This window comes from Mesorhizobium sp. M0244, from assembly GCF_040321795.1.
Taxonomy (GTDB): domain Bacteria; phylum Pseudomonadota; class Alphaproteobacteria; order Rhizobiales; family Rhizobiaceae; genus Mesorhizobium.
The window spans coordinates 1-50,105 of sequence record NZ_JAMYSE010000050.1; the positions used below are offsets into that span (position 1 = coordinate 1).

Annotated in this window: 47 protein-coding genes and 2 pseudogenes; 37 read left to right on the forward strand and 12 right to left on the reverse strand. The window is 61.3% G+C overall.

Translation table 11 applies throughout. From position 1 onward, the window contains the following. Nucleotides 1–21 precede the first annotated feature (21 nt). Nucleotides 22–591, forward strand: a complete 570-nt coding sequence (gene gfa / locus NKJ08_RS24705; protein ID WP_352783745.1) for an S-(hydroxymethyl)glutathione synthase — start codon at nt 22–24, stop codon at nt 589–591. A 430-nt stretch (nt 592–1,021) separates the two neighbouring features. On the opposite strand, the gene NKJ08_RS24715 is transcribed toward gfa, so the two are convergent. Beyond that, nucleotides 1,022–2,059 (reverse strand): EscU/YscU/HrcU family type III secretion system export apparatus switch protein, encoded by a 1,038-nt coding sequence (locus NKJ08_RS24715; protein ID WP_352783747.1) that lies wholly within the window; start codon nt 2,057–2,059, stop codon nt 1,022–1,024. Nucleotides 2,060–2,149: 90 nt separating this feature from the next. On the opposite strand from NKJ08_RS24715, the gene NKJ08_RS24720 reads away from it, so the two are divergent. Further along, a complete protein-coding gene (locus NKJ08_RS24720) occupies nt 2,150–2,947 on the forward strand; it encodes a tetratricopeptide repeat protein (RefSeq protein WP_352783749.1) in 798 nt (265 codons plus the stop codon). Between the two features lie 83 nt (nt 2,948–3,030). Here the strand turns inward: NKJ08_RS24720 and NKJ08_RS24725 are convergent, their stop codons facing one another. From NKJ08_RS24725 to NKJ08_RS24755, 7 genes are all read right to left on the reverse strand, one after another. Continuing rightward, nucleotides 3,031–3,480: a hypothetical protein gene (locus NKJ08_RS24725; RefSeq protein WP_352783751.1), complete on the reverse strand. Its 450-nt coding sequence runs from the start codon at nt 3,478–3,480 to the stop codon at nt 3,031–3,033. Between the two features lie 12 nt (nt 3,481–3,492). After that, nucleotides 3,493–4,851 carry a type II and III secretion system protein family protein gene (locus NKJ08_RS24730; protein ID WP_352783753.1) on the reverse strand — a complete coding sequence of 453 codons (1,359 nt, stop codon included), beginning with the start codon at nt 4,849–4,851 and terminating at the stop codon, nt 3,493–3,495. A 47-nt stretch (nt 4,852–4,898) separates the two neighbouring features. Then, nucleotides 4,899–7,067, reverse strand: coding sequence for a type III secretion system export apparatus subunit SctV (sctV, locus tag NKJ08_RS24735; protein ID WP_352525489.1), 2,169 nt, complete (start codon nt 7,065–7,067; stop codon nt 4,899–4,901). Further along, on the reverse strand, nt 7,064–7,375 hold the full coding sequence (locus tag NKJ08_RS24740) for a tetratricopeptide repeat protein (RefSeq protein WP_352776896.1): 312 nt from the start codon (nt 7,373–7,375) through the stop codon (nt 7,064–7,066). Before NKJ08_RS24740 ends, sctV begins: the two co-directional genes overlap by 4 nt. Nucleotides 7,376–7,400: 25 nt before the next feature. Beyond that, complete coding sequence (locus NKJ08_RS24745; RefSeq protein ID WP_352783756.1) at nt 7,401–7,832, reverse strand: hypothetical protein; 432 nt, start codon at nt 7,830–7,832, stop codon at nt 7,401–7,403. Then, nucleotides 7,829–8,833 (reverse strand): SctD/MshK family protein, encoded by a 1,005-nt coding sequence (locus NKJ08_RS24750; RefSeq protein WP_352783758.1) that lies wholly within the window; start codon nt 8,831–8,833, stop codon nt 7,829–7,831. The genes NKJ08_RS24745 and NKJ08_RS24750 overlap by 4 nt, the downstream gene beginning before the upstream one ends. A gap of 123 nt (nt 8,834–8,956) precedes the next feature. Next, entirely contained in the window at nt 8,957–9,139 is a 183-nt protein-coding gene (locus NKJ08_RS24755) for a hypothetical protein (RefSeq protein ID WP_126092905.1), read from the reverse strand. Nucleotides 9,140–9,323: 184 nt separating this feature from the next. Between NKJ08_RS24755 and NKJ08_RS24760 the strand changes: the two genes are divergently transcribed. Together NKJ08_RS24760 and NKJ08_RS24765 are read left to right on the forward strand one after the other, a co-directional pair. After that, complete coding sequence (locus tag NKJ08_RS24760; RefSeq protein WP_352783760.1) at nt 9,324–10,214, forward strand: MurR/RpiR family transcriptional regulator; 891 nt, start codon at nt 9,324–9,326, stop codon at nt 10,212–10,214. 77 nt (nt 10,215–10,291) lie between these two features. Beyond that, nucleotides 10,292–20,164 carry a LysM peptidoglycan-binding domain-containing protein gene (locus NKJ08_RS24765; protein WP_352783763.1) on the forward strand — a complete coding sequence of 3,291 codons (9,873 nt, stop codon included), beginning with the start codon at nt 10,292–10,294 and terminating at the stop codon, nt 20,162–20,164. Here NKJ08_RS24765 and NKJ08_RS24770 read toward each other — a convergent pair. Next, complete coding sequence (locus NKJ08_RS24770) at nt 20,137–21,123, reverse strand: LysR family transcriptional regulator (RefSeq protein WP_352525501.1); 987 nt, start codon at nt 21,121–21,123, stop codon at nt 20,137–20,139. The two genes, NKJ08_RS24765 and NKJ08_RS24770, sit on opposite strands and share 28 nt — an antisense overlap. 45 nt (nt 21,124–21,168) lie before the next feature. Beyond that, on the reverse strand, nt 21,169–21,891 hold the full coding sequence (locus tag NKJ08_RS24775; protein WP_352525502.1) for a L,D-transpeptidase: 723 nt from the start codon (nt 21,889–21,891) through the stop codon (nt 21,169–21,171). Between the two features lie 232 nt (nt 21,892–22,123). Between NKJ08_RS24775 and NKJ08_RS24780 the strand changes: the two genes are divergently transcribed. The 12 genes from NKJ08_RS24780 to NKJ08_RS24835 all read left to right on the forward strand — a co-directional run bounded on the left by NKJ08_RS24780 (nt 22,124) and on the right by NKJ08_RS24835 (nt 31,246). After that, nucleotides 22,124–22,771 (forward strand): type III secretion protein, encoded by a 648-nt coding sequence (locus NKJ08_RS24780; RefSeq protein ID WP_352783766.1) that lies wholly within the window; start codon nt 22,124–22,126, stop codon nt 22,769–22,771. An 18-nt stretch (nt 22,772–22,789) separates the two neighbouring features. Continuing rightward, on the forward strand, nt 22,790–23,419 hold the full coding sequence (locus NKJ08_RS24785) for a hypothetical protein (protein WP_352783768.1): 630 nt from the start codon (nt 22,790–22,792) through the stop codon (nt 23,417–23,419). Between the two features lie 22 nt (nt 23,420–23,441). Beyond that, entirely contained in the window at nt 23,442–24,269 is an 828-nt protein-coding gene (gene sctJ / locus NKJ08_RS24790) for a type III secretion system inner membrane ring lipoprotein SctJ (RefSeq protein WP_352783814.1), read from the forward strand. Beyond that, nucleotides 24,266–24,886, forward strand: coding sequence for a SctK family type III secretion system sorting platform protein (locus NKJ08_RS24795; RefSeq protein ID WP_352783770.1), 621 nt, complete (start codon nt 24,266–24,268; stop codon nt 24,884–24,886). Before sctJ ends, NKJ08_RS24795 begins: the two co-directional genes overlap by 4 nt. Nucleotides 24,887–24,891: 5 nt before the next feature. Next, entirely contained in the window at nt 24,892–25,509 is a 618-nt protein-coding gene (sctL, locus tag NKJ08_RS24800; RefSeq protein ID WP_352525509.1) for a type III secretion system stator protein SctL, read from the forward strand. Beyond that, the gene (locus NKJ08_RS24805) at nt 25,506–26,864 is read left to right on the forward strand and encodes a FliI/YscN family ATPase (protein ID WP_352776886.1); all 1,359 of its coding nucleotides are present in this window, start codon (nt 25,506–25,508) and stop codon (nt 26,862–26,864) included. The genes sctL and NKJ08_RS24805 overlap by 4 nt, the downstream gene beginning before the upstream one ends. Beyond that, nucleotides 26,851–27,339 (forward strand): type III secretion system stalk subunit SctO, encoded by a 489-nt coding sequence (sctO, locus tag NKJ08_RS24810; RefSeq protein WP_352776885.1) that lies wholly within the window; start codon nt 26,851–26,853, stop codon nt 27,337–27,339. The genes NKJ08_RS24805 and sctO overlap by 14 nt, the downstream gene beginning before the upstream one ends. A gap of 302 nt (nt 27,340–27,641) precedes the next feature. Beyond that, nucleotides 27,642–28,481 carry a type III secretion system cytoplasmic ring protein SctQ gene (gene sctQ / locus NKJ08_RS24815; protein ID WP_352783773.1) on the forward strand — a complete coding sequence of 280 codons (840 nt, stop codon included), beginning with the start codon at nt 27,642–27,644 and terminating at the stop codon, nt 28,479–28,481. Beyond that, the gene (gene sctR, locus NKJ08_RS24820) at nt 28,474–29,127 is read left to right on the forward strand and encodes a type III secretion system export apparatus subunit SctR (protein ID WP_352454246.1); all 654 of its coding nucleotides are present in this window, start codon (nt 28,474–28,476) and stop codon (nt 29,125–29,127) included. Before sctQ ends, sctR begins: the two co-directional genes overlap by 8 nt. A gap of 18 nt (nt 29,128–29,145) precedes the next feature. Beyond that, nucleotides 29,146–29,415 carry an EscS/YscS/HrcS family type III secretion system export apparatus protein gene (locus NKJ08_RS24825; RefSeq protein WP_352449127.1) on the forward strand — a complete coding sequence of 90 codons (270 nt, stop codon included), beginning with the start codon at nt 29,146–29,148 and terminating at the stop codon, nt 29,413–29,415. 9 nt (nt 29,416–29,424) lie between these two features. Continuing rightward, entirely contained in the window at nt 29,425–30,240 is an 816-nt protein-coding gene (sctT, locus tag NKJ08_RS24830; protein WP_352783775.1) for a type III secretion system export apparatus subunit SctT, read from the forward strand. Nucleotides 30,241–30,334: 94 nt separating this feature from the next. After that, nucleotides 30,335–31,246, forward strand: a complete 912-nt coding sequence (locus NKJ08_RS24835; protein ID WP_352776882.1) for a D-glutamate cyclase family protein — start codon at nt 30,335–30,337, stop codon at nt 31,244–31,246. A 306-nt stretch (nt 31,247–31,552) separates the two neighbouring features. Here the strand turns inward: NKJ08_RS24835 and NKJ08_RS24840 are convergent. After that, nucleotides 31,553–31,699 (reverse strand): annotated as a pseudogene (locus NKJ08_RS24840) (ABC transporter ATP-binding protein); the annotation flags it as partial. Between the two features lie 141 nt (nt 31,700–31,840). Here NKJ08_RS24840 and NKJ08_RS24845 point away from each other — a divergent pair. Then, nucleotides 31,841–32,626: a protein-L-isoaspartate O-methyltransferase family protein gene (locus NKJ08_RS24845; protein ID WP_352783779.1), complete on the forward strand. Its 786-nt coding sequence runs from the start codon at nt 31,841–31,843 to the stop codon at nt 32,624–32,626. Here NKJ08_RS24845 and NKJ08_RS24850 read toward each other — a convergent pair. Next, nucleotides 32,623–33,201 (reverse strand): glutathione S-transferase N-terminal domain-containing protein, encoded by a 579-nt coding sequence (locus NKJ08_RS24850; protein ID WP_352783816.1) that lies wholly within the window; start codon nt 33,199–33,201, stop codon nt 32,623–32,625. The genes NKJ08_RS24845 and NKJ08_RS24850 overlap by 4 nt on opposite strands. 226 nt (nt 33,202–33,427) lie before the next feature. Here NKJ08_RS24850 and NKJ08_RS24855 point away from each other — a divergent pair, with 226 nt between their 5' ends. From NKJ08_RS24855 to NKJ08_RS24950, 20 genes and pseudogenes are all read left to right on the forward strand, one after another. After that, nucleotides 33,428–34,597 carry a coiled-coil domain-containing protein gene (locus NKJ08_RS24855; protein WP_352783780.1) on the forward strand — a complete coding sequence of 390 codons (1,170 nt, stop codon included), beginning with the start codon at nt 33,428–33,430 and terminating at the stop codon, nt 34,595–34,597. Between the two features lie 40 nt (nt 34,598–34,637). Next, the gene (locus NKJ08_RS24860) at nt 34,638–35,366 is read left to right on the forward strand and encodes a hypothetical protein (protein ID WP_352783782.1); all 729 of its coding nucleotides are present in this window, start codon (nt 34,638–34,640) and stop codon (nt 35,364–35,366) included. A 700-nt stretch (nt 35,367–36,066) separates the two neighbouring features. Then, nucleotides 36,067–36,243, forward strand: a complete 177-nt coding sequence (locus NKJ08_RS24865; RefSeq protein WP_352783785.1) for a hypothetical protein — start codon at nt 36,067–36,069, stop codon at nt 36,241–36,243. Between the two features lie 3 nt (nt 36,244–36,246). After that, nucleotides 36,247–36,498, forward strand: a complete 252-nt coding sequence (locus NKJ08_RS24870; protein WP_352525522.1) for a DUF982 domain-containing protein — start codon at nt 36,247–36,249, stop codon at nt 36,496–36,498. 199 nt (nt 36,499–36,697) lie between these two features. Continuing rightward, complete coding sequence (locus NKJ08_RS24875) at nt 36,698–36,943, forward strand: DUF982 domain-containing protein (RefSeq protein WP_352525677.1); 246 nt, start codon at nt 36,698–36,700, stop codon at nt 36,941–36,943. Between the two features lie 8 nt (nt 36,944–36,951). After that, nucleotides 36,952–37,197, forward strand: coding sequence for a DUF982 domain-containing protein (locus NKJ08_RS24880; RefSeq protein WP_352496211.1), 246 nt, complete (start codon nt 36,952–36,954; stop codon nt 37,195–37,197). Nucleotides 37,198–37,232: 35 nt separating this feature from the next. Next, on the forward strand, nt 37,233–37,538 hold the full coding sequence (locus NKJ08_RS24885; RefSeq protein ID WP_352783817.1) for a DUF982 domain-containing protein: 306 nt from the start codon (nt 37,233–37,235) through the stop codon (nt 37,536–37,538). 51 nt (nt 37,539–37,589) lie between these two features. Beyond that, nucleotides 37,590–38,297, forward strand: coding sequence for a TetR/AcrR family transcriptional regulator (locus tag NKJ08_RS24890; protein ID WP_352783788.1), 708 nt, complete (start codon nt 37,590–37,592; stop codon nt 38,295–38,297). A 111-nt stretch (nt 38,298–38,408) separates the two neighbouring features. Beyond that, nucleotides 38,409–39,272 (forward strand): TauD/TfdA dioxygenase family protein, encoded by an 864-nt coding sequence (locus NKJ08_RS24895; protein ID WP_352783790.1) that lies wholly within the window; start codon nt 38,409–38,411, stop codon nt 39,270–39,272. A 24-nt stretch (nt 39,273–39,296) separates the two neighbouring features. Next, nucleotides 39,297–40,244, forward strand: a complete 948-nt coding sequence (locus NKJ08_RS24900; RefSeq protein ID WP_352783793.1) for a carbohydrate ABC transporter permease — start codon at nt 39,297–39,299, stop codon at nt 40,242–40,244. After that, entirely contained in the window at nt 40,234–41,070 is an 837-nt protein-coding gene (locus NKJ08_RS24905; protein WP_352783795.1) for a carbohydrate ABC transporter permease, read from the forward strand. The genes NKJ08_RS24900 and NKJ08_RS24905 overlap by 11 nt, the downstream gene beginning before the upstream one ends. 28 nt (nt 41,071–41,098) lie before the next feature. After that, complete coding sequence (locus NKJ08_RS24910) at nt 41,099–42,373, forward strand: ABC transporter substrate-binding protein (protein ID WP_352783798.1); 1,275 nt, start codon at nt 41,099–41,101, stop codon at nt 42,371–42,373. A gap of 481 nt (nt 42,374–42,854) precedes the next feature. Then, complete coding sequence (locus tag NKJ08_RS24915) at nt 42,855–43,103, forward strand: type II toxin-antitoxin system VapB family antitoxin (protein ID WP_352783820.1); 249 nt, start codon at nt 42,855–42,857, stop codon at nt 43,101–43,103. Beyond that, nucleotides 43,100–43,514, forward strand: a pseudogene (locus NKJ08_RS24920) (type II toxin-antitoxin system VapC family toxin). Before NKJ08_RS24915 ends, NKJ08_RS24920 begins: the two are co-directional and overlap by 4 nt. 442 nt (nt 43,515–43,956) lie before the next feature. Further along, nucleotides 43,957–45,495, forward strand: coding sequence for an ABC transporter substrate-binding protein (locus NKJ08_RS24925; RefSeq protein WP_502906352.1), 1,539 nt, complete (start codon nt 43,957–43,959; stop codon nt 45,493–45,495). 105 nt (nt 45,496–45,600) lie between these two features. Beyond that, the gene (locus tag NKJ08_RS24930; RefSeq protein ID WP_352783800.1) at nt 45,601–46,542 is read left to right on the forward strand and encodes an ABC transporter permease; all 942 of its coding nucleotides are present in this window, start codon (nt 45,601–45,603) and stop codon (nt 46,540–46,542) included. Continuing rightward, nucleotides 46,542–47,405, forward strand: a complete 864-nt coding sequence (locus NKJ08_RS24935) for an ABC transporter permease (protein ID WP_352783802.1) — start codon at nt 46,542–46,544, stop codon at nt 47,403–47,405. Before NKJ08_RS24930 ends, NKJ08_RS24935 begins: the two co-directional genes overlap by 1 nt. After that, nucleotides 47,405–48,628 (forward strand): amidohydrolase/deacetylase family metallohydrolase, encoded by a 1,224-nt coding sequence (locus NKJ08_RS24940; RefSeq protein ID WP_352783804.1) that lies wholly within the window; start codon nt 47,405–47,407, stop codon nt 48,626–48,628. Before NKJ08_RS24935 ends, NKJ08_RS24940 begins: the two co-directional genes overlap by 1 nt. Continuing rightward, nucleotides 48,625–49,644, forward strand: a complete 1,020-nt coding sequence (locus NKJ08_RS24945) for an ABC transporter ATP-binding protein (protein WP_352783806.1) — start codon at nt 48,625–48,627, stop codon at nt 49,642–49,644. Before NKJ08_RS24940 ends, NKJ08_RS24945 begins: the two co-directional genes overlap by 4 nt. After that, the coding region (locus tag NKJ08_RS24950; protein ID WP_352783812.1) for an ATP-binding cassette domain-containing protein at nt 49,641–50,105 on the forward strand (465 nt) is incomplete at its 3' end. The genes NKJ08_RS24945 and NKJ08_RS24950, both read left to right, overlap by 4 nt.

Sequence of the window (50,105 nt, forward strand, 5' to 3'; positions counted from 1 at the left end):
GTTCAACAAGGGAGGAATGAAATGCCGGAAAAACTGCATCCGAAAATCGACAATGGACTGCCCAGGGTAAAGGCGGATTTTGCCGGTGGCACGCTGGTCTGCGCCTGCACCAGCAACCCGGTCAAGGTCAAGGTCAAGGGCCAGATCGCCCACAACCATGCCTGCGGCTGCACCAAATGCTGGAAACCGGAAGGCGCACTGTTCTCGGTCGTAGCGGTTGCCGGTACGGGCGATGTGACGGTGACCGAAAACGGCGACAAGCTGAAGGTGGTCGATCCGGGCGCGCTGATCCTGCGCCATGCCTGCACCGGCTGCGGCGTCCACATGCACGGCCCGGTCGAGCGCGACCACGCGTTCAAGGGGCTGTCCTTCATTCATCCGGAGCGTTTCCAGGAGGACGGCTGGTCGCCTCCGGGCTTCACCGCCTTCGTCTCGTCGATCATCGAATCCGGTGTCGATCCGAGCCGCATGGACGGCATCCGTTCGCAGCTGAAGTCGATCGGCCTCGAACCCTATGACTGCCTCAATCCCGGCCTGATGGACTACATCGCCACCTGGACCGCGAAGAAGTCCGGCGCGTTGCCGGCTTAGCGACTGATCAGACACTATCCTTTGGGGCCGGACGAAATCGCCCGGGCCCCATGCATTGGAACGAACGCAGGCGAGCGCGTAGACGGACCACGCTTCGTAAGTCATTGCCGACGTGTTGTCAGCCTCCCGGGGGCGTTGGGCTCAACGGGAATACGCTGACGGTTGCCCTTTTGAGCATGGCGCTGGTGATTAGGGCGCCTGTGGCGAAAGCCGCCAGCGGGAACCAGTAGTCGCCGTGACGGCGATAGCCGCGATGGTAGTCACGAGAGCCGCGATGGCCATTCCAGTAGGTGCCATCATTGCGCGAAAAATTGCGATTGCGGTTGACCCTCCGGTGTTTCATCCACGACTTGCGGTCGACCGCCTGCACATCGGAAGCGGAAGATAGGGCTAAGCTGGCATACTGAAGGACGACCGCAGGATTTTCGCCTCAAGTGAGCCCGTGCCGGACAAGATGGCGAACGACCGGGGAAAACATCTGCTGGCCGATATAAGATCCGGTGTTCGCATTCTCGAAGATCGTTTCGGCGATCGCATCGTCAACTATGGGAATACCTGCCTGGCGCGCTTGAGCCACTATATCGTCGGCCGCGCGGCCCTGACCCTTGCCGACAACCGTCGGCACGGGCGTTTCGCCCTTGACGTAGCGCAACGCCACAGCGCAGTCGCCGGACACGAAGACGATGACCGCATTTTTCACACCCAGCTTTGCAGGTTGGATCACTGCTTCGCGCCGCTGTCGCTGTTGTTCACGTCGGATCAATGGATCACCTTCGAGATCTTTGTGTTCGCGCTTGTATTCGGTTGTCGTCATGCGCATGTCGCGAAGGAACAGCCAGCGCTGAACAGGAACATCGATCAAGCCGATGACCACAAAGGCCAGGGCGGCGGCAATTCCGAGGGGTGTTAGCACCGCCTTGATGATCGGCTCCAGGCATGTCTGACCACAGCCTGGCGCATCGAAGAGCGGCTGTAGCCAGGCGATCAGGATGAATACGAAAAGGCTTGCCAGCAACACCACCTTGACGAGGCCCTTGGCGAACTCGATGACGTTGCGGAGCGAGAGGATCTTCTGAAGGCCCTTCGCCGGGTTTATGTGATCGAATTGCGGCTTGAGCGGCTCGAACGAGAAGACCGGCCCGAACGTGCCCAGCATGCCGAAGGCTACGGTGAGAACCACAACGATCCCGACTAGCGGGAATGTGGCAAGCATCAGCAACGAGAACGAGTGGCGGATGGCCCGCAGGCTGACCTCCTCGAACGAGCCGCCGGGCACCGTCACCGTCTGCACGAGTTCCGAAAGATGCTTGAAGAGCAGCGGCCAGGAAAAATAGAGATACGCGAGCGCTGCGAACAGAGTGAAGCCGGAGACCAGATCGCGGCTTTGCGAAACCTGGCCCTTGCGGCGGGCGTCACGAAGCTTCTTGTCGGACGCCGGTAATTTCTTTTCCTCAGCTTCTTCGGCCATGTTGCAATCTTACCGCACTATCGTGGTTCCAGTCGGCCGATGCCCTGTGTAAGGTGGGGCGGGCTTGAATACGGAGAGGTGGATTTGCGGTTGCATGTCGTATTCTTGCCAGTCGTCATCACACTCGCGCTGAGCGGTTGCCAGACGACCAAAACCGGCTCCGTGCAGGCCAAGGCGCAGGGCCCGTCGTCCCAATCCGAGCGCCTGATCAAGCTTGCCGACGATATTGATGCGCGTGGAGAAAGTGATACCGCCATCGCGCTCTACCAGCGCGCCGCAGCAATGCCGGACGCCAAGGCGAGCGCGTTCGTCAAGACGGGCGACGCTTACATGCGGGCGGGCTATCCCGCCGACGCCGCCAAAGCCTATCAGGCCGCGCTCACCAAAGCTCCCAATGACGGGGGAGCATTGCTCGGGCTTGGCGCGGCGATGATAGAGGCAGGCGATATCGATGCAGGCATGCGCGCGCTTGCTCAGGCAGCGCCGCTGGTCAACACCAGCAGCGCCTACAATCGGTTGGGCGTTGCGCAGACATTCGCCGGCCAGACAGGGCAGGCGCAGGCGACTTTCGCCCAGGCGTTGAAACTTGCGCCGGGCGATCTTGACGTCGAGACCAACATGGCATTGGCGGCAGCCCTCGAAGACAATTCCGCCGCGGCGCTGCCGCTGGTGCAGAAGATTGCCGCCGCCCCCAACGCGCAATTGCACCACAAGCGCAATGTCGTGGTGGTGTATGGGCTTCTTGGCCAGGCCGATCAGGTCAAGGCCTCGCCGCCAATCGGCCTGACGACCAAGGAGGTGGCCACCCTGCTCGCCCGCGCAAGAACCATCCGACTGAAGGGCAGCACTCAGGCCAAAGCGAAAGCGCTCGGCTCCATCCTCGGCTAGCGCATCGGATCGGAAGGCCTGAAGCGGCTTTCCGCCAAGCGCGACGCGTAGAGTGATGCTACGCGGGCGAATACCGCGCCGGCTCACTCGACCGGGAGCGTCGTTTGCGGCGCCGACGGCGCGCTGTTGGCGCCGCCTATCGGAGCCTCCTCGCCATCGTGGTAGCGACGGGCCGCGCGCGCAGGCGGTGCGGCCGCCGCGGGGCCCATGCGGCGACCCTCTACGAGGTCACGCTGGCTTTCGGACATACGTTGAAGATTGAAGGCGTTGGCGCAGCCGGGCGGCAGGTGAGAGCCGACGCCGGAGACGATCGTCAGGTTCGTCTTGGCGGCAGAGTTGTCATCGTCGGCTGGCTCGGCCAGACAGGCATCGGGAGCAAGGACAGAGCCGCCGACACCCTTCTCGGAGCCGCCCGCATCTGTCGAAACATAGCTGTAGCCGGGCGAATAATCCTGCCGCTGTTGCGGGCCGTTCACGCAGCCGGCCAGAACCAGCGCTGGAATAACGCAGCAGAATGCGATGGGCGATGTCATATCCGGTCCTCGTTACTTGATGATCAGACCCGTCGCCGACGCGTCATTGGCGTGCTTGCGGCTGCGGTGCTTGGCTGCCGGACGGTCAAGCGGCGTGGCGAGGCTGTCGCGCACCGGTTCCACCAGATAGGGCGTGATCAAAATAACCAGTTCGGTCTCTTCGTGCTGGAAACGCTGCGATTGAAAAAGCGGGCCAAGCACGGGTACATCGCCGAGCACCGGAAACTTTTCCAGATTGCGCGAGGTCCGCTGCTGGAAAAGGCCCGCGATCGCAAATGTCTGACCGCTCGCCACTTCGACCGTGGTGTCGGCCTTGCGCACGACGAAACTCGGCATGGCGAAGCCGTTGGCGCTTACGGATCCGGTCTCCGACAAGGAACTGACTTCCGGCTGGACATGGACCGCGATGCGGTTGCGCCCGATCAGCGTCGGGGTGAAGCCGAGGGACACGCCGAAGGGCTTGTATTGGACGGTGACGACATCGGTTCCTTGCGGGATCGGAACCGGAATTTCGCCACCCGCGAGAAAGCTTGCCGTTTGACCGGTCATGGCCGTCAGGTTCGGTTCGGCCAATATCTTGACGATGCCGTTGCGTTGCAGGGCTTCGATCAGAATGTCGAAGTTGAAGCCATGCGCCTGGTCCATGTTCAAACCGAAATTGCCGTTGCCAGAGGGCACGCCATTGTCCTGGAACATGTTGAATTCGAAGCCGCCGCTCCTGTAACCGACAGACCAGTCGACGCCGTATGACTGCAGCTCCGTGCGCGAGACTTCGGCGAAGCGAACCCGGATGTTGACTTGCTGTGAGCCCTGCACGGTCATGTTGTTCAGCGGCGGCTGTTCCGGCGGCGAGAAGGTCCGGGCGACATTGTCCAGATCCGTTGCCTCATCGACGCCTCGCGCCTCGCCTGTGGCAACGATGCGGGTTCCAAAAATGTGGAGATTTGTCGCCGAGCTCGGCTGCATTGCTTGCTTGGCTTCGGTAGCAGGCGTGACATCGGGGGTGACGCGGAACTGGGCTGTTGCCTCGATCCGCTCATCGGCCGTGACCGCAATGAGGTTGGTCAGGCCGGGTTTGAGGCCGAACACATAGACCATGCTCGGCGACACGACCTGAAGGTCCGCGATCGTGGTATCGGCGATCAGCACGGATTCGACCGGGTCATTGAATCGCAACAGGCGTCCTTGCCCGACCGGCAAGCCGATCGTTGGTTTGCTCGGCAAGGGCGATATGTTCTGTGCCGTCGCGTCGGCCCCTGTGAGCAATAACGCCAGCAGGACGCCAATCGTCGCGATAGCGAGCCGGCCTAAATCTGCCCGCCTGGCGAAAGCGGCTGATCCAACGCCTGCCGCGGTATTGTGGAATGTCATGCCGTTCCTCTCCTGAATCCCCGATGTCCCCGTCCGTCCGGCTGGCGTCAGGAGGGTGCCTCCTGCGCGGCTTTCGCCTGAGCCGACGGGAGCGACTGGGAGACGATGCGCGCGCTGGCTTTGCCGGAGCGGCCGGCGATCGTGGCCAGCGGCTGGACATTGAATTCCTGTGCGAGCTCCTGGAAGGACAGAACCGGAAGCTCGATGGCATTGTGTGTGAGCAGGCTGCGCATGTGACGGCGCACATCCATCGCGGCGAGGACGACCGGCGAGACGTCGGTGGCGTTCTGCGACAGGGCTCGCTCGATTTCGGTGACCAAAGCCTGCGCATCATCGTCCGAAAGGTTCAGGAAGGTGCCGGTCGATGTGCTTTGCACTGCGTTTCGCAGGATATCCTCGGCCGACCGCTGCAGCACATAGGCGGCGATGATGTTGTTGCGACCGGCGCAGCGGAAGCTGATCTGACGCTTCAAGGATGTGCGGACATATTCCGTCAGCAGGACGACGTCCTGTTCGCGTTGGCCCCATTCGATCAGGGCCTCGAGGATAAGGCGCAGATTGCGGATCGGCACGTTTTCGCCGACGAGCCGGCGAAGCACTTCCGCGATCTTCTGGAGCGGCACGATCTCCTGCGCCTGCCTGACCAGATCGGCATAGTCCGGTTCCATGTCCGAGAGCAGCCTGCGTGTCTCCTGAATCCCGACGAAATGGCCGGCATACAGACGAAGTGCATTGCCGGTCCATTTGGCCGCTGTTTGCACCGGCGTTGAGAAGACGAAGCCGGCCTGCTTCAGTGTCGACAGGTGGCTGTCATCGGCCCATACGAATTTGCGCTGGCCGGTAATCGGAGGACCTTTTTCGTAGGGTATTTCGAGCAGATCGAGATGCGTCGTGTCCGCTTCGACAAGAACACGGTTGGCAGGAATTTCGGCATCCAGGATGGGCGCACCTTCCAGATCGACGCGGACGCTTCGTGGCGAAAGCATCTCGTCGACCTGCATGCCGATGGCCGGAACGTCGACACCGAGATCACCGAAGAGGTCGCGGCGCACGCCGTCGGCGAGCGCGGCAAATTCGAGCTCCGGGACCAAGCGTCCGAGCTCGGTTCCGAAGCGCACGACGACGCGGTAGGTCGGAGACAGTGTTGCGGTGGAGATTGCCGAAAGCGACATGGAATTCCCCCGCTGTGCAGGCGCGGCGGTATGGCCGATGTCTTGAGGCTCGGACTCCTGGACGGTGCGGCGATTGATTGCATAGGCGCCGGCTCCGCAGCAGGCACCAAGGACCAGGAAGGCGATGGAGGGGAAGCCTGGCACCATGGCAAGGCCGACCATGATCACCGCGGCGAGCGCGAGCGCGCGGGAGTCGCGCAGCAGTTGGCTGGTTATTTGCCGGCCAAGATCGCCCGATCCGTCCGCGCTGCCGACGCGCGTCACCATTGTGCCGGCGGCCACAGCGACGAGCAGTGCAGGTATCTGCGCCACCAGGCCGTCGCCCACGGTGAGCAGCGTGTAGGTCGCAGCCGCGTCGCCGATCGACATATCGTGCTGCAGCGTACCGACTGCGAAACCACCGATCAGGTTGACCAGAATGATCACAATGCCTGCGATCACGTCCCCCTTGACGAATTTCATGGCGCCATCCATTGCGCCAAACAGCTGGCTCTCGCGCTCCAGCTGCTGGCGCAGGTGGCGTGCCTCCGCCTGATCGATGTCGCCGTTGCGCAACTCGGCATCGATGCTCATCTGCTTGCCGGGCAGCGCATCGAGCGTGAAGCGCGCGGCCACCTCGGCGACGCGTTCCGCACCCCGCGCAACAACGATGAACTGCGCAACAGTGATGATCAGGAAGATGACGAGGCCCACCGCAATGCTGCCACCGACGACGAAGGTGCCGAAGGCGGTAATGATCTCGCCTGCGTCGGCTTGGAGCAGGATGAGTCGCGTGGTCGTGATCGTGATCGCCAGCCGGAACAAAGTGGCGATGAGGATGACGGACGGCAGTGACGAAAACTGGAGTGGATGAGAAACGTAGAACGAGGCCAGCAGGATAAGCACGCTGATGGCGATGTTTGCGGTGATGAGAATGTCGACGAGAAACGTCGGCAATGGAATGAGCATCATCACCACCGCGACGAGCATCAGGATGGCAATGACCAGATCGCTGCGGCGTGACAGCCTGGCAAGGAATTGCATCAGTCGTTCCGAGACGGTCATCCGACGCCTCGTTGCGACAGGAAGCTAAGCAAGGCACTGCGCGCCTCCGTCTTGCGCCCGGCCACGAGCAAGGCGCGGCTCTTCAGCAATGTAAGCACGGGGTGATCCATTCCTTCCAAGGTCTCCAGCCTGGCAATCGTGGCAAGCGCCTTTTCCGCCTCGCCATCGAGTATGAGAAGGTGCGCCAACGTTCTGAGGACGCCGGCATTTGCCGGCGAGAGCTGTGCAGCAATAAGCAGGTAGGCCGCGCCCCGCTTTGCCTGCCCGTGACACCCGTAGAGATAGCCCAGGACATGCAAAAGATGCACGGTGTCACGCGGGTCGGTCAGAGTTCTATCCTTCCTGCATGCGACCAAGCAGATCGCGATGACGCTCGATTTCATCCTCCATCAGCGTTCTGGCGAGCGTCTTGAGTTGCTCCCCGCCCTCCAGGCCTGGGACCAGGTGCGTTACAAGATGCTGGAGAATAGGCATGGAGCGACGCAGGATGGCTGGTTCGGGAATATTGGGCATGACGAAATTGGCGAGTATCTCGTCGAGCGACTCGCCGGCCGCACCTTGAGAAGCCTGGAATTCCGCCGCTTCCGGCCTTTCTGCACCGGCGGCTGATTTCGTCCCCTGAGCACGGTTTGCTGCTTTGTCGACCCCATTCATCCGTCGCCGGCTGATGGCCTGGCCCCGCACACCTTCCGCCTGCCGCCCCTCGCGGCCCGACGTGTCAACCCGTGCCGTGTCGAATCGTGCCGCTTCAAGCCGCCGGTTCACGGATATTTCAGCGCGACCGTGGCGCCGCCCTTGGTCAGGAGAAGTTCGGTTTCGCCGATGTGTTTGACGGCCCAGCCGTCGTCGGTGAACGCACCTTCGTGATAGCGCGCCCCATCGGCTGCGATGACGTAGGGCCGCTCACCATACCAGATCGCCTGCAGCCTCAGGCGCGGGGCCCGCTGCGCATTGCCAACCATGACGTTTGAGATGAGGGGAAGGTGAGCGCCGAACGACTGATCGAACCAGGATTGCGTTTGTGCCCAGACATCGCTCTTGTCATTCGGGATCATACCCGAGACCACGAGGCGTCCCTCTGATTGCAGAACCGTTAATGTGCTTATGCCGGATTGCTCGAGGCGCAGCTTGAGCTGGCTTTCCGCTTCGGCGGCAGTGTGGATTTGCGCTGGCGATGAATCGTCCAGGATTTTTTCCCCTGCCTGGCCGGCGAAAGCCACTCTGACTGGTTGCCCGTCTTGAGAGGACGCCTTTGCGCCAATCTCTTGCTTGGCGAAAGAAAACCCGTTCGCGGCGACGGAAATTGCGAGAACCGCACACAGAACGCTGCTCGCGACCAGCAGCGGGCGATTGGCAAAGGACCATCGATTGGGTACGCGTTGCAGGCTGACCAGCTTGATGCGCGCCTCGCCAACACTTATGGTAAGCGGCAGCCTGCAGCGGCTGCCATGTCCCTCATGGATGGTCTCGCCCGTGGCCAACGTGACATCGCCGCCGACGGCTTCGATTTCAACTTGGCTGCCCTTGCGCCGCAGCCTTGCGTGAATCGGTGCGATGCCGGCATCGCGCAGGACAATGTCCGACTCAGTGCTGGAGCCGATCGTATATTGTGGCTCGACCAGACTGACTTCGGCGCCGGCGTGAAATCCGTGGGTCACGCTCAGCGCAATGGAATGTCCGGTGTCCGGGGAGGGGGCGATGATCGATCGGAGTCGGCGCGCCGGCGCTGCTGGTTCCAGATGTTTGCTGATAGGACGAGCGGTCATGCCACTTCATCTCCCGCCGATGACCATTTCAAATGCAGCCTGATGACGGCGCTGAAAAAATTGCGCCGTGCAAAGTACGCCGCCGGGTGCTTGCGGCGGCGCATGGTTCGGGAATCCGCCGCCTTAGGCCTTTTCAGCCGACTGGCCGAGCGTCCTGGCGGTGCTCATCAGCATGTCATGCTGGGATTTCGCGATCTCTTTCGTGATCTCCAGGCCAAACATGCGCTCCTGGTGCTTGATCATCTTGTCCAGGTTCTGTTCCGGCGACCCTGCAGAGCCGGAGGTAATGGGAGGGGTAGCAGCCATCATTGTCTCCTTGAGGGACTATCCAAGTTGCAAACTCCGGACTCACATCGCTGCAGTCCGGAGGATTGCGAAGGCAGCTTAAGGCAGCATGGCCGAAAATGAAAGTCCAGTTGGAATATTTGAGACACTTCGGTTCCAACTGTTGCGTCGCCTGCGTTCAAGGAGTACCTTGGCAGGTGGGTGAATGGGGTATTTCAGAATGGAAAAAGGTCCTTTGGCCGAGCTTTTGGTCGAACGGTTCGAGACTATGCCACCGCAGTTGCGGGTCGCCGCACGTTTCGTGCTGGATCATCCCAAGGATGTCGCACTGATGTCGATGCGCGAGCAGGCGCACCAGGCCGGCGTTTCGCACAGCACGATGATGCGGCTGGCGCGATGGGTTGGCCTTGAAGGCTACGAAGATATGCGCAGCCTTTATGCGCGCGCGCTGCGCGAGACCATCGCGGGCGAGCCGGCGCGACAGGGTATCGGACAGCATGGCGATCCGGGATATTCGACTGCCGGCGTCGTTGCCGACACGCTCGCCGCCCAGATCTCAAGCCTTGGCGAATTCGGCAACGCCATGCAGTTCATTGCGGCAGCCGGTCTGCTCGCCCGGTCACGCGATCTGTTCGCTGTCGGCTCGCGCGCCGCCTATCCGGTCCCGCCCCACTTCGTTCATATCATGTCCTTGCTGGCTGGCGGTGACTGCAAGGTGACGCTTGTCGGCGAGATGGCCGGACCGGGCCTGGATGCCCTCCAGCACGCGGGACGCGGCGCGGTGCTTCTTGCGGTGGGCATATCGCCCTACGAGCGCACGACGATCGACGTTGCGCGCCAGTCGGCTCGGCAGGGCATCGGCGTGGTGGCGATCACCGACAGCAGCGTGTCGCCGCTGACACAGATCGCGCGGGAAACAATTATCGTTACGTCAAATTCGCAGTCCTTCTTCCGAAGCATGGCGCCGGCGTTCGCCGCCGTCGAGATTCTGGCGGCACTGGCGGCAGCGCAGTCTGAAACGAACGCCGCAGAACGGGTAAAACAGTCGGAAGAGCAGCTTGCTGCTTTCGGCATTTATTGGAAGCCCCCTCGATAACATCCGAAAGGTTGCGATCGGGCGGGGCGTGACGGCAGCCAGGCTGCCGGCAACGTTAATTTCCGGAGGTCGTCCTCATGGTTCGCCCGATAATGCCCACCAAGCCGCCGGTCCAGCCGCAAAAGGTCAATGCCAAGGCAAACGCCGCGCAGATAGCGCGGCTGGAGGCCCAGGCTGCCAAGTTGCGGGAGCAGATCAGGCTTGCCAACAGGATGGGCGAGCGTGATTGGGCGGCACAGGCCCGCCAGGAACTGGCCCGTGTGAGCACGCAACTGGATTCGCTTCAGTCGCCGCCGGTTGCGGCTTCGGCAGCGCCGAGTGTCAACGTCGTCAACGCCAGCAACGGCACATCCGGCAATGGCAGGACGGTGACGCCGGCTCTCTACACGCAGACCGATCTCGCGGCACTGGCGGCGACACCGGTGAAACTGGATGGCAGCACGCCCGAAGACAATGCCGCGGAAGCGACGACTGCGCGCAACATTGTCAGCGATGTCACCGGCGGCAAAAGCATCGACCAGATTGCATCTGCCCGGGGCATGACGCGCGAACAGGTTATCGCCGCGCTTAGGTCCGGCGGGATGACCGTTTCGACCGCTGACCCGAGCGGCAATGGCGACGTGCTGACGACGAAAATCACAGATGCCAGCGGCCGCACCGTCACGCAATATTACGACTACCAGCACGACAGCTACTACACGAGCGTGGAACAACCCAACGGCACGGCAACCACCACGCCGATCCGGGATGGGCTCGGGCGCAAGGAAACCAGCAGCTATAATCCCGACACCGGTGCCATCACGACGCGTTACGAAGACGATCTGGGCACCGGAACCGTCACCGAGCGGACCACCTTGCCGAACGGCGCTTCGGTGGAAACCGTTACACCCGGGAACGGGCCGGCCTTGCCGGTCACCACCGTCAACGGTCCAGATGGTCGCAAGACCGTCCTCGCTGCATCTCAGGATCCGGGCGGGGCAACCACCCAGGGCATCAAGGATGATCTCGCGGACGGCAAGAGCATCGAGCAAATCGCGCAGGAAAGGGGTCTGACCAACGAGCAGGTGATCGCCGAGCTGAACGCCGCCGGCTATCAGGTCACGACGCGCGAACCGACGAGCGACAATGGTGACGTGCAGTCGGTTGAAGTCGTCGATCCGCACACCGGCGACAAGACCGTCTACTATCACGACTACCAGCATGATGAGCGCACCGTCGTGACGGCGTCTGACGGCAAGGAAACGACGGTGTCGGAGGACGGGAACGGCAGGACGCGCAACAGTGTTCGCAATACCGAAACGGGCGAGACCACAACCACAATCGTCGATCCGAAGGCCGGAACGGAAACCACGATCGTCACCGACAAGGACGGTCGGGTGACGACAACGACCACCGAGGAGATCAATGGCGGCGAGCCCGTCGAGTACGAGGTCAAGCCAGGCGACAATCTGACCCTGATTGCGCAGCAATATGGCGTGTCGCTGGACGATCTGAGGAGAACGAACCCCGAGCTCTTCAATTCGCCTCGTGACCCCGACATCATTCACCCGGGCCAAAAGGTTACCATCGAAAACGGTACCCGCACGACCGTGGAAGTCACCTTCAACGGTTATACGCTGACCACGAGCCCTGATGGCAGCATGACGCTGCACAACAACACCACCGGGACCGACCTGAAGATCGAAGCAGGAAGTACGCAGGAGGCGTTGGCCAGGACGCTGTTGGCGGTGAACCCCAACAGCAGTGATGCCACGGCGGCAAAAGAGGGCGAGGTCGTAATGACCTTCATCGAAGGGCTGCTGGCGGGTGAAGCCTTGCCCAGTCTCATCGACGCGGCAGAAGAAGCCGGACAAAACAAACAGGACCTGATCGAGAGATATGGTCTAGGTACCGTCGCCACGCCCGAGCTGGACGGTGAGAACAGGGTTGTCGATCCATTCGGCGATCCGCCGCAGGGTAATGCACCCTCCGGCGGAAAGTGGACGCCGATGAAGATCGATGGCGTCTGGACCTGGATCGATCCCAAGGTGGCCCAGGCCATCATTGCTGAGAACATCGCGCTGTCCCAAATTACAGAGACGCGAGCTCTGGCCGGTCAGCGGCAGGAGCAGTTCAACGTCTATATGCTCGACGCTGCCTACAAGGATGCTGTTGATGGGGCGCAGACAGTTATAAACGAGGCGTTGGCACCCCATGGTCTGGAATGGACCCCGCAGAAACCGGAAGGCACGCTTGCCGATGCGCAGGAGCGGCTTACCAAGTCTAACACCTTGCTGCAGAACGCGCAGGATGCCCGTGGCGAATATGAGACTGCCGGGCGCATTCTCGCCGACGCCATCGCCCAGCAGAGCGAACTTGCGCCGCTGATTGATCCCAATGCAGACGTTGCATCCGCGCAAGGGCAGCCAGGTCCCAATCGGCAAACGCAGTACGCGCAAGGCCTCGCGGATCATGCGGCTGTCGATCAGCTGTTCTCCGAAGTCGGCCTGCATCTGAGCAAGGGCGACAAGCTCACCCTCGACTTCCTGGTGGGGCAAGCCGAGCTTGACGGCATTCCGACCGACTCGAAGGAATATCAGGACCTCAAGGCGCTGCAGACGACAGCAGGCAATCAGCTCGAATTGGCGGAAGCCTATCAAAACTACTTCAACGCCCATGCCGACGCCACGCAAGTGGGTGCGCAGCAGACGGACCTCGAGCAGAGACTGCTCGCCGAATATAATAGCGAGCACCAGTTTCTGTTCGAACAGGGAAAGAAACATCAAAGGGTCAGTGGCGATTATCTGGGTCTCTTCCAATCGCAAAAACTTGAGGTCCGCGACGGCCAGCTGTGGGTGGTCAACCAGTTCGAAGAGGGCACGACCGAGCAGCAGCTCACCTACAATCTGAGCGAAACGAACGTCAGGGATGAGTACCGCGATCGGCAACTCAACAAGGACTGGCAGCAGCTTTTGGGCGGCAGCAGTTCCACCGGGCCGGTGTGCACGGCAAATGGGCTGCAAGCAGTGAGGGCCAGCGAGGCGCAGGCGGCGCAGAATCTCAATGATGTCCTGGATCGGCAGCTCGGCAACAGCATTGAAGACCTGAACTCCGAGCTGTCAACGCTGCAGACCAACTTCAACAATGCGTTGACGGAGCACGGGCCAGGAACAGTCGATGCTCCTGAAGGCACGCTGCCCAATGGCGTGCAGCCTGTCGAGATCAACGTCGGCGGACAGACAATCAAGGTGGCGCCGGAGGTTGCCCAGACATACTACCAGATAGGGATCGATGCGTTGACCCAGAGCGGGAAGGCAGTCTGGATCGACCTGGACACAAAAGATGACGATGCCAGTGGACGCTGGGTTGATCCCGAACTGGCGGTCGCCAAACTCAAGCTGGACGCGACAACGCTTCAGATAACGCAGGCCGAGGAGCTGCGCGGGCTGGTGCGAGGCTTCAGCGACTATCATGAGCTTCGGTCCAGCGATCCCTCGTTGCTGGTTGACCGCAACAGCACGGTGGATAAGACCTATCTAGACGAGCATGAGCAGCAGACGCTTGACGGCATCTATCAGCCGAAGTTCCAGCAACTGCGCGACAGCGGCTACGACAACGAGTTCCGTGAACAGCGCGGTACGGCTCTTGAGGAGACGGTCGCCAGAACGCTCGGCATAGATCGTTCGACCGAGGAAGGTCGCGAGGCGATCGAGAATGTGACGGAAGAGATCCGCGATATCGGCGGCGACAATCCTTACGTGCGCAGCGTGCCGATTTTCTATGTTGACGACGAGGTCGGGACACAGCAGGTCGCGCTGTTTGCTGTGCGTGACGGAGACGGCAACACTCGCTATGTCGACGTGACCGGCAAAAAGTTCGACGACCTCGGAGATTTCCAGGACAACAACAACCAGTTCGGCGAAGACGGCAAGCTCGTCGTCCCCAAGGGTCTGGAGATGAAGGCCGGCGATGACGGCAGGATCGAACTGGAAGTCGTCAAGTCGCGCAATGTTTCTGCTTGGGACAAGGTCGTCGATCCGCTGGTTGGCATCGGGACGGGTATAGCCACCATTCTGTCGTTCACGCCGGCCGCGCCGATTGCAGCACCCTTGGCCTATACGGGCGCGGCCTATCTCGGCACCCGAGCGGTCATAAACCAGGTCAACCATCTGGAACATGGCGGCGAGTGGGACGATACCGAGTCGCTGATGAATGTCGCCAGCGTGGCAACCACGGTTCTGCCCATGGCTTCCAGCGGTCTGCGCACCATTGGATTAGCAGGAAGGGAAATGACGGCCGCCGGATTGGCGGGAAAGGAAATGACGGCCCTGCAGGCCTTCCGTGGCAGCATAGGCGCAACACGGTCCAGCTCGCCCCTGGCGCTCGAAACCCGAACCTACATGCAATCCACCGCTGGTTTGAACAAGGCGGCCTGGGGAGCGGATATCGGCTCCGTGATTGTCGGTGCACCTTTGCTGGCGACATCGGCCTACGATCTCGCCGTCAACGGAGACCAGATGAACGGTCTTCAGCTTGCCAACGCGCTTACGGGCCTTGGCACCGGTATTGCCGGCACGGGCCTCGGCATTCACGGTCTGCGGACACTGCGACCTGGAACGGGCACGCAGGCAAGCGCCAATGGTCCCGGCGCCAACCAGCCACCGAGCAGCGGCGGACCGCACCAGCCGCCGCCATGGTCCGCCGGCAAAGGACCACGGCAGCCGCCTCCGGCGCTGGAACCCGGCCCCTCCGGACGTCCGATGAACGTCTATGAAATTGGCGCCGACGGTGTCTACAGGCCGACCGGGGAGCAGGTATTTCAAGATCCTAACCATCCTGTGATACCCCGAGAAGTGATCAAGACCAGCGATGCCAGCGGTGACGGTCCGACGATGCTGCCGGGCCGCGATCCGTATGGGTCGACCGGGCGCAATTCAGGGCATCCCGCTGATAGCGATCCCATCATTGTGCCGAACAAGCCGGCAGGAAAAGACGACTCGATGCGCCTCGTCTGGGATCCGGAGACGCGCAGCTTCACCGGCATGCCGGAACCCGACACAAGCGGGTACATCTACACCAGTGGCAAGGATGCCAAGACTCCCTCAGCCTATCTTGACGGGCTGAGCGTCGAGCAGCTTGTAGCGCGATACGAGGCAGAAAAGAGCTATTATTCGAACCGCGAGTTGGCCGAGCGCTACGGCCCGGATGGCGTTCAGATACCGCGCACGCCGCTCCGCGACATACTGCCCGACTTCCGCATCGGCGTCACATTCCGGACGCGCTTGAATACGGGCCAGGCCTTCGACATCGGCTCGCCGACGGTGGCGGCCGTCGGCTTCGGTGTTGGGACCAAGACCGATTTCGGCATGATCGGGTGGTCGATCGTCGACAGCATCAGCCAGCGCAGCCTGACACCATTCACGGATGCGCTCGGCACTCAAGGCGTCGTATCCTACCGGGCACGGGAATACAGGAACATCACCGGCCTTCAGGCCGGCGTCTGGCCGGTGTCAAATCAGACGGCTTTCCCGGTTCGCAGCAGCGATCTTTCGGTGGCGGCAACCAGGGCGATATTCAGCGATGCGACTGGCTACAACGCCAAGCCGCTGGATGCTGCCATCGTCGGTATGACGCCAGACGGCGAAGGCACCGTGATCGAGATGACCTATACGCCTTCGCTCAAGGGCGAGGAGGTCACGCTCGCCCCCGGCCAGCACGATTTCTTTGGCGTGCCCGTAGAAAACAGCGCTGGTCACGTCAAGCTGGAAGGCGCGCTTCCCTTCGACCGTGTCATGACCGAAACAAAGGTCGGACTGCGGCTGCCAATCGTGGCCAATCATGTCGGGGCGGTCGACCAGATGCCGCGCGTCGGCTTCGAGAAGCGCCCGGAAGTGCCCGTCAAGGACACGCTCCAGCCGGGTGACATCGTGTCGAAGCAGACCTACGACCAGATCCAGTCCGCTCTCGGCTCGACAAGCCTGAAGATCCAGTTCGCGGTCAAGGATCCGGCGAAGGCGTCCGAACTCATCGCAGCGATCGGACAAGGTGATGGCATCCGGTCGATCCATGACCTCGTCAAGTCTGGTCAGATCGATCCGTCGAACACAGTTTCGTTTGTTGATGAACCGACGCTAAGCGGATTACGGCTTTCAGCGGTACCCGGCAAGGCGCCCACGGCAGACATCGTTTTGCTGACTGGTGAGAGGGTACGCGTCGTCAATCCCGAGGCGATGCTGGTCGACATCATCTTCAACGACCGCAACAGGCTTCCCGGTGTGCTGGGCTTCAATCCCGACCGGACGGTAACTTCCGCGGCCTACAAGGTGAAATCGACGGTACAGTCGTGGCTGCCGGCGCGCTTCAGTCCCGACGGGACGCCGCAGCCCCGTTATATGCCGAGCGCCGGCAACATCTATCAGAACCTGTATGGCGCTCATGGCACTCCGGCGACACGTTACACACTTTCGATGTCGACACCTCCTCTGCCAGCAGGGGCGGCGGCTTTCAGTGCTGAAGTGAGAATCCAGTACAAGTCCAAGGCTGCCAAGGTCGCTCCTTCAATCGCCAAGGATGAAACAGCGACGCTGACCTTCGATCGAGCCGATGGACAGAATGAAACGCTGACGGTCCCGGCCTGGCTTGCTCATGCCTTAGAAACCTCGCGTGACGGCGCGGCGACAGCCATTCCGAAGGGTGGCAAGGCCTCCCTGGAGCAGGTCCTCGGCGAACTGGAAAAGAAGGCGAGACCCGACCAGCGCGCGGCGATAGAGAAATTCCGGACGGAATTCGGCCCGTCGATCGTCGATGGCGGCTTCGTGCGCCAGAACGTTGCCGACGGCGTGCTGACGTTCCTCTCCTCGCAGGTGGGCAGCCGCCGAAGCGGACCGATCCAGATAAGGGACGAGAACGGGCAGTCCGTGACGGCAACCCGTTACGGACCGCTGCCAAAGAGCCCGCAGAATGTCTATGTGCCGCCGGCGGATGCTCCGACAGCGCGCGGCGACGAACTGGAGTTGATGCACAAGTCACATATCCTGTTCCGGGATCCGGAAACCGGAGAGCCCTATGTTCTACCCTGGATACGTGGTGCTTCTGACGACCATGTGCCGGGGAGTCTTGGGTATCCCGAGGAGGGCAATCAGCCTGTCGAAGGCGCGGGCGATCCTACAAGACCCTTGCGCGGCAATGTCGGCCCGTTTGTGTTCCGGGCCGATACCCGCTCGCCAACCGAGATTAGGGACGCGGGAGGCTTCTCGCCACCGCCCCCGACAGGAATCTGGGTGGACAATCCGCAAGGCATCGCCCTGAGCAGCTATGTCATGGGCAATACCCATGGCCGTTTCGTTGGCACGAGCCAGTCGATCTCGGGAGCCAAGGCTTTCGTTTCGCAAGAGTCACGAGCCGCGCGGCAGCAAGGTTACACTTATCTCTACACGCTGAATCCGAGCAGACCGCGCCTCCACGTCCCGACCGAATTCGAGGCAATGGGCCGACCCGTCAGCGACAGGATGGCCCGCGTCGACGAGACCGCAGTCGACGGCAGCATACCATGGAGCGAGGTCTATGGCTGGCGGATGATGGATCCGGACGGGAATTTCGTCGGTGAGTTCACGCGCAATGAGGATGCCGTCGCGCCCGGCACATCGACACAAAAACGCCCACAGGTCATCTTGCGGCCGGCCGACGAGTTCTGGGATGTCAATACGCCAGCACAGACCGAAGCGCCGCCGCCCCCAGTGGCCGAGGTGGTCAGCAACGAAGCCCCAGCTGTGACTGGCGAAACGCCGCAGGCGGTGAATATTGCTGCCGAAACGCCGACAGCCGCTACATGGCCGCCGGCGCCCGACCGGGGCAGGGCGGTTTTTGACCCTGCCAGCGGAAAGATGGTCAGCCTTGAGCTTCCGGTGAGCTCCGCCGCGGAACCAGGATATGCGGAACCGGTGCGGGCGCCGACCGGGCCGGAGGTCAGGGCGCTTTCAGCCGATCAGATTTCCGAACTGACCGGCACGCAATTGCACGCCATCAAGCCGGAGCACATCGCCAAGCTGGCGCCTGAGCAGGTTGCTGCACTGAGCCCCGAGCAGATCGGGCAGCTGACGTTCGATCAACTTGCAGCGCTTCGGCCGAAGCAATTGCGGGCGCTGAGTGCCGAACGGCTCCAGGCGATCAGGCCAAGCAGATTGCAGGCCGTTGCCCCTGGCCGTATCACCGGCTTGCGACCGGATCAGATCGCTGCCTTCTCACCCGAGCAGCTCGCTGCCTTGACCGTCGAGCAAGTGCGCAAGCTGACGCCCGACCAGATGGCCAAGCTCAGTGATGAGCAGCGCAATGCCCTTACGTCGGAACAAGTCGCCGCCATGAGACCTGCCCAATTCGGCCATCTCGATGCGACCCAGTTCGCGGCGTTGAACCCTGATCTCGTCGCAGCACGCGATCCCGTGGCAACGGCAAAGCTGTCGCCGGACCACATCTCGGCGCTTACGCGGGACCAGCTTGGCGCTCTGACCATTCATCAGATCGAGGCGCTGACGAAGCAACAGATAGCGGCGCTGACGCCGAAGCAGCTTGGCGAGTTGAGCCCCGGCCAGTTGCGCAAGTTCACGCCCAAGCAGTTTGCCTGGATGTCGACGGAGCAAACAAACGCGCTTTCCGTGCTGCAGATAACGACCTATCGGGCAACCCATAAAAAGGCGCTGACGCCGGATCAGGCCACCAGCGTCGATCTGGCCCTCAGCCATGCCAGGATGCGGGAAAACGCGCAGGCGCTCGCCACCTTTGGCGGCATGTCGACCACCTCCTACATGTTGTGGAATTCGTTGCCGCCAACCTGGACCGCCACCGCCGGATCGGTGGCATTTGGCGTGCGAGGCATCGTTTTCGGCGCGCAGGCGCTCTTCCCCAACGCAACCGCAAGTCACAAGCCGTTCGGGCGATTCCTCAACGCGCTCGGCGGAGCCACATTCATTGCCGCAGCGCCAGGTGCCGCGACCGGGATGATCCAGGGTAAGGATCTTGTCGTCAACAGCACGTTCACGCTCGGCAACATCGTCTATGGCACGAAGTCGATGCTGCAGTCGTTCACCGGCAGACCGGTGATCCGAAACCTGGCCGAACATCTGGCTGGACCCGGCTATGTGCTTGGCTGCGCCGTCTATACGCTGCACTCTTGGCCGGCGCCGATCGCCACAGTCGCCGGCACCATGTTCACCTTCGGTTGCGCGGAATTCTGGGCGTCGGCCATAAGGACGGACCGGATGAATCGCGGTTCAGTGCCGCGAACCGATGCTGATATCGCGGCGGCGGAAAAGGCCGACAAGAGATGGGCCGCATGGGATCGGTGGACTCTGGGCATCACCTTCGGCGTTGGAATGCTTCTCTTCTCTTTGGACGCCCTGCTCGCGGAGCCTTGGGAGGGCGCGAAAACGCCCCCTCCACCCGATCCGAAAAAACCGGATGGCGATGCCTCGTCCCAGCAACCCGATGAGCCTTCGGATGGTCCAGGCGGGCCGCAGATCCCGGGAGAGGATTTCCCGCAACTTGTCGTGGTCGCCGATGACGGCCTGAATTTGCGGACCCAGCCTGACGGGGATTCGACCGTGGGAACGGTTCTGCAACCCGGCACATTCGTCGAACAGACCGCGAAGCCATCGACCGATCCGTCAGGGGAGACCTGGATACCTGTCGAAGGTTTCGGACCGGATGGCGAAATGCATAGCGGCTGGGTTTCCGGCGACTATGTCGAGGCTCATGCCGAGGGCAGCAGCAACCCTGAGGGCCGCACGAACCCAACGCTGGAGAAAGACGGCTATCAGTGGGTCGAGGTCAAGGACGGCGACAGCATTCGCCTGATCGCCAAGACCCATTCTGCGGATGTGGCGGACACGGTTGTGCTCAACATGGATCATATCCTGAGCCCGGACCTGATCTTCTCAGGCGACCGTATCTATCTGCCGGTCACCTCGACCGGCTGAGAAACCGCGGGGCCAAGCCTGTCGTCCGTTGACTCCTGCGCCTTGCCGGTTCTCGCGGCATATGCGTTTGCAACGGAGGCGGCCAGCTTTGCCGCCCCTTCCGCTATCGGATTGGATGGTTCGGAAGAATAGCAAGCGGTAAACTGCAAGTCGGACGGGTGCCATTCGCATTCGACGATGCGCAGTTTACCGCTTGCGACATAGTCTTGGACGACTCCCTCAGGCAGGGAGGCAATTCCGATTCCGTTGAGTGCCATTTTGATGGAAGCGGCCAGCGAATTGGCCGGAAATATGCGCGGCGTCTCTTCGAATTCACCGGTGAGCTTGCGGTAGAGTTCGCTATAGGGGCGCGTGGTTCGCGCGTAGCTGATGATCGGAAACTGCATCAAGTCGTTCAGCGTCACCTTGCGTCGATTGGGCAATTCCAATTGCGGCGAGCAGACCCAAACAAGCGGAAAGGACGGCATCCCGATATTCTCGATGCTGTACTCCAGGACAGGGCCCATCAGCACCGCAAGATCGAGCCGGTGTGACATGAGTTCATTGCGAAGGGTCGTCGTCGCATCGACGACGATATCCGTCTCGACAAGCGGATAGTTTGCCTTCAGGGCCTTGAGGAAATCCGGGAGCCAGGTGTGCACGATCGTTTCGGCAACCCCAAGCCTCAGCACCCTCGTCGTCTCTGAAGTCTCTGAAAGAGAGCTGGCCATCAGTTGCAGCCGCTCCGCTACGCGCAGAACCCGTTGGGCAGGTGGTAGCAGCCGTTGTCCTTCGGCGGTCAGCCTGACTGTGCTGCTCTGCCGCTCGAACAGCTTGGCACCCAGCGCTTCCTCCAACCCGGCAATTCGTGTGGATACCGCCGGCTGCGTGGTATTCAGGCGTTCCGCCGCCTTTCGAAAGCTTCCGAAAGTCGCCACCAAGAGAAAGGTTTCGAGCTGCTTGATGTTGAAAGGTATCATTACGGTCGATCGCTCATCTGCGGCTTTCGGGGGGGCGTCGAACCATCAATGCCGTACAATAATCTGGGTGCCGATCTTCACTCGGTCGTAAAGATCGATGACATCTTCGTTGGTCATGCGAATGCAACCGGAGGAGTTGGCCTGTCCGACGGTCCATGGCTGGTTGGTGCCGTGGACGCGATAAAGCGTGTTGCCGATATATAATGCGCGCGCGCCCAATGGATTGTTCGGTCCTCCCTCGATATGCGCGGGCAGGAAGCGGCCCTTTGAGGCTTCTCTGGATCGCATTTCGGCCGGCGGCCGCCAATCTGGCCAGTCCTTCTTTCTCGAAATCGTGTCGCGACCGGACCACTCCAGCCCCTCCTTGCCAACCCCCACCGCGTATCGCAGCGCTTTGCCGCCCCCCAGGATGTAATAGAGGCGCCGCTCCGTGGTGTTGATCACGATCGACCCCTTCGGCTGAGCCTCGTTGAATGTCACGACCTGCCTGGGAATCACTGACCGCCCGGGCACGATTTCTCCGTCCGACGTCAGGCCGGAAGCGCTGGGGGAGACCAGTACATTTCTCGCCCGATCGTATGTCCAGCTTCTAGGGTCATAACCGCTGTTCGATTGGGCCTGCGCCGACGCGATGGCGGCAAGCGACGCCACGGCAACCAGAACCGATGCACTCAATCCCTCGACAAGACGCGTTGCCACAAACCTCTTGCTTCTAGGAACGCCTGCGGGCACATCCAAGTTCGCGAGCAGGCTGTTGTTTGCCGTCACCGAGACCACTCCCTTCCACATTGAACCGACGACCCCGAACCCGGTGGTAACCGATTCCAACGCGGCACCATATCGCGTTGCGGATCGTTCGCAACATTTGGCACAGATCGTTGATATGTAATCCAATTGGACTTCCTATTTTCGAGTGTGCGCGATAGGATGACATCGGCGGACAAGCTATGAAGTAAGCGAGGCGGGTCATCACTCGTGCGTCGCTTGCGATAGGACCAATGTGACAGGACGCGGTACCTACCATGCGGATCGGTTGTCGGGAGGCAGGGCTACCGTTGTCGCCTGCGGCCTTGCCGTCATCCTGGCGCTCGGCTTTGACTCGCAGCGTGCGTCCGCTGCCGAACCGCGCTGGCCCCCTGGCCCTTACAAATACATCACGATCGATCAATCCGTGACAGACGCGCTGGTTGAGCTCGGCCGCAACATGCGGGTGCCCATGCGTGTCAGCAAGCTGGTAAAGGGGCGCCTGAGCGCCGGCATGCCGGTTGGAACGGCCCGCGAGTTCCTCGAAGAGATATGCAATCGATACGGGCTGGTCTGGCATTTCGACGGTATCGTCATGAACGTCGCGACCGAAGCGGAAGTCCAAACGGAAATGATCCCGCTTGATGCCAACATGGCTGCTGGCGCCGAAGACAGGCTTTCACGGCTGGGCGTCAGCGACCCGAAGTTTCCAATAAAGGTTTCCAAGCAAGACGATGTCATCTCGGTATCGGGGCCGCCATCCTACATCGAACTCGTCAGGAAAACGCTCGGGGTTCCTGCCACGGCGAGCACGAAGCAGGAAGCCGGCAAAGCTGTGTCGGTCCGCGTTTTCCGGGGAAAGCAGGCGGAGGCGCAGACTGTCCCCTCCGGCAAACCGAACTAAGAACTGGAGGGCACATTCATGCAAATCGCGCCGATTGGAGCCCTAGAGGCTACGCTTGCAAACTTGACCACCAGCATAAGTTCGCAACAGCAAATCACCGCCGGCGCGGCAGCGCAGCCCGGTAACCGAATGGTGGGCGCCAAGCAAGAAAAGCACGATGCCGCGAAGGTCAATATGCCTGAGCGCAGTGATGTCGCGACGCCGGCTGGTCAGCAGGTGGTGCAGACGCCCGGCGCCAATCCGGCAATAGGCGGACAGACTTCCAAACCGGAGAAGACCGAGCCGATCGTCGAACACAAACTCTTCGACTACATGGCCGAGACGGAGAAGGCTGCAGGTGGGGTGTTCACGGAACCATCGGCCCTTTTGGGTTCTGCCGTTAAGTCGCTGGAAGGAACCATGCAGCAGGTCCAGAAGGCTCTTGGCCAGGCTAACGCTTCCCCAAGTGCTGAAACGGCCGCCACGCAGGATGGCGCCGATAAGACGGCCCCGTCCGGCAAGGAAGGCGAAGACTCCCCAGCCAAGAACGCAGAGCAACTCCTGGAACGATCGATTTCGGTGATGTGGGCAGCCGCCAATCTCGAGGTGGTTACGAGCAGCGTGACGGCCGTCACGTCGTCCACCAGCACGCTGATCAAACAACAGTAAGCGCCGCGGAGTGTTCGTGCCCATGCCAACCTCGCTGCGGCGCTCAACGCGATTGAATCAATGCCGCATCCGGTGTCGCGTTGCGCTCGTTGTCATGGGTATGCTTGTGCTCCAGGCGTGTTCGGTGGAGTTGTATTCCAACCTCAACCAGCGGCAAGCCAACGAGATCGTGGCCACGCTCATGCGGCACGGGATCCCGGCCCAACGCGAGGTCGGCAAGGACGGCAAGATGACGGTTTCCGTACAGAAGGGCCGCTTCGCCGAAGCTATGGCCATTCTCGACGAGAGCGGCTTGCCCAAACAGGAATTCCAGACGCTCGGCGAGGTGTTCAAGAGGGATGGGCTTGTGTCCTCGCCGGTGGAAGAGCGGGCAACGATGATCTATGGCCTGAGCCAGGAGCTGTCGCAGACGATTTCGGACATCGACGGCGTACTTTCGGCGCGCGTTCATCTCGTACTGCCCGAAAACGATCCGCTGAGGCAGCAACTGGTACCGTCCTCCGCCTCCGTGTTCATCCGGCATCGCGCATCCGTTCCGATGAATGAGCTCATCCCGCAGGTCAAGATGCTGGTGGCCAAGGGCATCGCCGGACTGACCTATGACAATGTTTCCGTCACCCTCATTCCGGTTGCAGCGACAGCCCCCGAGCAGGAAACCGGCGAGGCCGGGTTCACCAGCTTCCTCGGCCTGTGGCTACATCCCGACAGCGTCGCCGCCGCGATGTCGCTGTTTTACGGCATGGCGGCGGCGATACTCGCGCTGGCTGGTCGGTTGGCCTACATGCAGTGGTATCGACGGCCCGGCGTCTATGCGCTCGATGCTTCCGCAATGCCGGTGAAGAAAACATGACCCAGCCCGGCTCGGAGCAAACTGCCAGCCCGGAATGGCAGGCATTCATGTCCAACCCCGCATCCTATGTGGATGCGGCTTGGCTCGCGGAGTGCTTTGACGGCGCCATCGGCGAGGCAGCCTGCGAGCGCATGCTGCGGTCGCAACGCCTGCAGGAGCGACTGTCGAAGCTTCTGCTCGACCGGCATAGGCTCTCTCCAGCAGTCGAAGAGCCGGCCGATGCGGTGGATCGAGCGATCGCCTTGTCGTCTGGCGAAGAGTTGGAGGAACTTGCGCTTCGCTCGGGCGCGATCTACTGGGCCGGGAGTCTGGCCGCTGTCATTGTTGGGCGCGAAGCGGCCGCGTTGCAGGCGGCGCTTGGCGCTGATCTGTGCGCTTTCGCCGTAGCCAACCGCGACCTGGCCGGCCCGATGCAGCGGTTGGGGCCGCTGGAAGACATTTCCGGTCGCGTCTATGCCGACGGCCTGAGTTGCCTTGGCGCCTGGTGTCAGACCATGCCGAGCGATACGAGCACGCGGGTGCGTCTCAAGCTGATGCCACAACAGCCTATCCACCAGCCGGTAGCCGAACCATTTGCCGAGGCCGGCCCCGCGATTGTTCGCCGAGCAATGAGCTAGACGAGATGATCGAATCGGGCAAAGCGGCGGAAGCTATCCCGAGGCGTCCTTACGCCCGAATCCTGCGGGCGGCCGAGGTACGCGCTTTGCAGGATGGGCATGCGTTTCTCGACGAAGCAAGGCGTGATGCGCAGCAGTTGCGCGACGCCGCACGGCGAGCCTATGCGGCCGAATACGCGCAGGGCTATGACGACGGCAAGGCGCAAGGCGATGCGGAGGCCACGCGGTTAATCAGCGAGACGGCGGTCAAAGTGGATCGCTATTTCGGTGGGCTGGAATCCGAAGTCGTTGGCCTTGCCGTCGATATCGTCAGGCGAATTCTGGGAGAATTCGACGTCGGCACGCTTGTCGCCAAGGCCGCAAGACAGGCGGTGACTGAAATTCGCCGCGCCAAATACCTGAAAGTCCGAGTTCATCCCGCGTCCATCGACAGGATTCGCGAGGAGCTGGACGCAGTCTTGCGCGAGAGTGATCTGGGGATGACGGTCGAGATCGACGCGGATGACGCGCTGGTTGCCGACGCCTGCATCGTTTCGACTGACTTTGCCGTCGTCGATGCGAGCATCGACGCGCAGCTCAAAGCCATGGCTGCCGCGATTGCGTCGAAGACGGAGGTCCTATGACCGCGTCCGCCGCTGATATCGAAAGCCGTCTGGCCTCCATCATTCCGAATCTGCGTTCGGGCCTGCGCGACGATACCAGCCGGCCCAGGAAGGGGCGTGTACGGCGGGTCGCCGGCACGGTCATTCATGCGACTGTGGAGGAGGCCCGTATTGGCGAGATATGCGAACTCGTCGACCCCAGGACAGGCAGGATGACCAAGGCGGAAGTCGTCGGCCTCATGGACGAAATGGCGGTCCTTGTTCCGCTTGGCGATTTGGCCGGTCTTTCAAACCTGACCGAGGTTGTGGCGACCGGAAAAGACCAGCAGGTGCCAGTCGGTCCCAGCCTTCTTGGTCGAGTGATCAGCGCGCTTGGCGAGCCATTGGACGGCAAGCCGCTTTCGCCGGACGGCATCATCGGCAGCTATCCGGTCAATGCCTATCCGCCATCTCCGCTGGAGCGCAGCTTGATTTCCGAGCCGATCCAGCTCGGCATACGCGCCCTCGACGGGCTGCTCACCTGCGCGCGCGGGCAGCGCGTCGGCATCTTTGGCGAACCTGGGGTGGGAAAGTCGCTCCTGCTTTCCGATATCGTCAGCGGCACCGATGCCGATGTCGCCGTGGTCGCTCTTGTTGGAGAGCGCGGACGTGAGGTGCGCGAATTCCTCGAACAACAGCTCGGGCCGGAGGGGCGGGCGAGGGCCATTGTCGTCGTTGCGACCTCCGACCGTCCTGCCATCGAGCGTGTCAAGGCCGCCTATGTGGCGACCAGCATTGCCGAATATTTTCGCGACCAGGGCAAGCATGTGTTGCTTGCAATGGACAACATAACGCGGTTTGCCCGTGCGCAGCGAGAGATTGGCCTGGCCGCGGGCGAGCCGCCGACGCGTCGCGGTTTTCCGTCTTCGCTGTTTGCGGTATTGCCCCGTCTGCTCGAGCGGTCAGGCCCCGGTCGCGTTGGATCCATCACAAGCCTCTACAGCGTTCTTCTTGAAGGCGACGGTACGCTGGATCCTGTCGCCGAGGAAGTTCAGGCGCTCCTTGATGGCCACGTCTTCTTGTCGAACGAGCTTGCGCAGCGCAACCATTTCCCGGCCATTGATGTCTTGCGCAGCCGAAGCCGCCTCATGGATGCGGTTGTGGAGCCCGCACATCGGTCCGACGCCAGCCACCTGCGCGAGCTGCTTGCCCGCTACGCCGACATCGAGCTTCTCCTGCGCGTCGGTGAATACGAAAAAGGCAGCGATCCGGTGGCGGACGAGGCGGTGGCGAAGATCGATGCCATCAACGCCTTCCTGCGTCAGGCGTCCGCCACACATGAGAGCTTCGAGAGGACACGCCAACTCATGCGGGAGATCGTCGGTGAAAGATCGTGAGATGATCGCTCGATTACGCGACCTCAGACGCCGGCGTGAAGACCGCGCAAGGGAAGAGGTGATCAGAAGGCACGCTGCTGTGGACCGGGCCGCGAGGAAGGGTCGGGAGGCGGCCGGTGCGGTCACGGAGCATCTCCAGCGCACGATCGATGCCGAAGACGCAGCGTTCGGCTCGCTTGTTGGACATCCGATAAAGGCTGCCAGTCTTCACCGGCTACAGGCACGGTTCGAAATCGCCGCCAGAAAAACCGCGCAGTTGCGGGAAAACGAGAAGATGGCGGGCGTTGTCGAGCAGCAACGGAAAGCGGAGCTGTCGGAAGCCCGCAATGATCATCGTGCAACCATGAAGGCGGTGACGAAGCTGGACAGGCTGTTGGAGCATCTGACCAAACGCACCGCACGGCGTTGCTTGGCCCTTGCCGAGCTTTCCGAGGAAGAGGAGCGCGGTCCAACGCGCCTGCCCACAGAACGATAGCCCAGTTTGTGATCGTGAATATGGATGTGATGCCCCAAGCCTTCGCGTCGGGAAAAACGAGAGCGCAGGTAAAGCCGGCAAAACGCAAGACCTCACGGTCAAGCGTTGGCGAGCGGCTGATACTGGACTCTGTCGCGTCTGTCGACGTTGGGGCATTGAACGCCTTCTACCGCCGGCGCGCGCCCGCGGAAATCACGATCGCGGGCAAGGCCGTGGCGATTGCCGCCGTCTGGCCGGCGCCGAACCCTGCCGACCAGCGGTGGTGCACCATTGCGTTCTCCGTCGGAGACACGATGGGCAAATTGCGCCTGCCGCTTTCTGTGGTCGAACGGGGCTTCGCCAGGGCAGACGAACTGGTCGACATGAAGCGGCTGGCCCCCGCTCACGCCGCACTGCTGCTGGAATCCGCGTTTGAAGAGGATCTGGAATGGGTCGAGGCCAAACTGGGCGTGAGCATCGCGCTCATCTCGGTCACACAAGCAGATGCCGTTTCCATTTCGGGCGAGACCCCGTTGGCTTTTGTCCTGACCGGCAGTCAGGAAACGATTGACTGCGTCTTGAACACGAATGACGCCGGGCTGGCGGTACGGATCGGCCGTCTTTTCGACGAGATCGCCAAGGCCAGACCGCCGATCCCGGCCGAATTTCCTCTGCCGATCTGTCTTCGGCGTGGCGCACTCAACCTAACCCTTGGCGAGCTTAAAAGCCTCCAGCCTGATGACGTGGTGCTTTTCAGGGATGAGGCGGAAGAACGCATGGCGGCACTCATCATAGCCGAGCGCCTTTATGCGCCGGTCGCCCTGACGGCCGCCGGGCCGCAATTGCTTGCCGCGCCGACGGCTATCGCCGGATCGAATTGGGAGTGGACCATGAACCAGAACACGTCGCCGCCAGCCAGCCAGACTTTGGAAGAATCGACCCTGGACGAGTTGCCGGTCGCGCTTGCCTTCGAGATCGGCCGCACGGCAATGCCTCTCGGGGAGGTGAAGCAGCTTGCGCCCGGCACTATTGTTCCGCTCGCCGATGTAACCGAGGCGATTGTCGACATCATCGCCAACGGCAAACGTGTCGGCCGCGGTGAGATCGTGCGGATCGGCGAAAGCCTGGGCGTGCGGATCGTGCGCATGTTCGATAATGCTTGAGAATTCGCCCAATCTGCTTGGGATTCTGATCGCCGTCGGCTTTGTCGGGTTGCTGCCTCTGGCGGTCGTCACGATGACGGGATTCTTGAAGATCTCGGTCGTGCTGTTTCTCATCCGCAACGCGCTCGGCGTCCAGCAGATGCCACCCAATCTGGTGCTATACGGCATAGCGCTTGTGCTCACGGTCTATGTCACGACCCCGTTGCTGAGCGAGATGTCGGGCCGACTTCAAGAAGGGCAGGTTCAGTTCCAGACAACGGACGACCTCGCCAGAGCGGCGCAACTGGTCAGGGAACCATTGCAGCGACACCTCATGAAGTTCACCCAGCCGCAGGAGCGGCAGTTCTTTCTCGATGGAACGAGCCGCCTGTGGCCGGAACAGGCGCGGCAGAACCTGAAGGACGACGATCTCTCGATCCTTGTTCCGGCCTTTGTCGCATCCGAGCTAACCCGTGCCTTCGAAATCGGCTTCCTGCTTTATCTTCCTTTCCTCATCATCGATATCGTTGTTGCCAATATCCTGATGACGCTCGGCATGATCATGGTCTCGCCGGTCCTCATATCGATTCCTCTGAAACTGTTCCTTTTCGTTGCCATAGATGGCTGGTCGCGGCTGATGCATGGCCTCATCCTGAGTTACGGCTGACGCCGATGGGAGGGTTGCATGGGCAATGACTTCATCCTGGCAAAGGTCCAAAGCGCACTTCTGACGGTGCTGTTTGCGTCCAGCCCGGCGATCATTGCGGCGCTGGCGGTCGGCGTCCTCGTCGGTCTTGCCCAGGCGCTGACGCAAATTCAGGACCAGTCGCTTCCGCAGACCATCAAGCTGGTCGTGATCCTGCTGGTCATCATCGTCTTCGGTCCTTTGCTTGGACAACAGATCGCGCAACAGGCCTCGACGGCGCTGGACGAATTTCCCGTCGTCACGCGTTGAGGCAGGCGGATGCCGGTCGAACCACTCTTCGCCTCCGTCAAAGAGCTTCAGGTCTATCTTCTGGCAGGCGCATTCGCGCTCGCTCGCATGACCGGTTTCATGCTCCTGATGCCGCTTTTTTCGCGTGTGCCGTTATCAGGTCTTCTGCGTAACGGCGTGGCGCTGGCGCTGGTGGTTCCGGTCTTTCCGATGATCGCGAGTACGCTGACGAACACCGACATCACGACCACGATGATCGTGGTGTACATCCTCAAGGAGGTGGTGGTCGGCGTAACGCTCGGGCTCGCAATGGGTATACCGTTCTGGGCAGCGGAGGCCGCTGGCGATGTCCTTGACCTGCAGCGCGGCTCCACGATGGGGACGCTGATTGACCCGATGATGACGCATGAGACGAGTGCCACCGGCACCTTACTCGCCGTCATCATGGTCACGGTCTACCTGGCCGCCGGAGGTCTGCAGCTTTCCCTGACCAGTCTCTACGAGAGCTACGGCCTGTGGCCGATCGACCAACTTCTGCCTGTATTCAGCAAGGATGCTGCGGGGATATTTCTCGGTCTGCTGAATCGCATCCTGGCGATGGCGCTGACCCTCGTCTTCCCGCTCATTATCAGCATGCTCTTGTCCGACATTGTGCTGGCTTTCCTGGCGCGGGCCTCTCCGCACCTGAATGTTTTTGCATTGTCCCTGGTCGTCAAGACGCTGGTCTTCAGCCTTGTCTTTGTACTCTATGCAGCTTTCCTGCTTTTCTACATGAACCGGGACCTTGGCTTCCTGCACGAGGCGAGCCGACAGATAGAAGCGATCGGCTGCCGCAGCTGTCAATGAGAACAAATATGAGCAAAAGCTAATAATAAGCGCCATCCTTCGCCTGCCAATAAATACGATTTATCGATGAGGAAAGATTCTGATGATTTGACAAGTGACCGACCCGCCGATGATCTTACGCGCTCTCGACGTGTCTCTGAAACGTGCATATCCGTTGGAAGCCATGGCTCGCCCGATCACTTCATTGATCTATGAGGATTTGCGAATGGTCGATGCGGACAGGCTACGCAGGCTCGTCAGGATGGGTGCCTATGAAGGGCATACAGGAGGGCTTGCGCGCGGCAAGCTCCAGGCCAACGTCGTGATTGTGCCCCGCAGCTTTGCCGCCGATTTCCATCAGTTTTGCGTCCGCAATCCGAAACCCTGCCCTTTGGTGGGCGTGAGCCGTGCGGGCAGCCCATTGCTGCCAGCGCTGGGCGATATCGATATCCGCACCGATGCGCCACAGTACAGCATCTATTATTTCGGCGAGATGATCCGGCAGACCACAGACATCATCGACCTATGGCGAGATGACTTTTCGGCTTTCGCGCTCGGCAGTTCGCTCACCGTCGAGGCCGCACTTGTCGAAAAGGGCGTGAAATTCCGGCGCATCGGCCGTGGAAAAACCGCCCCCAAGTTCCGCACCAAGATCGAGACGTCTCAAGTCGGACAGTTCGGTGGCGAAATGGTCGTCTCAATGCGCCCGATAAGGTATAGCGACGTCGACAAGGTTCGCGCGCTCACCGCGCGTTTTCCGCATGCGCACGGGTCACCCATCCATGTCGGAGAGCCCACGACGATCGGGATCCGAAATTTGATGGCTCCCGACTGGGGCGATGCCGTCGAAGTCTTGGAAGGGGAGGTGCCTGTATTCTGGGCCAGCAGCCTGACCGCCCAAGACGCTCTTGCTCGTGCCGAACTCGCGATCTCGATCACAGTGTCGCCGGGCCATATGCTGATCACCGACGTGGATGCACGGGCGCTGCCTTGGCCTAATGTCGAGCTTGGCGCGAGCTTGCAATGATCGTGCTCAAGTCGGAGCTTGCCTGGTCCAACGCTCCGAAGCACCTCGACAGCAGGGCGGACGGGATGGCCTCTGACCGTGGACCCCACCACGGCCTTTCCCGAGAGCCCTGACTGCGCCTCGAAGCTTGGTAGTCATAGTCGTGCATGACCCTCGCGAAGAGTAGGTCAGCGGTGATGATTTCGGACTGTACTTGATTGAGCTCATTCATTTTATCTGCCGCTCTGGCTCGGCTTCTGGCTTATTCGCCGGCCCAGCTCGGTATATCAACCTTCGGTAGCGGTATAAGGTTCCGGAACTAATCTCGCCAGAGAGCTGGTGCGGGAACCTGTAACTGAGCGCCGGATCCAGGCCGACCGACCGCAGGACGGCTTCCACGTCTACCGAGTTCGTTGCGAACCCTTGGTTTCGGAGCGGCTCCTTGAGCTGTGAGCGGATCGTCTTGCGGGGATAGGGCCCCTTTGCCGTCGTTCGGTTTTCTGAGAGCATGACAAGTACGCACAATCCGCGAGCCGACATTCCATGCCAACAAGAATCGATGCCAGTGACGCGCGCCGGTGATTTGCCGAAGACCTGCGTGTCTCATCACCTGTCTTGCACAATCCTGCGGTCATCGAGGCCTTCGCAAAGGTTCCGCGCGAACAATACCTCGGTGACGGGCCATGGCGTATCCATTCGAGATTGCAGATCGGGGCGGTCCATACGAGCCCTTCAGCCGCACTTCACGAGATTTATCACGACGTACTGGTCTCGCTTGACGAACAGCGCGGATTAAACAGCGGCTTGCCGTCGCTTTGGGCATTGGTTTTCGACCATCTGAACATGGCTCCCGGTCAGACTGTCCTTCAGGTGGGCGCTGGTGTCGGCTATTTCACCGCCATCCTCGCTGAACTGACGGGTTCTGAAGGCCGCGTGATTGCATATGAGATCGACGAAGAACTCGCTCGGCGCGCGCAAAGCAATCTTGCTCATTATGCCCGTGTAGAAGTGATATCCGGTGATGCAACGAAGGCAGTCGATCTGCCAAACCTCGATGTCGTGGCCGCCTTTGCCGGAGTGACGCACGTGCCGGAACGGTGGCTTTCAAATTTGTCCGACACGGGTCGGATGGCGCTGCCGTTCACAGGTGAAGACCAACGAGGCTTCATGATGCTTCTGGAAAGGGCTGGCTGTGCGTTTCCTGTAAGATCACTTATGCCATGCGGGTTTTACCCCTGCAGCGGAGCTAGGCGCAGTGACGAAGAAAAGGCGTTGATGGCCGCTCTAAAGGCTGCGCGAGGCAAGGTCACTGGTCTCGCGCAATACCATCGAGGACGACCAGCAAATGGCCTCGAGAACGCTTGGTTGGTTACCGACGCATACTGGGTTTCGAAAGCCTAGAGATCGATATCAATCTCGGGTGCACCGTCGTAGGGTGTGGCACGCATTGAAGGGCGTTCCACGAAGGATCTATACCATTGTGTCAGTCGTGGCCTCCCCTGCAAGAAGTCGGGCAATCTCCGGAATTCCAGCCAGCTTAGACAAGTGGCGAGCGCGATGTGGCCGACATGGAGCGGCGCGTCGAATTCGACCTCGCGTTCCACAAAGTTATAGAATTCGATGAGCGTCATCGTCATGCCTGCGCCCAAGGCAGGGTAACGCAGATGTTCAGGGCGGCGCTCGTTTTCCCAGCGGATGGAAATGCCTGCGTCGCACATGCCGCCGGCGAGCGCGTGGAGGTAGGCGGACCATTTTGCTCGCCCTCTTTCGCGGATGAGCCGACGACTGCTTTCGAGATCGTCGAGATAGCCGCAGATTACGCTCGAATCGAAGATCGTATAACCGTCATTGAGAACGAGAACGGGCACTTTGCCAAGCGGATTGATCGCAAACACATCCTCGTTGCGATTGATGGGGCTCGTCCTCGTCCAGAGCGTGACCTCCAGTATCTTGGAGGCTCTGGAGTGACCAGACAGAGCCGTTTGAGCAGGGCAGCCTTTCGGGGTTTCAGACAACCCCCAGAGTAAATGAACGAAAGTTCCGTTCGTTCGAATGATGACAAGTAAGGAAATAGGAGACAGGCTTTACGCCTTATTCGGTGCCTTGGCGTTGCCGAGGGTGCTTCACTAGCATTGATCCAGCGCCGCGCGCGTAAGTGGAGAATACAATAGCGGTGAGGGCCGCGGTCGGTGAGGTTCAGTGATGAATCATCTGCAGATACGCGGCAGGGGGTGTAGCGCCATGCTATCCCTCGTTCCGTTATGCCTTGTTCTGCTGTCGGCATCTCCGGCAAATAGTCAGTTGGCGCCCGAAGCGTCAGCTGTTGCCGCAGCTAACGACAGCTCGTCGGTCGTGGTTTCGGAACACACCGAGGTCGACAAACAACCGGGCAAGCCGCAACCGAGCGCGCTCGGATCCTATATATCTGGAGAGCTGGTGCTCAGCGAAACACAGGCACTCAAGGAGGGCGCGCAAACGCCGCTCGGCGAGCATGTGGAGGCTTTGCGCCGCGAATTGGCCGCAGCACGAGCGGAGCTAGACGTTATGCAGCGCGGCGCACGTGACCTAAGCGCCCAGGCACACGTACTGGCAGACACGGTGGCTCAGCAAGCACAAGCCCTAAAAGAGCAGCAGCGAACAGACGAAGCGCTCGCGCTCGATCTGGAGACGGCGCAGCGCGTTATCGAAAGCTACAGGGCCGAAGCCAGTCTCTGGAACAGCGAGAAGGCTGCCACGCTTGGAGCGCACCCCTCTATGGAACTCTCTCAGCTTGCTGCCAAGCGAGCGCTTGATGACGAGCGGCACAAGGTTGAGCTCTTGGAACAAGAACTTACTACGGCTCGCCAAACGATCGATGCTCTTAAGACAGGCGCAAATCTGGCAGCCGTCGAGCAGGCCAACGCCACAAGGGACCGACAGGTGGCCGAGGCCGCTGTAAAGCAAGCTCGAGAAGCGCTCGAACTGGGACGCGAACGAGCAGATTCAGCTGTACGAGCCCTCGCCATCGTTCGCAAGGAACGCGATGCTTTAAAGCAGAACTCGATAGAATTGAGTGCGGCGCTGGACCAAGAGCGTGAAAGGACTATCGGTCTAGCCCGCAGCCTCAGTGCCGCGCGTGAGGCAATTGATATTGTCAAGGGTAAGCGTCGCACTGCGGCTGTGGAGCGCGCGCCGAAAGCACGTACCCCCGCGAGTGCACATGCAAGTAGCTTATCGCGTTCGGGCTCCCAACCAGTCCGCAAACCGGGCTTGCCGGAAAAACAGAAAGTGAAGGTCCAAAAGTCACCGCAACCTGTTCTGCTGTCAACCATCGCTCTTCCCGCCGCATTGCTCCCAACGCGACCACCGAAAAAGCTCGACCTAGGCCAGTGAAGAATAGTGAGCGAAATGTATGCCGCAGGGGAGTATGATAATGAAAAAATACGTCGCAACCGCGTTGACGATCGGGATCGCAATCGGGCCTGCCTCGGCTCTTGATGCAGGTATAGGCGGCAATGTTGGCGGTGTCGGGGTCGGTGCTGGAGTGAGCGCCGGTTCGCAAGGCGGATCTGTGGGGGTGGGCACGAGCGTCGACGGTGTAGGCGGAGCCAACGTTGGAGCTTCGGTCGGCTCAGATGACGGATCAGTCGACGCAGGCGTTAGTGCCAGCGGCACCGTAGGTGATAGAAGCGGAGGGATTTCGACGGATGTCGGTGTGGGCGACGATCCAGCCGCCGAAAACGAATCGGTTACCGCTCCCGGTAGTCCGGCCGCAGCCACCACAGCCACTGCCTCTCCCAAGACCGCCAGGCAATCGATCGTCCTGCCACCCGTCCTCCTGCCCTCTAAACCTGGTGACGGTGGGTCCGAGCGGGTCACCAAGGGCTATCCCGCTGAGTTTCTGGCACCGCTGAAAGCGAAAACCGGTACGCCAGCCGCGGTGGTGCGCGCCTGCCGCGCGGCGATCGTGTCCGCTGCGACGCCGCTTGGCGCCGTCCGTGTCCACGCGGTAAGCGCAGGTGCCTTGCGTCAACGTCGAGGCGCACTCACGGCGCCGATCGAGGTGCGAATAGACTACGCTAGACAAGGTGGCATCGAAGTCCGGCAGGCGCAAGTCAGTTGTCGCCTCGATGCGTCGGGCAGGGTCACTGCAATAATATAGCAGCCAAGCCTGTTGTAAGAGGGACACACGGCGCTTAGCCGAGGTCGCTCGTGTTGGCTCGGTGATCAACCAGTGCCCGCGAGTGTGAGTTTCCTACCTAGCCTCGACCTGTGGCCCCGCGCGCGCGTACTGGTCGCAAGACCTATCAAGAAGCGGACTCGCTGATATCGGAACAATCCTGACGAAGCATCGGCAGCCTTTGTCCCTAGACGGTGCGCCTCCCGTGCCCAAGCCCTCTTGGCGCACCGCCCAGGTGATCGTCATGACCAATGACAACCATGCTGTCCCCCCAGTCGTCGGGTTGGGCAGGAACGGCTTGCGAACGCCGCGACATCGTCCATCTCGCGCGTCCCTTCATGGCATGCCTTGCAGGTAGTCACTTCCCCGCCCTTCGGTCGCCACTTGCCATCGAACAGACCCTTGGCGGCACGTGGCCGATGTCGACGCCGCGAGCCGATCCGGCACAATAGATGCAGAACGGCTGCTGGCTGCGTAACTTCTGGCTCAGGCTCACGATGTTGGGTTCCCAACTTCTCTGACGGGGATTGTTAGGGCCTCGCCAGTGGGAAACGAAGGGCGCGCTCGCGCGAGCCAGTTATCCGATCACCTGCCCAGATTTTTGTATCAAACATTCTGGCCCCCCTTAAGGAACAAATCCGCTCGAGGTGCAGTTCGGTCCTTTTAAGATGTAGGCCCGAATGTGGTTGAAATCGATAAAGCCAAACAGAAGGTTATTGCCGAAGTTGTGCAGCGGTGGATCACCTCAGAGGTAATCCGCAATTACCTTCGCAACATGCTAAATCTGCCTGTAGAACGGGAGCTGCCGGCTGAGCAAAGGTATTTGCTGGAGCAACTTGATAGGGCCGACAAAGAGTGACGTATGGCTCTCCACTGGTTCAACCCTCCGGTCCCTGTCAGGACCGAGCGTCCCGGGATCATCCGCAACGTCAACAACGCCGAGAAAGCCGGCGAGGAGCTGATGAAGTGGACCAAGCGTGGCCCTTGCTGGGACCTCGCGGTGCGCGTTTGCATGGCCGTGATATTCGACGAGATGGAAGCTGAGGAGGCCCGCAAGGCATTCCTGGCTGCCGCTAAGGAGGAGGGGACGTTACTTCCCCCCAACGGCAAATAGCTAAATTCGGATTGCAAAGTCAGTCTCTAGCCACGAGGGCCCGCCGCCCGTGAGAAAAGCGACGGACCCGACAGCGGGTGCATCCACGAAGAATCGACCGCTGCGAGTTCTAAACCCGCGAGGGCCTGCGTTGTTCCCTTATCAGCGGGGGCTGCAACTGGGTTGGTCAGCAGGCTCTTGCCGCTCTAAGTTCATCCTCATGGGTCCCTTCTGGTTCTCTCCACCGGTCTACGTGAAGACGAAACGTCCAGGCATTCGCCATGGGGTCAGCCACGTCGAGGGAGCCGCGGAGGAACTCATGGCGTGGGACACAAAGGGCCCGAAGTGGACCAAGGCTGTCCAATCCTGCGTCGATGCATTCGAGGGCAAATCCTCCCCCCAAGAGGTCCGTGAAGCCTTCGAGGCGGCTGCCAAGGAGGCCAACGTGTATCTCTCCCCTGAGTAGGAGGTATCATGGCAACCCATTGGTTCGTCCCTCCGGTGTTCGTGAAGACTGAAACCGGTGTCAGGCATGGCTGCAACAATGCCAGGGCAGCCCTTGAGCAGCTCAAAACGTGGACTCGGAGAGGACCCTGCTGGCATAAGGCGGTGACGCTGTGCCTGTCAGATCTGGAGGGCGATTCGATTGACCCTCAGGTGGTGCGAAAGGCCTTTGAGGCTGCCGCAAAGGAGGCCAAGATGTATCTCTCCCCTGAGTAGGTGGTGTCGTGGCAACCCATTGGTTCTCCCCTCCGGTGTACGTCAAGACCGACCGACCTGGGGTCACCTACGGGTGTAACAATGTCGAGGGTGCCGCCGAGGAACTCCTGAAGTGGACCAAGATGGGACCTAAGTGGAGGAAGGCTGTGCAACTATGCATCGACGCCGTCGAGGATCGGGCGACCCCGGAGGAGGCCCGTAAGGCCTTCGGGGCTGCTGCTAAGGAGGAGGGGATGTTCGTGCGAAACGTTGAATGTCGCGAACTGGCGCAAATTAGTTCCCACCTGAGCGTAGAAGAAGATCTATGTACGACGGGTACATCCCATGACATTGTATGGTAGCAACGCTGATCGCGTCTGTGCCGACCGGCGGACGGTTGCAGCACGTTTCGTATGCTGATTGTCGCGATGGCGAGCGGCATGGATTTTGGAAGGGATATGAGAGCCAGCACTTCAGGACCTCCCGGTGACGAGGCGTACTCCACCCGCAGCAGAATCAAAGAGGTCGCGGCCGAGTTCTATGTCCTGCGCGGCCACGACGGTTTCAGCTTCGGCGATATAGCGATCGCGATCGGCACGACGCGGGCCAACATCCACCATCACTTCGGCAACAAGCGTCAATTGATGGAGGAATTGATCGCGGACTTCGCCGCCAACGCCGAGGCCCGGATTAAGCGCTTCTGGACGACGCCCGACGCCCGGTTCTTCGACCGGCTCGATATGCAGCTCGAGGATCTGCGCCGCTTCTATGAACGTTTCAACGCTGAGACGGGAGCCCGCAATATGTGGAGCCCGCTTTCGCGCCTTCGCCACGACCTCCCAGTTCTCGGCGAACCAGCCGAACATGCCCTCGAGCGTGTCAACCGGATCTATGAACGGAGCCTACGCCATGCGGTCGACCAGGCTGTGAAGGATGGAGAACTTTCTCCCGACACGCTCAGGGACGAACTCGTGCACATGCTGCGCATTACCCTCCTGTCCTGTCCACCGATGACGCAGGATACCGGAAGCTTCGACGAGGTCGCTAGGACCTTCGCAGCACTGGCGGCGATCATCCGCGCAGCTTGGCAGGATGCGGGGAAGGGCTCGCGTCGAGGCTAGACATCCAGTGGATCAAAGCGAGGGCGAGTTGACAGATGTTAGCCTTCAGGTTACTTACTTACAGGTAAGTCAGCCCATGGTGGCGACGGGGCGCGTACAAGGGAGGATCACGTGCTACGCGATGACGAATTCACCCGTTTCGAGGTCAGCCCCTTCACTGGAGCGCTCGGTGCAGAAATCCGCGGGATCGATCTGGCGGGCGCCAGCGAGCATGCCTTCGAAGACGTTCGCCGCGCGCTCTACAAGTACCATGCGCTCGCCGTGCGCGATCAGGAGCTTGACGCCGCTGGCGTCCACAAGGTCGCGCGCCGGTTCGGGCCGTTTAGCGGCAATCCGGTGCACACGCCGATCGACGGCTTCGACGATATCGTGCGCTTCGTGCGCGAGCCGGACGACACGGGCAGGGTGATCGGCGAGGACTGGCACATGGACCTCGCCTGGCTACCAAAGCCGCCGGGCATTACGATCCTCTACGGTGAAGAGGTGCCGCCGGTCGGCGGCGACACATGCTTCTCAAGCCTCGAGAAGGCATATGACTCTCTTTCGCCGCGGCTGGTCGAAATCCTGCAAGGGCTGACGGGCGTCCATAGCGGCCGCGGGGTTTTCGCCATCAACGCGGCCCACAGCCGGCTCGGCGTCAAGGCCGATGTCGAGGCGATCGAGAACGCTATCGTCGAGCACCCTGTGATCTGTCGGCACCCCGAGACTGGGCGGCGCTATGTCTTCGTCAGCAGCGTGATGACCAATTTTAAGGGGATGACCGAGGAAGAAAGCAAGCCGATGATCGACTTCCTGATGGCGCGGGCTGTCCGGCCCGAGTTCAACTGCAGGCTGCGTTGGGAACCGAAGACGCTCGGCATGTGGAACAATCCCCACGTCCTGCACACTGCCATCAACGATTATCCCGGATATCGCCGGGTGATGTACCGAACGACGGTGGAGGGCACCGTTCCACTTGCCGCCAGGGACGGCTGACGCGCAACCGCTCAGGGAGGAGCAATGGCATTTGGTTCCGAGGCGTCCGTCGGCCACAGGGGGGAAGGGGCGGCGGAAGCGGCTGGCGAGACCAAGAGGCGGCGCTTCGCGTTTTCGCCTGCCTATCTCTATGCGACGCCCGTGCACCTCCTGGTGCTTGGGATCATCGTGCTGCCCTCCATCTTCGTCCTGTGGCTGAGTTTCGAGGCCTCGTCATTCGGCCAATCGGCAACCTTCGTTGGGCTCGATAACTATATCCGCGTCCTCACCGATCCATATTTTTGGGGTTCGATCTGGAACACGGTCCTCGTCGTCGCCGTGGCGGTTCATATCGAACTGCTGCTCGGCCTCGGCCTGGCTCTGCTTTTCGCCTCCGGGCTTCCCTTCCAGCGTGTCATGCTCGTCGTGGTGCTCGCTCCCTACGCTATCAGCGAGGTGACGGCGGTCGCAATGTGGCGCTTCCTGTTCGATCCAGACGTCGGGCCGATCACGCTGATGCTGCGATACACCGGGCTGCCGACGCTCGACTGGACGTTCATCCCTTCCCATGGCCTCATCCTCGTCGGCCTGCTGACAATCTGGCTGCACCTGCCATTCACATTCATCATTCTCTATGCGGCACGGCTCGCGGTTCCGAAGGAGCTCTACGAGGCTGGGCGCACCGACGGGGCCAACGCGTTCCAGCTCTTCCGCAACATCACGCTACCGCTTCTGGCGCCAGCGATGCTGATTGCACTGCTCTTCCGCTATATCTTCGCCTTCCGCCTCTTTTCCGAGGTCTGGCTCCTGACCCAGGGCGGCCCGGCGCGCACGACCGAGGTCGTTTCCGTTTATCTCTATCAGGAAGGCTTCCGCTACAACTCCTTCGGCACGGCGGCCGCGACGGCGTGGATGATGGTCGTGATCTCGCTGCTGCTTGCGACTGGCTATGTATGGCGGCTGCGCAAGGAATCCGTGGCCAATGCGTTCTAAGCGTCTCGCCATCGGTGCCGGAAAGACGCTCGCTGTTGCGGCAATCGTCGTTTGGTCGCTGTTTCCGATCGGTTTCATCGTGCTCTCGTCGTTCAAACCCGGTCGCGAGATTTTCGCGGTTCCACCAGAGCTCTTCTTCGAACCGACCTTCGAGCACTACGCCTCGTTATGGCAGCGCTGGCCGGCCTTTTTCGACGGGCTCGTCAACAGCCTGATCATCACCACCGGGGCAACGGCGCTTGCCGTCATGGCAAGTTTGCTCGCTGGTTTCGCCTACTCACGCTATCGTGGCGTCCATTTCCTGGAAGGATCGGTGATGTTTCTGATCGGATCGCGGCTGATCCCGCCGATCGTCGTGACGCTGCCACTGTTCCCGGTCGTCAATCGGCTCGGGCTCAACGACACCCATCTGGTGCTGATCCTGCTTTACGCGAGCTTCTTCGTCTCGCTCGGCACGCTTTTGATGCGGACGTTCATCGATCAGGTGCCGCGCGAACTCGACGAGGCGGCTGTCCTCGACGGCGCGCGGCCGCTGACGATCCTTGTGAAGATCATCTTGCCGCTCGTAGCGCCCGGCATGCTCGCCGTCGCCGTCTTCGTCGTCGTCTTCGCGTGGAACGAGTTTCTGTTCGCCTATATCTTCACCGCCAACCACGCCAAGACTGCGCCTTTGGTCCTTTCAGAGATGATCAGCTCGATCGATGGCGTCGACTGGGGCGTGCTCTTTGCGGCCTCTACCGTCCAATTGCTGCCGGTTCTCGTCTTCGTGGTCCTGATGAACCGGTTTCTTGTCGCCGGGTTGACCGCCGGCGCGACCAAGGGGTGACGACGTCACCGAGAAAGGGAGGAAGACAATGCCTTTGCACATGACACGCAGAGCCCTGCTGACGACCGCGATGGCCGCCGGCGCCACGGGCGTATTGGGTCGGTTGGCCCATGCTCAGGTAAAGACGCTGAACGTGCTTTGCCATCGCGTCCACCAGACCAACTTGACGACCGGCGTCGCCGGCAATGTCATCAAGCCGTGGGAGGACAAGAACAACGCCCAGATCTCCTGGACGACGCTCGACAGCAATCCGCTCCAGGACCGGCTATTCCGGGAGGCGAGCCTGAGCGAGACCGATTTCAACGTCGGCTATATCATCGACAACCGCATGACATCGCAGATCGCCTCGCTCTTCGAGCCGCTCGATGACCTCCGGAAAGCCGAGCCGATCGTCGCCCAAGCCCTGCGCCAGTCGATGACCGTCGGCGGCAAGCTTGTCGGCATCCCGGTGCGCCATGCCACGCAGGGGCTTTTCTACAACGAGGAGCTGCTTCAGGAGGCCGGCATTTCGGCGCCACCGGACACGCTGGAGGAGCTGGTCGAGCAGGCGAAGAAGCTGACCTTCACCTCCAAGTCCGGTACGCCGGTCGTCGGCATGATCCTTGCGAGCGACCTCGCCGTCTTCCCGGTCATGTTCGCCCGCGCCTTTGGCGGCGATTTTATCGACAAGCAGTTCCAGGTGGTTCCCGATCCGGAGGCGATGGAAAAAGGCCTGTCCGTGCTCGCCGACCTCTTCAAGGCCGGGGCGCTCCCCCGCAGCTACGCCACGACGCGCAATGACGACATGGTGACTTGGATGCAGCAGGGACGCGCAGCCTTCGCGGTGCTGCCTTTCGCCCGCTACGCGCAGCTCAACAACAAGGAACAGTCGACCGCGCCGGGAAAGATCAAGGCGATCGAGTTCCCCGGCTCCAAGACCCTCGGCAGCGGTCAGGAAATGCACCCGGTCGTCGAAGCCTGGGCGATGGCCATTCCCGCCAATTCGGCGGACAAGAAGCTCTCCTGGAGCTATATCCGCTTCGTAGCCAGCAAGGCGGCCACACTTGATATGGCGCGCAACGGCAATGGCCCCGTCCGCTCATCAACCTATGCCGAGCCGTCGTTTGCCGGGTCGCAGCCGCAGACGAAGGTCGAGGCTGCCGCCCTTGCCAAGGCGAGACCAGCCTTCCCGGCTTTTCCCGAAGCCGCTCGCGCTCAGTCGACGTTTCTCGAGGAGGTTCAGCTCGCCGTCCTCGGTCGCAAGAGCCCGAAGGAAGCGGTCGCCGCCATTGTCGACCGCATCAAGCCGCTGATGCCAGCGTAATCGTATGGACCGACGTGGCCATGTCGCCTCGCACATACCAGGCGGCTCATCGGTGAGGATCAGGCGCGGTCGTAAAATTGTTGTCGGGTGAGGCTCGGGTGAGGCGATGTCCATTGGCCGGGCCTTCGGTGGCGCGAGCTCTGGACTGCTTAGCAGTGTGCTGGTGGCAAGAGGATGAATGATCGGGCGCCACGGTCGGGCGGGGATGAGGACGCGGATATGCGGATATAATGTCGTTGTTATTCTTCCTGTGGAATGCAGCGAGACGATTCCCAGGTTGCTGATACCACCCGTTCGCGCTGCTTACAGCGCGATCGACCCGCGTAAGCAACGCACCATATCTTTGCGCGTTTTCAGGCATGATGAGGCGCGCGCATTAACTCGGCGGATTCTCTTCGAATGCCATCAAGATGACAAGCCATCGCCTGCCATCTCGATGGCCCAAAGCTGCCGCGCTATATCTGCGGAAAAGGAGACCCACATGGCAGAGCCTCAACTTTCCGTAAGAAGTGCCAGAGCGCGAGACCTTGCGCACCGGCTTGCCCGTCGCGAAAATCGTTCGATTGCAGACATCGTCGAACGTGCCCTTGAATCCTACGAAGCGCGGGAGGCAGGTCGCGAACCTGCGTCGACGTTTTACGCGCGCATCGCGACGGTTTACGGCACCGATATCGACCTTGAAGCGGCGATCCGAGACGATCAGCGGGTTCATGTAGGACCTGAGCTTTGACCTTTCTCGACACCATGTGGTTTCTGAAACTTTGAAGAAGGCGCCTAGCGCTGCCGTTATCGCATGGCTGGTTCGCCATGATGCTGAACTGGCGCTTCCGACTGTGACAATCGCCGAGATTTCCTTCGGCATTCAAAAAATTCGACCCGATCAGCGTGCCGAGCGGCTGGAGCAGGGGCTTGTCCGATTGGCGTCGTCGTTTCGCCGGCCGAATCTTCGGGCTGACTGAGGAAGCCGCATTGGCCTACGGGACAATTATGGGAACTGCTGCACACCAAGGTCTGGGTATGTCCGCGCCCGACGGCATGATCGCCGCGATAGCGCGTGTCAACGGAGGCCGCCTTGCGACGCGAAACTTGAGCGACTTCGATAAGACCGGCCTCAAATCTGATCTCTCCTTGGGAGTTTTGACGCCTCGGAAGTAGGCTTCGTTCAGCATCGGGGCGGGGGGCCTTTTCGACCCCTTAAGCCCTGATGCCTTAGTGAGATTGACCCGGAAACGGTCGCGCCGGCGCTGCTGAGGCGTGGCCGAGCTGCTTTTGCACTTATCAACCCCATCAAGCGCTGATCCCAGCGGGTCTTGTTGGGGGTGCGTAGTATCCTTCGGCTCCTTTGCTTCATTCTGTCCCACCATGTACCTGAGGTTTTTCCGATCGCTGGACGACGGTGTGATGCCGGCACTTGGACGGGACGACGAGCCACGCCCTTGGCGCACGAAGATCATCAACGGCTCCCAATCGCGCGACTTCCGCTCGACGAAAAAAGCTTGACGTTGCCATATTCAGATGCGTTTACTTGATCCGTAACTAGGATACAAACTCCATTACTATGGAACACAGCGAAGGGAACCAAGATGAAGCGTTTCTTGCAAATCGTCGCTTCGCTCGCCGCGCTTATGCTGCCGGCGACAGGCGCTGCCTGGGCCGAGCCCGCTAAAGGTGGAGTGATCGATGTGGCGACCATTGGGGAGCCGCCGACGCTCGATCCGATGGCCTCGACCGCCGATCTGGTTGGCATCGTCACGCAGCACATCTACGAGACGCTCTATACCTTCGACAAGGATTGGGGCATCACGCCGCTGTTGGCCGCCGACATGCCACAGATTTCGCCGGACGGCCTTACCTACACCATCCCGCTCAGAGCCGGCGTAAAGTTCCACGACGGCAGCGATATGAATTCGGCCGACGTGGTCGCTTCGCTGCAACGCTGGATGAAGATTGCCTCGCGCGGCAAGCAGGCAGCCGAAGTCATTGCCGCGGTCGACGCCGTTGACGACAACACCATCAAGATCACCCTGAAAAAGCCGTTCGCGCCGCTTCTGTCGCTGCTGTCGCTGAACAATGCCGCCGCGATCATCATCCCGTCGGAAAACGTGGGACAGGAGCCGCTGACCAGCTTCGTTGGTACCGGCCCCTATATGTTGAAGGAACGCAAACCCGACCAGTACATCCAGCTTGCCCGGTTCGACGGCTACAAGTCGCGCGACGGCGAACCCAACGGCTATGGTGGCGCCAGAAAACAGTATCTCGACGAAATCCGTTTCGTGCCGGTTCCCGATGCGAACACGCGCGTCGAAGGCGCTGTCTCCGGCCAGTTCGCCTATGTTGACTCGCTGCCGGTCGAGTCCTTTGACAAGATCTCGGGTGGCAAGACCCAGCCGGTCATCTTGAAGCCGTTCGGCTGGCCGGTATTCGTCCTGAATACCAAGCAGGGGCTGAATTCCGACATTCGCATCCGCAAGGCGATACAAGCGGCGCTGGCGCCGAACGACATGCTGCTCGCCGCATTCGGATCGAAGGACTTCTTCGCAGCCGACGGCGACATGTATCCGCAAGGCTTTGCCTGGCACACGGACGCCGGCACCGAGCCCTACAAGCCCGATGGCGACACTGAAGCGGCTGCGGCGCTGCTGAAGGAAGCCGGCTATGACGGCAAGCCTTTGCGCATCCTCACCAGCCGCCAGTACGAGTTCCACTACAAGATGGCGCAGGTCGCGGCCGAGTATCTGAAAGCCGCCGGCTTCCAGGTCCAACTCGATGTGGTCGAATGGGCGACGCTGACCAAGAACCGCACCGACCCGGCGCTGTGGGACATCTACATTACCCACAGTCCGTTCCTGCCCGAGCCGTCGCTCACCGGCATAATGTCGGATTCCTCGCCGGGTTGGTGGGTTTCGAATCGCAAGCACCAGGTGCTTGAGGCGTTCAACGCTGAAGCCGATCCGGCCAAGCGCGTTGCGCTGTTCGCAGATGTCCAGAAGGCGATCTACGACGAGGTTCCAGCGTTCAAGGTCGGCGACTTCAACGCCTTGGCCGCCCAGGCCCCCAAGCTGAAAGGCGTGACGCCGGCGCCATGGCCCTATTTCTGGAACGCTTATCTGGAAGGCAACTGAGACGGCTCCTCTCACCTTCCGCCTCAACCCAAGGATAGGCGGCCGGGTGCCGGCCGACAAAGCCGGCGCCCGGCAAACCGTTCGATGATTGCTCAGAGATGGCCGATGCTGCGCTCAATCCTCAACAGACTTCTCGGCATGATCGTCGTCATGGCGCTGGTCGTCACGATCGTGTTCGTCATCGTACGGGTGACGCCCGGCGATCCGGCGGCGGTCATGCTGGGTCCAGACGCCACGGCCGCCGATATAGCCGCGCTGCGGTCCAAGCTCGGGCTCGACGGTTCCATCCTCGAACAGTTCGGGCGCTACGTTCTCGATGTCGTCCAAGGCGACTTCGGTCAGTCGATCTTCCTGGGCGAGCCGGTCACGACCGCGCTCGCCCAACGCGCCGAACCGACCTTTTTTCTCACCGTCTTCTCCCTGGTGATCGCAACGCTCATCGCGCTGCCGGTCGGAATCATGTCGGCCTATAAGCGTGGCTCTATCTTCGACCAGGCGGCAACCACGATTGCCATGTTCGCGGCCAGCGTGCCGAGCTTCTGGCTCGGCCTTTTGTTCATTCAGTTCTTCGCCGTGAAGCTCGGCTGGTTCGACACATCTGGCTATGGCGGGCCGGGAGCTTCGTTTGCCGACCGGCTTGACCATCTGGTGCTGCCGGCGCTGGCGCTCGGTCTCATAAGCTCGGCACTGATCACCCGCTTCACTCGCGCCTCGATGCTCGACGTGCTCAATGATGACTATGTGCGGACCGCTCGGTCCAAAGGCATGAGCGAATGGCGTGTGGTGCTGAAGCATGCCTTCAGAAATGCCTTGATCCCCATCCTCACCGTCATCGGCCTGACCGCGGCACTGCTCATCTCCGGTGCGGTGGTGACCGAGACGGTGTTCGGCCTGCCCGGCGTCGGCAGCTTGGTCGTCTCGGCGGTGTTACGGCGCGACTATCCGGTTATCCAAGGCGCGCTGCTGGTCATTGCCGGGCTGTACGTCTTGGTCAATTTCGCCATCGACATGCTCTATCTGGCTGTCGATCCGAGGGTTCGCTACTGATGGCCGCTATCTCGGTGCCGCTCCAGGCAGAGCCAAATATCCTCTCGCGGCTGATGACCCGGCCGACGGCGGCGGTAGGCATCGCCGTACTGATGGTCATCGTGCTCGCCGCGATCCTCGCGCCGGTCATCGCCCCCTACGCACCGACCAAGCTCTCCATTGCCAGCCGGCTGCATCCGCCGAGCCTCGACCACCTGTTCGGCACCGACGATCTCGGGCGCGATATCTTTACCCGCATGCTCTACGCCGCGCGCACTTCGCTGACGGTCGGCTTTGCTGTCGTGATCTTCGCCTCGATCATCGGCGTCGTTTTGGGACTGACTTCCGGCTTCTTCAGAAGGCTCGACGCGCCGGTGTCGCGGTTGATCGACGCCATGATGGCTTTTCCCGACATATTGCTCGCCATTGCGCTCGTGGCGGCACTAGGCGCCACCGCTTTCAATGTCGTGGTCGCCCTCGGCGTGGTTTATGCGCCGCGGCTCGCACGCGTCGTGCGGGCCTCGACGCTGGTCATTCGCGAACTCCCCTATGTCGAGGCGGCCCGCGCACTCGGCGTGCCGACGCCGGTTATCCTGGTGCGGCACGTCCTGCGCAACGTCACCTCTCCATTGCTGGTGCAGGCAACCTTCATCTTCGCCAACGCCATCCTGGCCGAGGCCGGTCTGTCCTTCCTCGGCGTCGGCATATCGCCCGACATCCCGACCTGGGGCACAATGATCGCCACCGGCCGTCAATACATGGATCAGGCCGGCTGGATCATGATGTTTCCCGGCAGCGCCATCGTCATCACCGTGCTGTCGCTGCAGCTCGTCGGCGACGGTTTGCGCGACCTTCTCGACCCTCGTCTGGCAAAGGACATCTGATGTTCGGCAATCGCTCTTCGCAAACCGAAAGGCCGCTGTTGATCAGGGGCGCAAAACCAGTCGGTTTCGGCGGCGGGTTTGGCCAGACAATCGACGTGCTGATCGGCAAGGACGGCCGTATCGCCGAAACCGGTTCGACGATTGCCGCCGGCGAGGATGTGAAGATGCTTGACGCCAATGGCGCGTTCCTGTCGCCCGGCTGGACCGACCTCCACGTGCATGTCTGGTACGGCGGCACCGACATTTCGCTGCGGCCGCAGCAATGTGGCGCCGCCCGAGGCGTCACCACGATGGTCGATGCCGGCTCGGCCGGCGAAGCCAATTTCCACGGCTTTCGCGAGTTCATCATAGAGCCGGCGCGAGAGAACATATATGCGTTCCTGAACATCGGTTCGATCGGTCTCGTCGCCTGCAACCGTGTCAGTGAGCTGATCGACATGCGCTCAATCGATATCGACCGCACCATTGCCACCGTCGAGGCCAACCGCGACGTCATCGTCGGACTGAAGGTGCGTGCCAGTCACGTCATTACCGGCGGCTGGGATCTGACGCCGGTTCGGCTGGCGAAGAAGCTCGGCCGCATCCTCAAGCTGCCGCTGATGGTGCACGTTGGTGAGCCGCCGCCACTCTATGACGATATTCTAGGCCTGCTGAGCGAAGGCGACATCGTCACTCATTGCTTCAATGGCAAGGCCGGCGGCTCGATCATCGAGGACGACGATCTTTATCGGCTCGCCGAGGATGCGGCGCAGCGCGGCATTGTGCTTGATGTCGGCCACGGCGGCGCCTCCTTCTCCTTCGATGTCGCCAAGGCGGCGCTAGAGCGCGGTCTGCCACCGAAGACGATCTCGACCGATCTGCACAACCGTTCGCTCGACGGCGCGGTGTGGGATATGGCAACCACCATGTCGAAGCTGTTGTCGCTCGGCATGGCATTCGATGATGTGGTGACGGCCTCGACGACGGCGCCGCGCCGCGCCATCCGGTTGCCCGCCGCCGGGCTGCTGGAAAAGGGCAGGCCAGCGGAATTCACTTTGTTCGACCTCGTCGAGGCCGAACTCACCGTGAAGGATTCGCAAGGGGCGACAAGCACGCTGCACCGGCTATTCGAGCCGCGCTACGCTGTCCTCGGTGCCGAGGCGATCGTTGCCCACCGCCACCTGCCGCCGGAAGGGTCTGCCGGCGGTGTGCCCGTCTGTCCGCATTGCGGATGGAAATCATGAGCGGCGCGATCGCCAGTGACATCATCTTGTCGGTTCGGGACTTGCGGACCTGGTTTCAGACCCGCCGTCTTACCGCCAAGGCGGTCGATGGCGTCACCTTCGACCTGAAGCACGGCAAGACGCTGGCCGTGGTCGGAGAATCCGGTTCCGGCAAGTCGGTGACCAGCCTGTCGATCATGGGCCTGCTGTCACGGCCCGGAAGAATCGCCGGCGGCCAGATATTCTTCCGCGACCGGCAGGAGCATGTCCACGACCTCGCCGGATTTACCCAGAAGGAATTCCGCAAGCTACGCGGCCGGGAAATCGCAATGATTTTTCAGGAGCCGATGACCAGCCTCAACCCGCTCTTCACGGTCGGCGACCAGATCAGTGAGATGATCGTGCTGCACGAGCCGGTGAACCGGCAGGAAGCGCGCAGCCGTGCGCTCGCCATGCTGAAGCATGTCGAGATTCCGGACGCCGTCTCGCGGCTCGACGACTATCCACATCAGATGTCCGGCGGCATGCGCCAGCGCGTCATGATCGCCCTGGCACTCGCCTGCAATCCGTCGCTGCTGATCGCCGACGAACCGACTACGGCCCTCGACGTCACCATCCAGGCGCAGATCCTCGATCTCTTGCGTCGCCTGCAGGTCGAGATGGGCATGTCGATCCTTTTCATCACCCACAATCTCGGTGTGGTCGCCGAGATCGCCCATGATGTCGTCGTCATGTATGGCGGCCGTGTCGTCGAGCAGGCACCGGTCAACGATCTGTTTGCGCACCAGCGCCATCCCTACACAAGGGGGTTGCTGGCCTGCACGCCCAATGCCGCGCGCGATATCGGTGACGACGGCGAGCGCCGGGCGCTCTATTCCATTCCCGGCAGCGTGCCGCCGATCACCGCGCTGCCGCCCGGTTGCGCCTTCGAGCCGCGCTGTGACTTCGCCATTGCGCCCTGTCGGGCGGCACCCCCGCCATTAATGCCGGCAGGGCCGCACGGCGCTTCCCGTTGCATCAGGAGTGCAGAGCTGTGAGCGCCGCGGTGATCGCCGGTCGTGCGGAGGCTGCGCCATTGCTTAGCGTGCAGGGTCTGACAAAGCATTTTCCCGCCCGCAATGGCCGCATCATTCATGCTGTCGAGGATGTCAGCTTCGATGTCGGACGCGGCTCGACGGTGGGACTGGTCGGCGAGTCCGGTTCCGGCAAGACCACCGCCGGGCGCGCCATCCTCAGGCTGGTGGAGCCGACTAGAGGCAAGGCGCTGTTCGACGGCGTCGATCTGTTTTCGCTGTCCGCACGTGAAATGCGCGGCTACCGGCAAAAGCTGCAGATCGTTTTCCAGGATCCATTCTCCAGCCTCAACCCGCGCATGCGCATCGCCGCCATCATCGGCGAGGCACTCGACACACGCGGCTTTCCGCGAGGCAAGCGGCGTGCCCCCACGGTCGCTGCCCAGGAGAGCCCGGGGCGCCGGGCCCCCCCACGAGCCCCCCCG

Coding starts and splice junctions, on each gene's coding strand:
- gfa (WP_352783745.1), top strand. CDS start 22: ATGCCGGAAAAACTGCATCCGAAAATCGACAATGGACTGCCCAGGGTA.
- NKJ08_RS24715 (WP_352783747.1), bottom strand. CDS start 2,059: ATGGCCGAAGAAGCTGAGGAAAAGAAATTACCGGCGTCCGACAAGAAG.
- NKJ08_RS24725 (WP_352783751.1), bottom strand. CDS start 3,480: ATGACATCGCCCATCGCATTCTGCTGCGTTATTCCAGCGCTGGTTCTG.
- NKJ08_RS24730 (WP_352783753.1), bottom strand. CDS start 4,851: ATGACATTCCACAATACCGCGGCAGGCGTTGGATCAGCCGCTTTCGCC.
- sctV (WP_352525489.1), bottom strand. CDS start 7,067: ATGACCGTCTCGGAACGACTGATGCAATTCCTTGCCAGGCTGTCACGC.
- NKJ08_RS24750 (WP_352783758.1), bottom strand. CDS start 8,833: ATGACCGCTCGTCCTATCAGCAAACATCTGGAACCAGCAGCGCCGGCG.
- NKJ08_RS24755 (WP_126092905.1), bottom strand. CDS start 9,139: ATGGCTGCTACCCCTCCCATTACCTCCGGCTCTGCAGGGTCGCCGGAA.
- NKJ08_RS24760 (WP_352783760.1), top strand. CDS start 9,324: ATGGGGTATTTCAGAATGGAAAAAGGTCCTTTGGCCGAGCTTTTGGTC.
- NKJ08_RS24765 (WP_352783763.1), top strand. CDS start 10,292: ATGGTTCGCCCGATAATGCCCACCAAGCCGCCGGTCCAGCCGCAAAAG.
- NKJ08_RS24770 (WP_352525501.1), bottom strand. CDS start 21,123: ATGATACCTTTCAACATCAAGCAGCTCGAAACCTTTCTCTTGGTGGCG.
- NKJ08_RS24785 (WP_352783768.1), top strand. CDS start 22,790: ATGCAAATCGCGCCGATTGGAGCCCTAGAGGCTACGCTTGCAAACTTG.
- sctJ (WP_352783814.1), top strand. CDS start 23,442: ATGCCAACCTCGCTGCGGCGCTCAACGCGATTGAATCAATGCCGCATC.
- NKJ08_RS24795 (WP_352783770.1), top strand. CDS start 24,266: ATGACCCAGCCCGGCTCGGAGCAAACTGCCAGCCCGGAATGGCAGGCA.
- sctL (WP_352525509.1), top strand. CDS start 24,892: ATGATCGAATCGGGCAAAGCGGCGGAAGCTATCCCGAGGCGTCCTTAC.
- NKJ08_RS24805 (WP_352776886.1), top strand. CDS start 25,506: ATGACCGCGTCCGCCGCTGATATCGAAAGCCGTCTGGCCTCCATCATT.
- sctR (WP_352454246.1), top strand. CDS start 28,474: ATGCTTGAGAATTCGCCCAATCTGCTTGGGATTCTGATCGCCGTCGGC.
- NKJ08_RS24825 (WP_352449127.1), top strand. CDS start 29,146: ATGGGCAATGACTTCATCCTGGCAAAGGTCCAAAGCGCACTTCTGACG.
- sctT (WP_352783775.1), top strand. CDS start 29,425: ATGCCGGTCGAACCACTCTTCGCCTCCGTCAAAGAGCTTCAGGTCTAT.
- NKJ08_RS24855 (WP_352783780.1), top strand. CDS start 33,428: ATGAATCATCTGCAGATACGCGGCAGGGGGTGTAGCGCCATGCTATCC.
- NKJ08_RS24860 (WP_352783782.1), top strand. CDS start 34,638: ATGAAAAAATACGTCGCAACCGCGTTGACGATCGGGATCGCAATCGGG.
- NKJ08_RS24870 (WP_352525522.1), top strand. CDS start 36,247: ATGGCTCTCCACTGGTTCAACCCTCCGGTCCCTGTCAGGACCGAGCGT.
- NKJ08_RS24875 (WP_352525677.1), top strand. CDS start 36,698: ATGGGTCCCTTCTGGTTCTCTCCACCGGTCTACGTGAAGACGAAACGT.
- NKJ08_RS24880 (WP_352496211.1), top strand. CDS start 36,952: ATGGCAACCCATTGGTTCGTCCCTCCGGTGTTCGTGAAGACTGAAACC.
- NKJ08_RS24890 (WP_352783788.1), top strand. CDS start 37,590: ATGCTGATTGTCGCGATGGCGAGCGGCATGGATTTTGGAAGGGATATG.
- NKJ08_RS24900 (WP_352783793.1), top strand. CDS start 39,297: ATGGCATTTGGTTCCGAGGCGTCCGTCGGCCACAGGGGGGAAGGGGCG.
- NKJ08_RS24905 (WP_352783795.1), top strand. CDS start 40,234: ATGCGTTCTAAGCGTCTCGCCATCGGTGCCGGAAAGACGCTCGCTGTT.
- NKJ08_RS24910 (WP_352783798.1), top strand. CDS start 41,099: ATGCCTTTGCACATGACACGCAGAGCCCTGCTGACGACCGCGATGGCC.
- NKJ08_RS24915 (WP_352783820.1), top strand. CDS start 42,855: ATGGCAGAGCCTCAACTTTCCGTAAGAAGTGCCAGAGCGCGAGACCTT.
- NKJ08_RS24925 (WP_502906352.1), top strand. CDS start 43,957: ATGAAGCGTTTCTTGCAAATCGTCGCTTCGCTCGCCGCGCTTATGCTG.
- NKJ08_RS24930 (WP_352783800.1), top strand. CDS start 45,601: ATGCTGCGCTCAATCCTCAACAGACTTCTCGGCATGATCGTCGTCATG.
- NKJ08_RS24935 (WP_352783802.1), top strand. CDS start 46,542: ATGGCCGCTATCTCGGTGCCGCTCCAGGCAGAGCCAAATATCCTCTCG.
- NKJ08_RS24940 (WP_352783804.1), top strand. CDS start 47,405: ATGTTCGGCAATCGCTCTTCGCAAACCGAAAGGCCGCTGTTGATCAGG.
- NKJ08_RS24945 (WP_352783806.1), top strand. CDS start 48,625: ATGAGCGGCGCGATCGCCAGTGACATCATCTTGTCGGTTCGGGACTTG.